Raw genomic sequence first — 57671 nt, 5'->3', positions numbered from 1 at the left:
ATCAGGTGCTGACCGAGGGTCGTGAGGCCATGGCTGGCGAGGTCAAAGAACGTCTGCAGCGGTTTCTCGACAACTATGGGACCGGCATCATCGTGACTCAGGTGAACTTGCAGAGTGCCGCTGCGCCGCGCGAGGTTCAGGAAGCGTTCGATGACGTTATTCGTGCCCGAGAAGATGAGCAGCGCGAGAAGAACCAGGCCGAGTCCTACGCTAACGGAGTGATTCCTGAAGCGCGCGGTCAGGCCCAGCGCATGCTGGAGGAAGCCAGTGGTTATCGTGATGCGGTGATTTCGCGGGCACAGGGTGAGGCGGATCGCTTCTCCAAGCTGGTGACCGAGTATCGAAAAGCGCCAGACGTAACGCGTGAGCGCCTCTATCTGGAAACCATGCAGGAGCTGATGAGCAATACCAGCAAGGTTCTCGTCACCGGCGAGCAGGGCCAAAATAATCTGCTGTATCTGCCGCTGGACAAGATGGTCAACAGCCGCGGTGCTGCGTCCGAGCGATCCCCTGCGGCATCGGCGTCAGGCGCTTCGACCCAAACCACGAGGCTGCCGCCGGAGTTGGATCCGCGTGAAGTGCGTACAAGGGAGGTCCGCTAATGAGCAATAAATCCCTGACCGCCCTTATTGTGGGTGTGGTGCTGGCGATCGTTGCGTGGAATAGCTTCTACATCGTCTCGCAGACGGAGCGAGCGGTATTGCTGCGATTCGGTCGTATCGTCGAATCCGACGTGAAGCCGGGTCTGCACCTGAAGATTCCTTACGTCAATAGCGTGCGTAAGTTCGATGCGCGCCTGATGACGCTGGATACCACGACGTCGCGCTTTCTGACGCTGGAGAAGAAAGCGTTGATGGTTGACTCCTATGCCAAGTGGCGTGTGGATGATGCCGAGCGGTTCTACACGGCGACTTCGGGTGTGAAGCAGATCGCCGACGAGCGTCTCGCGCGGCGTCTCGAAGCTGCACTACGCGACCAGTTTGGTAAGCGGACGTTGCACGAGTCGGTGTCCGGTCAGCGCGACGAGCTGATGAGTCTGGTAACCAACAGTCTGAACCGAGCTGCGCAACAGGAGCTCGGGATTGAAGTGGTAGATGTTCGGGTCAAGGGCATCGATCTTCCGCGCGAAGTGAACCGCAGCGTGTTCGAGCGGATGAGTTCCGAGCGTGAGCGTGAAGCCCGTGAGCATCGCGCGAAAGGCAAGGAGTTGGCCGAAGGCATTCGTGCCGACGCCGATCGTCAGCGTCGGGTGCTATTGGCTGAAGCGTTCCGTGAGGCTGAAGAGCTGCGCGGTGATGGCGATGCGCAAGCGGCAGCCATCTATGCCGCTGCTTACGGGCAGGATCGGGAATTCTATTCCTTCCATCGCAGCCTTCAAGCCTACCGTGAGAGCTTCGCCAACAAAGAAGATGTCCTGGTGCTCGACCCTAAAAGCGATTTCTTCCGTTATCTGGAGTCCGCAACCGCGCAGTGATAGCAAATGGGTGGTCCGGCGGGGTGAGCGCTGTCCGCCGGGTGACCCGTTAGCGAAACATTGTTATGATCCGCGAGCCGGGAAAAGCCCGGCTTTTTTGCGTCTGCGCCCCGGCGGTAGCAGGCTGATCCGGGCATGGCCAGCCATGCTGACCCCCTAGGAGGGGCGTGGCGCTGTCGCCATGGTTCGAACACAATCGCACGCGACCGATGGGCGGCTAAGGCTGTTGCCCCGGCGTTCGTCTGCTTGACTAGGCTTGCCGTATCGAGAGGTGATTGGCGAAATGGCAACGATAGACCGCTGGCTCCTGCCAGATGGCATTGAAGAAGTGCTGCCCCCCGAAGCGGCGCGTATCGAAACTGCACGGCGTCGTGTGCTGGATCTGTTCCAGTGCTGGGGCTATGAGCTGGTTATCACCCCTCATGTAGAGTTTCTCGAATCGCTCCTGATTGGCGCTGGGCAGGACCTCGACCTCAAGACGTTTAAGGTTGTCGATCCATTGTCAGGCCGTCAGATGGGGTTACGAGCGGACATCACGCCACAAGTGGCGCGTGTTGACGCACATACGTTGCGCCGTGAAGGCCCTAGCCGCCTGTGCTATGCCGGCAGCGTTCTGCACGCCAAGCCACAGGCTCTCGCCACGTCGCGAAGCCCGATTCAGTTGGGCGCTGAGCTTTATGGCGACGGCAGTACTTCCAGCGACCTTGAGGTGATCAGCCTGATGCTGGAGACCCTTCTGCTCGCTGATGTGCCGGACTTGCACATGGATCTCGGGCATGTGGGGATCTATCGCGGGTTGGCGCGCGCCGCCGGCCTCTCTGGAGATGCAGAGCAGCGCCTTTTCGATGCCTTGCAGCGTAAGGCCATGGACGAGATCGCGGCGCTGACCGCTGATGTCGAGCCTTCGCTGGCAGGCATGTTGCGCGCGTTGGCGTGGCTCTGTGGTGGACGCGAGACGCTCGATGCTGCGCGCGAGCTGCTTGCCGGTGCGCCTGCTCCAGTTCTTGAGGCGCTGGAAGGTTTGGGGCAGGTCGCCGACCAGTTGGCGATGCGGTATCCCGAGCTGCCGTTGTATTTCGATCTGGGCGAGCTGCGCGGCTATCACTACCACACAGGTGTCGTTTTCGCGGTATTCGTCCCAGGCGTCGGTCAGTCGATCGCTCAAGGCGGGCGTTATGACGATATTGGTGCAGATTTTGGTCGGGCTCGTCCGGCGACCGGCTTTTCAACAGATTTGAAAACGTTGGTCAGGCTGGGCAATGCCGAACTCGTTGACTCGTCGGCCGGTGTGTGGGCGCCGCACAGTACGGATCCGGCGTTGTGGCACGTAATCCGTAAGCTGCGTGCGCGGGGCGAGCGGGTGGTTCAAGCGTTGAGCGGGCAGCAGGTTGATGCGGCGCCGGGCGTTGGCTGTGACCGGCAGCTACTGTTGCAAGAAGGTACCTGGGTTGTTTCGCCGCTGGACCGCTGATGTGGCTGTGCTGGCAGGTTTTCCAGATTTTTCGCCGGTCATGACCGGTATGCTTCGCCAAGAGGACAAGGTTTATGGGTAAGAATGTCGTGGTCCTGGGCACCCAATGGGGTGATGAGGGCAAGGGCAAGATCGTTGATCTGCTGACCGACCAGGCTGCGGCCGTGGTGCGTTTCCAAGGCGGTCATAACGCCGGGCACACACTGGTCATCGACGGCGAGAAAACCGTGCTGCACCTGATTCCGTCCGGAATCTTGCGTGAAAACGTCCAGTGCCTGATCGGTAATGGCGTGGTCGTGGCGCCGGATGCCCTGATGCGTGAGATCACCAAGCTCGAAGAAAAGGGTGTCCCGGTTCGTGAGCGTCTGCGTATCAGTCCGGCCTGCACCCTGATCCTGCCGTATCACGTCGCTCTGGATCAGGCGCGTGAAGCATCGCGGTCCGAAGGTAAGATCGGTACAACAGGGCGTGGTATAGGGCCGGCTTACGAGGACAAGGTCGCTCGCCGTGGCCTGCGGATTGGTGATCTGTTCAATCCTGAGCGCTTCACGGTCAAGTTGCGTGAGCTGCTCGAGTACCACAACTTCATCCTGCAGAATTTCTACAAGGTCGAGCCTGTCGACTTCCAGAAGACCCTGGATGAGGCGCTGGGCTACGCCGAGATTCTTCGGCCGATGATGACCGATGTCTCGGCGCGGCTGCACGAGTTGCGCAAGCAGGGTGCGCGCATCATGTTCGAGGGTGCTCAGGGTTCGCTGCTCGACATCGATCATGGTACCTACCCCTATGTCACCAGCTCCAGCACCACGGCGGGGGGTACAGCTACCGGTTCCGGTTTTGGTCCGCTCTATCTGGACTACATCCTCGGTATTACCAAGGCCTACACCACGCGCGTCGGCTCCGGTCCGTTCCCGACGGAATTGTTTGATGACGTGGGTGCTCGTCTGGCTGAGCGTGGCCATGAGTTTGGCTCGACTACCGGCCGCGCTCGGCGCTGCGGTTGGTTCGATGCGGTAATCCTGCGTCGCGCAATCGAGATCAACAGTGTCTCGGGTATCTGCCTGACCAAGCTGGACGTACTGGACGGCCTCGAGACCATCCGCATCTGCGTCGCTTACAAGGATCGCAACGGGGAAGTGCTGGTCGATGCGCCGACCGATGCGGACAGTTATCAGGGCTTGCAGCCGGTTTACGAGGAGCTTCCCGGATGGACTGAGTCCACTGTCGGGGTAAAGTCGCTTGAGGCGCTGCCGGCTAATGCGCGTGCTTACATCAAGCGCATTGAAGAGCTCGTCGAGGCGCCAGTCGACATTATTTCAACTGGCCCGGACCGCAACGAGACCATCGTACTGCGTCATCCCTACGCCTGATCGCTGGTGTGATATTAAAAAACCGCCCTCGGGCGGTTTTTTTGGCCAAGGCTAATGGCTTGTAGCTGCCAAGAAAGAGCATCAGTAGAGCGTTGAGCTACCGTTTATGGCTTGGCGGCCCTTCGGATGGACTCCAGACAGCAGAAACGAAAAAACCGAGCCAGTGGCTCGGTTTTTTCTGAAGAGTGGTGCCCAGGAGAAGACTCGAACTTCCACGATGTTGCCATCGCTAGGACCTGAACCTAGTGCGTCTACCAATTCCGCCACCTGGGCACATTGCGATGATTGCTCATCGACTTCTGTCGATTGCTGGTCGAGGCCGACAAACCTCGTGTCTATGAGGCGCTTGCTGTTGCAAATGTCTCATCGGATAAATGGTGCCCAGGAGAAGACTCGAACTTCCACGGTGTTGCCACCGCTAGGACCTGAACCTAGTGCGTCTACCAATTCCGCCACCTGGGCACTGCAAACGATGATACTTCATCGTTTCCGTGTTACAACGTCTACCAGACATTGTGGGCGCGAACTATACGGGCGAGGTTATGCCTTGTAAAGCCCCGTCCAGGAAAAATAATTTGTGCGAAAGCTGCCGTCGGACGGCGTTTCGCGCTTCAATAGATATAGGGCGTTCTGCCTCTATAAATGAATGAAAGGTGACATCTCTTAATGGCCGATTGGCAATCCCTCGATCCCGAGGCCGCACGTGAAGCGGAAAAGTACGAAAACCCCATCCCTAGTCGCGAATTGATCCTCCAGCACCTGAGCGAGCGCGGCTCGCCAGCGGCGCGTGAGCAGCTGGTGGAAGAGTTCGGATTGTCCTCCGAAGATGACATTGAAGCTCTGCGCCGCCGTTTGCGTGCGATGGAGCGTGACGGCCAGCTTATCTATACCCGGCGTGGCACCTATGCCCCGGTAGACAAACTGGACCTGGTTTGCGGTCGTGTTAGCGGCCATCGCGACGGCTTTGGCTTTCTGATTCCCGATGACCGCAGCGACGACCTGTTCCTGAGCCCGGCGCAGATGCGTCTGGTATTCGATGGCGACCGCTGCCTGGCTCGCGTAGCCGGCCTTGATCGTCGCGGCCGCCGCGAAGGCGCCATCGTGGAGATCATCGGTCGTGCCCACGAAACAATCGTAGGTCGCTATCAGGAAGAGAGTGGCATCGGCTTTGTGATGGCCGATAACCCCAAAATCCAACAGGAAGTCCTGGTCACGCCCGGCCGTTCCATGGATGCCAAACCGGGTCAGTTCGTCGAGATCAAGATCACCCACTGGCCCACTCAGCGGTTTCAGCCTCAGGGCGATGTGGTCGAGGTGATCGGCAACTACATGGCGCCCGGTATGGAGATCGATGTCGCGCTTCGCAGTTTCGATATTCCGCATGTCTGGCCGGATGCGGTCAAGCGTGAAGCCTCCAAGCTCAAGCCGGAAGTCGAGGAAAAGGACAAACAGAAGCGCGTCGACCTTCGCCATCTGCCGTTCGTTACCATCGATGGCGAGGATGCGCGTGACTTCGATGACGCCGTCTATTGCGAGAAGCTCAGTGGCTGGAAGCTGTTTTCCGGTGGTTTCCGTCTGTACGTGGCGATTGCCGACGTTTCGCACTATGTGAAGGTTGGCTCGGCGCTGGATCAGGAAGCCGAAGTGCGTGGGACTTCGGTGTACTTCCCCGAGCGGGTTGTCCCGATGCTGCCGGAAGAGTTGTCGAATGGGCTCTGTTCACTGAATCCGCACGTCGACCGCCTGGCAATGGTCTGCGAAATCACCCTGAGCAAATCGGGGAAAATGACGGATTATCAGTTCTACGAAGCGGTCATCCATTCCCACGCACGGCTGACCTACAACAAGGTCAGCAGCATGCTGGAGCAGCCGTCTTCAGCCGAAGGTAAGCGCCTCGTAGGTGAGTACGGTGAGGTGCTGCCTCATCTCAAGCAGCTCTACGCGCTGTACAAGATACTGCTCAAGGCGCGCCATACCCGCGGGGCAATCGATTTCGAGACGCAAGAAACCCGCATTGTTTTCGGTGCAGGGCGCAAGATTTCGGAAATCAAGCCAACCGAGCGCAACGATGCGCACAAGTTGATTGAGGAATGCATGCTCTGCGCTAACGTGGCCACAGCACGTTTCCTGCAAGACCATGAGATTCCTGGCTTGTACCGTGTGCATGATGGCCCGCCGTTGGAGCGCCAAGAAAAGCTCCGGGCATTTCTCGGTGAGCTGGGCCTTACATTACACAAGGGCAAGGAGGGGCCGACGCCCAAGGATTACCAGGCGCTGCTTGAGCATATCCAGGGTCGTCCCGACTTCCACGTGATTCAAACGGTCATGCTGCGTTCGCTTAGTCAGGCGGTCTATAGCCCCGATAACAACGGGCATTTCGGCCTGAATTACGAGGCCTACGCACATTTCACATCGCCGATTCGCCGCTACCCCGACCTGTTGATTCATCGGGCGATCCGCAGCGTGATTCGCTCCAAGCGCGATACGTCCCATGTCCGCCGGGCGGGCGCGACCAGCATGCCTAAAGCGCGCATCTACCCGTATGACGAGGCTGCGCTGGAGCAGTTGGGCGAGCAGTGCTCGATGACCGAGCGCCGCGCTGACGAAGCGACCCGTGATGTTGTGAACTGGCTGAAATGCGAGTTCATGAAAGACCGCGTCGGTGAGAATTTCCCCGGCGTCATCACGGCCGTGACCGGCTTCGGTCTGTTCGTCGAGCTGACTGATATCTACGTCGAAGGGCTGGTGCACGTAACGGCAATGCCCGGCGACTACTACCACTTCGATCCCCTGCATCATCGTCTCTCCGGGGAACGTAGTGGGCGCAGTTTCCGTCTTGGTGACAGCGTCGAGGTGCGCGTCATGCGTGTCGACCTGGACGAGCGCAAGATTGATTTCGAGTTGATTGGCGGTGGCAGCAAGACCGGGATCGGCGAGCGAGGTGCCTCTGACGCCCGCGGCGCGCGCAAGGACGGCCGCAGCAAGAAGAGCGCCGATGCACCTTCATCGAGGGGCCGGGAATCAGTCAGCGATGACGTGCGCAAGAGTCGTGAAATGAAAAAGGCGCTGCTGAGCGACGCCAAGGCAGGCAAGCCCTCGAAGAGCAAGCCCAAGCGCAGTAGCACGAAACCGAAAGCAACCGGCAAGGCGGCGCCAAAGTCCGACGGTGCCTCGCCGCGCAAGCGTAAGGCCAAGCCATGAGTGATCTTGAAAAGATCTATGGCCTTCATGCCGTCGAAGCGTTGCTCCGCCATCACCCGAAGCGGGTCAAGCAGATCTGGTTGGCAGAGGGGCGAGACGATCCGCGCGTGCAGAGCCTGCTGCAGTTAGCTGCCGACTCCAAAGTGCGCGTCGGTCAGTGCGAGCGTCGCGAAATGGACGCCTGGGTCGAGGGCGTGCATCAGGGCGTGATTGCCGAGGTCAGCCCCAGTCAGGTTTGGGGCGATGCGATGCTAGAGGAGTTGCTAGATCGGACCGAGGGTGCACCCTTATTGCTTGTGCTCGACGGTGTAACGGACCCGCATAATTTGGGAGCCTGCCTGCGTACTGCCGATGCGGCCGGCGCACTGGCAGTGATCATCCCGAAGGACAAATCCGCCACACTGAACGCTACGGTGCGCAAGGTGGCCTGTGGAGCTGCTGAAGTCATTCCGCTGGTCGCCGTCACCAACTTGGCTCGAACGCTGGAAAAACTGCAACAGCGGGGCCTGTGGATCGTCGGCACGGCTGGAGAAGCCGAGCAGGAGATCTACGATCAGGATCTCAGTGGGCCGATCGTCATGGTAATGGGGGCCGAGGGCAAGGGCATGCGGCGCCTGACCCGTGAGCACTGCGACTTCCTGGTTCGCTTGCCCATGGGCGGCAGCGTCAGCAGTCTCAATGTCTCGGTTGCCACCGGGGTATGCCTGTTCGAAGCCCTGCGTCAGCGACGCTCTGCACGGCGCGCCAGCTAGTGCCCGCATAGCCGGGATTTTCCCGTTAGGAACGTTGGCTTCAGCGGAAACGGATCGTTTTCGCTGCGGTCAATTGTCCGTTCTGAATCTGACGCAAGATCGTCACTTTTTGCTTGGCTGGGCGTCGGGTTGTCCGGGCGCCAGCTTATGGTTGCAGCCAGCGCCAGGCTTGCATCACGGAGGTGGTATGTCGCAACGCCCTTCTTTCGAGGCCCTGTTCAGGGTTTCGCCAAACGCCTACCTGCTGCTCGATCCCGATCTGGTGATCCTGGATGCGAACGCGGCGTACCTGAAGCTGACCGCGCGCAGCCTCGAAGAGATTGCGGGACGGCGAATTCAGGATGCGTTTGCCGCCGACCCGCAGTTTCCTGAGTCGACTCATGTCGACGAACTGCTCGACTCGTTTGCTCGGGTCCTGAGTACCAAGGCGTTGGATACTCTTCCCGTGATCCGCTATTCAATTGCGGTCAACTCCAGCAGCGGTGCGGTGTATGAGGACCGCTATTGGAGTGCGACACATACGCCACTGTTGGATGACCAGGGCGAAGTCGTCGCCATCCTCCAGCACACTGTGGATATCACTGAGCTGCAGCAGCTGAAGGATTCCATGCGCTCGGCTGAATCGTCTGGACAACCGGCGCAACAGATCGAGGCGGCGATCATTTCCCGAGCGCGGTTCATCCAGGATGAAGGCAATCAGCTGCGCCGATTGTTTGCACAGGCGCCTGGTTTCGTCTGTTTTCTGCGCGGCCCCGAGCACGTATTCGAGCTGGTCAACGAGGCGTATCAGCAGCTTACCGGACACCGCCAGCTGCTCGGTAAGCCGGTGCGCGACGGGTTGCCCGAGCTGGAAGGGCAGGTCTTCATGTCGCTGCTCGACGAGGTCTACCGTACGGGCGAGCCCTATACCGGCAGAGGAATGCGTGCGCTGCTGCGTCGTCGTCCAGGCGCCGAGCCCGAGGAAGTGTTTGTAGATCTGGTGTTTCAGCCAATCATCGAGCGCGATGGCCGGACGTCCGGTGTTTTCGTGCTCGGCAGCGACGTTACCGAGCAGCATCGCAGTCAGCAGGAGCTGCGTGAGTACCGCGAGCATCTTGAGGAATTGGTGCGTGAGCGCACCCGCGAATTACTGGACAGCGAGTCCGCGCGCCGCGCCGCACAGGCAGCCCTGATGCAGGCGCAAAAGCTTGAGGCTGTTGGCAAGCTTACCGGGGGCATTGCGCATGATTTCAACAACATGCTGCAAATCATCGGGGGAAATCTGCAGCTGTTGCGCCGCAACATTGGCAATGACGAGACGGCTCAGCGGCGGCTGGAATCAGCCGTTGGTGGTGTAGAGAAAGGTGCTCGTCTGGCTTCGCAGCTTTTGGCCTTCGCCAGCCGCCAGCCTTTGCAGCCGCAGTCCGTGGACATCGGTAATTTGCTGGATCAGATGAGTGAGCTGCTGAATGGCGCCTTGGGGCGCGCGGTGCAGGTTGAAGTCGATGTGGCGCCCGGTCTGTGGCCGGTGTTGGCCGATGTCGGCAATCTGCAGGCGGCAATACTCAATCTCGCGGTCAATGCGCGCGACGCGATGAGCGGTGGCGGCACCCTCTGCCTGCGTCTGCGCAATTGTGATCTGGGCTCAAGCGAGCTTGCCGGGCAGCCTGGGGTCGAGCCCGGTCCATTCGTGGAGCTCGCAGTTACCGATGTGGGCGAGGGCATGCGTCCGGAAATCCTCGAGCGCGCGTTCGAGCCCTTCTTTACCACGCGTAAAGACAGCAACGCGTCCGGTCTAGGTCTGAGCATGGTCTATGGCTTCGTCAAGCAAAGTGGTGGATTCGTTGTGCTGGAAAGCGACGAAGGCGAGGGTACGTCGGTCCGGGTCTACTTGCCGTGTAAGGTTGCTTTGGGCGAACAAGGTATCGATTCTGTCGGGATGTCCGAGCAGCGCGGGTCGGTACCAGCATCGTCCGAACAGATCGAGGGGGAGTCCGCTTCAGGTCTGAGGATCCTCTTCGTCGAAGACGATCCGACTCTGCGCATGCTCACCGGTGAAGTCATGGACGAGCTGGGACACCAGGTCAGCCTTTGCGAGTCGGCCGAGGCTGCGCTTAAGCAGCTCGAACAGCATTCATTCGACGTGTTGCTTACTGATGTCGGGCTGGCCGGCATGAGCGGCATTGAGCTGGTTCGAGAGGCCAGGATGCGCGATGCCAGCCTGAGTGTCGTTATTGCTTCGGGCTACGCAGTCGATGCGCGGGAAGTGGGGCTGGATGACCTGCGTACCATGCTCAAGCCCTACGATATCCACCAGGTCCGATCGTTGCTTGAAAGCATCCAGGCCGAGCGGACCATCGCCGGGCGCGACTGATCGCTGGTTGGTTAAATATTCACCAAATCGCCTTGCGTGGTTGTCCGGGCTTCTCTAGAATTGCGCCCCTTGCCCGGATGGCAGGCGTTTGCGCGCCTCTCTGGCTGGCAAGTCAACATAACTGATTCACTCCTTGCCTGATCCGCGTGGTGCGGCAGGCTGCAACCCGTAAGGAGCAACAATGCGTCATTACGAAATCATCTTTCTGGTCCACCCCGACCAGAGCGAGCAGGTTGGCGGCATGGTGGAGCGTTACACCAAGCTGATCGAAGAAGACGGTGGCAAGATTCATCGTCTGGAAGACTGGGGCCGTCGTCAGCTGGCTTATGCCATCAACAATGTTCACAAGGCTCACTACGTGATGCTGAACGTTGAGTGCAGCGGCAAGGCACTGGCTGAACTGGAAGACAACTTCCGCTACAACGACGCCGTCATCCGTAACCTGGTCATCCGTCGCGACGAAGCCGTGACTGAGCAGTCCGAGATGCTGAAGGCTGAGGAAAACCGTAGCGAGCGCCGTGAGCGTCGTGATCGCCCTGAATCTGACTCTGCCAATGAAAATGACAGTGACAGCGACAGCCGCGACAACAACGCTGACGAGTAATCCACGGACCTATTGAGGAGCCTATTTCATGGCACGTTTTTTCCGTCGTCGTAAGTTCTGCCGTTTCACTGCAGAAAACGTGAAAGAGATCGACTACAAGGATCTCAACACGCTGAAGGCCTACATTTCCGAAACCGGCAAGATTGTTCCTAGCCGTATCACCGGAACCAAAGCACGTTATCAGCGCCAGCTGGCTACCGCTATCAAGCGCGCCCGCTTCCTGGCCCTGCTGCCCTACACCGACAGCCACGGCCGTTAATCGAACTGTTAGACAGACGTAAAGGATAGATCGCATGCGCGCCCTGGCTGAGTTCATCATGCGCGGCCGTATGCAGGCAATTGTTGTGGTGGCTGGCTCTGCAGCGCTGCCAATGTTGTTCTGGCTGTCCGCTGCGGCGGGAAGTCTGGTGTTGCTGCGTCGCGGGTTGAACGACGCACTGGGCGTAGTGGCATGGGCTCTGTTGCCCGCTCTGGTCTGGTGGTACTTCGGTGATCCGCGGACCTTGCTGGTACTGCTGGGATCGTTCGGGTTAGCGCTGCTGTTGCGCAACCAGAGCTCCTGGTCTCGTGTGATGTTGTGCAGCGTAGGGCTCGGGATGTTGTACGCCTGGGCGCTGGGAATGGTTTTCGGCGAGCCAATCGCGGCACTCGCTACCGAGTTGCAGAAAGTGCTACCCGACATGCTGTCGGATGCCTATCAGCAGCTTTCGGTGGAAGAGCAAGCCCGATTGGGAGCATTGCTGGCTCCGGTTCTGACCGGTTTGTTGGCAGGGCTACTGCAGATCACCACGCTGCTCAGTCTGATGCTCGGGCGGTACTGGCAGGCCTTGTTGTTCAACCCGGGTGGGTTTGGCCTCGAGTTTCGGTCGCTGCGATTTTCAGCGTTGCCTGCGATGGTGTTGTTGATGGGCGTGCTGCTGGGACCAAGTCTCGGTGTGCAGGTGGCGATGCTGGCGCCGTTGTGCAGTGTTCCGCTGGTCTTTGCCGGTATCGCACTAATACACGGGTTGGTGGCAAAGAACCGGATGTCACGGTTCTGGCTGGTGGGGCTTTACGTCACGCTGGTGCTGTTCATGCAGTTGATTTATCCGTTACTGGCCGTTATGGCCATTGTCGACAGCTTGTTTGATTTTCGCGGTCGGGCATCTCGTGATGACGATGCGGGACCTGCGAACGGTGAAGGTTAAGTTAAAGAGGTAAGACTCAAATGGAAGTCATCCTGCTAGAAAAAGTCGCAAACTTGGGCAACCTGGGCGACAAGGTAAACGTCAAGTCTGGTTACGGCCGCAACTATCTGCTGCCGCAGCGCAAGGCTACTGCTGCAACTCCGGCGAACATCGCCGAGTTCGAAGCTCGCCGTGCTGATCTGGAAAAAGCTGCTGCCGAGCGTAAGGCTTCTGCCGAAACTCGCGCCGCTCAGCTGGCCGAGCTGGAAGTCACCATCACCGCTACTGCGGGCGATGAGGGCAAGCTGTTCGGTTCCATCGGCACTCACGACATCGCCGACGCACTGACCGCCTCCGGCGTTGAAGTGGCGAAGAGCGAAGTCCGTCTGCCGAACGGCACCATCCGCCAGGTTGGTGAGTACGACGTAGCTGTGCACCTGCACACCGACGTCGAAGCGACCGTCAAGCTGATCGTCATCGCTGGCTAACAGCGGCTATCGTCTGGCACCTCGGGTGCCTGACGGTTACCATCGGGCACGTTTCCACGCAAGTGGAACGTGCCCTTTGTTTTTCTGAATGCCAAAGAATTCCGAGTGCCATGAACGACATCAGTGTGCCCCAGCAGTACGACCTGGAAACCGCAGCGCTCAAGGTGCCGCCACATTCCATCGAGGCCGAGCAGGCCGTGCTGGGCGGCTTGATGCTGGACAACAATGCGTGGGAGCGCGTGTTGGATCAGGTATCGGACGGTGACTTTTACCGCCATGACCACCGACTGATCTTCCGCGCTATTTTCACGCTTGCCGAGCGAAACTCTCCCTTCGACGTAGTGACGCTCTCAGAGCAGCTGGATAAAGAAGGCCATCTGCCGCAGGTCGGTGGGCTGGCCTATCTGGGTGAGCTCGCCAAGAACACCCCGTCCGTGGCAAACATCAAAGCCTACGCGCAGATCATTCGTGAGCGTGCAACGTTGCGCCAACTGATCGGCATCAGCAACGACATCGCCGACAGCGCTTATGCGCCGCAGGGGCGCACAGGCGACGAGATCCTCGACGAAGCTGAGCGGATGATCTTCCAGATCGCCGAAGCGCGCCCCAATACCGGTGGGCCGATCGGGATCAATGACATTCTGGTCAAGGCTATCGACCGGATCGACTCCCTGTTCAATGCGGGCGAGGACATTACCGGGCTGTCGACTGGCTTTACCGATCTGGATGAGGCGACCAGCGGCCTGCAGCCCGCGGACCTGATCATCGTTGCCGGCCGTCCTTCCATGGGCAAGACCACCTTCGCGATGAACCTTGTGGAAAACGCTGCCTTGCGCTCCGATAAGGCCATCCTGGTCTTCTCGCTGGAAATGCCCGCCGACTCTATCGTGATTCGTATGCTGGCTTCCCTGGGCCGAATCGATCAGACCAAGGTGCGAACCGGTAAGCTCAGCGACGACGACTGGCCGCGGTTGACCTCGGCGGTCAACCTGCTCAACGACCGTAAACTGTTCATCGACGATACTGCTGGTATCTCGCCGTCGGAAATGCGCGCCCGCACACGCCGTCTGGCCCGCGAGCATGGCGAAATCGGCATGATCATGGTCGACTACCTGCAGTTGATGCAGATTCCCGGTTCCAGCGGCGACAACCGGACCAATGAGATTTCCGAGATTTCGCGCTCTCTGAAAGGCCTGGCCAAGGAATTCAATTGCCCGGTGATCGCGCTTTCCCAGCTCAACCGCTCGCTTGAACAGCGACCCAACAAACGTCCGATCAACTCTGACCTTCGTGAGTCTGGAGCCATCGAGCAGGACGCCGACATCATCATGTTCGTCTACCGGGACGAGGTGTATCACCCCGAAACGGAATACAAGGGCGTCGCCGAAATCATCATCGGCAAACAACGTAATGGTCCAATCGGTACCACCCGGCTGGCGTTCCTCGGTAAGTACTCGCGCTTCGAGAACCTGGCGCCGGGCAGTTATCAGTTTGACGATGAGTAACCAGCCGACGCTCAGCGGCTTGCGGGCCTGACGGAAAGCGCCGGACAATACCGGCTCACTCCTGTCCTGAAGGGCTTTCCATGCGTCCCCTGGTTGCTACGGTCGATCTTGCCGCGCTTCGTCACAACTATCAGCTAGCCAAGCAGTGCGCTCCAGGGCGCAAAGCCTTTGCCGTAGTCAAGGCGAATGCCTATGGGCACGGTGCAGCAGCTGCGGTTGAGTGCTTGCGCGACATGGCTGACGGATTTGCGGTGGCGTCTCTGGAGGAAGCGGAGCAGGTTCGGTTGGTCGACGCGAACGCGCGGCTGTTACTGCTCGAAGGCTGCTTCGAGCCGAGCGAGTATGTCGCCGCAGCCGAGCTTGGGTTGGACGTTGCAGTTCAAGGCGAGGCTCAACTTGATGCGCTGCTAGCTGCAGTTATCGAACGGCCCTTGAATCTGTGGCTGAAGCTCGACTCCGGCATGCACCGCTTAGGCTTCAGCGCCGATGGTTTGCGTCGCGCCCATGCTCGTCTGCAAGGCGCGCCGCAGGTTGCCGAACTGAACCTTATGAGCCATTTTGCCTGCGCCGATGAGCGGGGGCATCCGCTCAACGAAGCGCAGCTGGAGCAGTTCAGCAGTCTTCTGGATCTCGCATTCGACAACCGCTCATTCGCCAATTCTGCCGCTGTGCTGACGATGTCTGCTGCGCACATGGATTGGCTACGTCCCGGAATCATGCTCTACGGTGCTACGCCCTTCGCCGAGCTGAGCGCCGAAACCCTGGGACTGAAGCCGGTGATGACGCTGACGGCATCGATCATCGCAATCCGCGAGGTTCCTGTGGGCGACAGTGTCGGCTACGGCGCCAGTTGGGTCGCCCAGCGTCCTTCGCGCATCGCCACGGTGAGCTGCGGTTATGCCGATGGGTATCCACGTACGGTGCCGGCCGGCACTTGCGTGGTGATCGGTGGCCGGCGAGTTCCGTTGGCTGGTCGGGTCTCAATGGACATGCTCGCTGTCGACATCACCGATCTGCCGCAAGCGGTGCTCGGGGATGCAGTGGAGCTGTGGGGCAACGAGATTCCAATTGACGAATTGGCACAGGCCTGCGGCACCATTGGCTACGAACTGCTGACCAAAGTTACCCAGCGCGTACCGCGGCGTTATATCAACGGTTGAACGCCGTTTCGCCTGTGCAGCGACGGTAAAAGCCGACAAACGTAGTCGGCCTTCCTGATCATTTTTTGTGCTATATTCCGCGCCCGTTTTCGTTGCCCCGGTTTCTAGCCATGCACGCAGCCAAGCCCCTGTTCGACTATCCCAAGTACTGGGCCGAGTGTTTCGGTCCGGCGCCATTCCTGCCGATGAGCAGGGAGGAGATGGATCAGCTGGGCTGGGATTCGTGTGATGTCATCATCGTGACCGGTGATGCCTATGTCGACCATCCGTCGTTTGGTATGGCGATCATTGGGCGGCTGCTGGAAGCCCAGGGCTTTCGCGTTGGCATCATCAGCCAGCCGGATTGGCAGAGCAAAGACGACTTCATGAAGCTCGGTCAGCCAAATCTGTTTTTTGGCATCGCTGCCGGCAACATGGACTCGATGATCAATCGCTACACGGCTGACCGCAAGGTCCGATCGGACGACGCCTACACGCCGGGCGGGCAAGCCGGAAAGCGCCCGGATCGAGCGAGCCTGGTCTACAGCCAGCGCTGCAAGGAAGCTTACACCGACACCCCGGTTGTGCTCGGCGGCATCGAAGCATCGTTGCGCCGCATTGCCCACTATGACTACTGGCAGGACAAGGTACGTCGCTCGATCCTGATGGACGCCACGGCTGACATCCTGCTGTATGGCAACGCCGAGCGTGCCATCGTCGAAGTAGCGCAGCGCCTTGCGCGCGGTGAGGCGGTCGAGCAGATCACCGATGTGCGCGGCACAGCATTTATCCGCCGTGACGCCCCGGAGGGCTGGTTCGAAATCGACTCCACTCGTATCGATCGTCCGGGCAAGGTCGACAAGATCATCAACCCCTATGTAAATACTCAAGATTTGCAGGCCTGCGCCATCGAGCAGGATAAGGGTCCGGTTGAGGATCCGAACGAGGCCAAAGTCGTTCAGCTTCTGCCCAACCCGAAGATCGAGCGTGATCGGACCGTGATCCGTTTGCCTTCTTTCGAGAAGGTTCGCAACGATCCTGCGCTATATGCCCACGCCAACCGCGTACTGCATTTGGAAACCAACCCAGGTAACGCTCGCGCGCTGGTGCAGCGACACGGCGATCACGACATCTGGCTGAACGCGCCTCCCATCCCGCTGACAACCGAGGAGATGGACTACGTATTCGCCTCTCCGTACGCACGTGTGCCGCATCCGTCCTATGGCGGCGAGAAGATTCCCGCCTATGACATGATTCGCTTTTCGGTGAACATCATGCGCGGGTGCTTCGGTGGCTGTACCTTCTGCTCCATCACCGAGCACGAAGGCCGGATCATTCAGAACCGCTCGCACGAATCGATCCTGCACGAGATTGAGGAGATGAAGAAGCTGCCGGGCTTCACCGGCGTGGTGTCGGACCTTGGCGGGCCGACGGCCAACATGTACCGCATCGCCTGCAAAAGCCCGGAAATCGAGCAGCATTGCCGCAAGCCGTCCTGCGTCTATCCGGGCATCTGCGAGAACCTCAACACCGACCACAGTTCGCTGATCGAGTTGTACCGCAAGGCCCGGGCTTTGCCAGGCGTGAAGAAAATCCTGATCGCCTCCGGGCTGCGCTACGACCTGGCTGTCGAGTCGCCGGAGTATGTGAAGGAGCTGGTGACCCATCACGTTGGCGGTTATCTGAAAATTGCGCCTGAGCACACCGAGCGCGGCCCGCTGGACAAGATGATGAAGCCGGGTATCGGCAGCTACGACAAATTCAAGCGGATGTTCGACAAGTATTCGAAGGAGGCGGGCAAGGAGCAATACCTGATTCCGTACTTCATCGCGGCGCACCCTGGCACCACCGACGAGGACATGATGAACCTCGCGCTGTGGCTGAAAGCCAATGGTTTTCGCGCTGATCAGGTTCAGGCGTTCTACCCGTCACCCATGGCGAGCGCCACGGCGATGTACCACAGCGGCAAAAACCCGCTGCGCAAGGTTACCTACAAGAGTGAAGGCGTGCCCATTGTCAAAAGCGAGGAGCAGCGTCGTCTTCACAAGGCCTTTCTGCGTTATCACGACCCGAAGGGCTGGCCGATGCTGCGCGAAGCCCTGCAGCGAATGGGTCGAGCCGACCTGATCGGCAATGGCAAAAATCAGCTGATTCCGACGCACCAGCCCGCGACCGAAGGCTATCAAAGCGCCCGTCGCAAGAATTCGACGCCGGTGGGCAGTAAGAAGGCCGGGCAGGGCGGGAAGATTCTCACCCAGCACAACGGTTTGCCTCCGCGTAGCCACGACGGCAACGCGTGGGACAAGCGCGAGGAGGCCAAGGCGGCAGCTGAAGCGCGGCGTAAGGCAGCGGCCGGTGGCGGTAAGCCTGGCGGAAAGAGCCGAAAGCCATCCCAGCGTCCGGCTGTCCCTCGCTGATCGACTGCAGGTGCCTGCCTGAGGCACCTGCTTTCAGCCTTTGAACGCCAGCGTCGCCTGGTCCAGCTCGCTGGCCAGCTGCAGCATCTGTTCGCTCTGCTCTCGGCCCCGGCTGATATGTGTCAGGTTGCTGTCGCCCAGCTGGTGGATGCGCTCGCTGTGGCCGCGGATTTCACTGACCGCTTCGCTCTGCTGTGCGGTGGCCAGCGCGATCTGTGCGGCCATCTGTTCAATTGAGCCGATGGTGGTCACGATCTGGTTTAGCGCCGAATCCGCTGTCTCGGCCAGTTGAGCCGTTTCTTCGGCGTGGCTGACCTGAATGCGCATGGCCTGGAGCGATTGATGCGCAGCCGTCTGCAAGCTACCGATCAGCAGTTGAATTTCCTCGGTAGCGCCGCTGGTGCGCTGCGCCAGGGTACGCACTTCGTCTGCGACGACGGCGAACCCTCGGCCCTGTTCCCCAGCTCTCGCGGCCTCGATCGCTGCATTGAGCGCAAGCAGATTGGTCTGCTCCGCGATCGAGCGGATGACGGTCAGTACCTTGCCGATGGTCCCGGTTTCGTCCGCCAGGCGCTCAATCGCCAAGGCATTGTTCTGGACCTCACTGACCAGCCCGTGCAGTCCGCTCAGGCTTCTGCCGATCACCTCCTGCCCCTGGGTGACGGCCTGGCCTGCTGCGCGCCCGGCCGTGGCCGTCTGGTCTGCACTGCTAGCAACATCCTGGATGGTGGCTTCCAGCTCTCCCAGTGCGTCCCGGATCTGCGCGGTGTCGCTGCTCTGGCGGCTGGCGCCGCGGTGCAGGTCGTTGCTCATTTCTGCCAGGCTGCGACTGTTTCCGGTCACCGCCTGCGCCTGCTGGCGCAGCGTGCCGACAAGCGTGAGCAGGTAGGTGCGTAACTGATTCAGCGATGCGCCAATTTCCACCAGTTCCGGGGTCCTGGAGTGCAGGGCGACTGGCTTTTCGAAATCGCCAGCTGCCCAGGCCGAGAGCGCTGGCGCGAGCTGGCCCAGCGAGCGAGTGAGCTGCCGCTGTAGACGGTCGATGGCGAGCGCGACCAGCAGGATTATCCCGATGATGGTGCCCTGAATCAGCCGAACTTCTGTCTGGATTCGTCCATGTTCACTGCGGATCTCCGGCTCCAGATCGTCCAATGCCGTCTGTAGGGAGGCTATTTTCTGCTCGGTGCTGTCCCGAAGTTTCAGGCGTTGCACGATCAGCTCGCGGGTGCGTTTCAGCTCACCCGGATATCGGGTGAGGAGACTGGACAGGTCGCGCTTGAGAGCGATGCCCATGTCTTCCGCGGGTAGCGCCTGGGCTTGCTCGTCAAGATCAAGTAGCGCTGCGAATGCGCTCGCACCGGATTTTTGTTCGCTCGCCACCCCGAGTAGTGGCAGCGCATCGAGCGTTTGAGCTTCCTGCGCTAGCGCTTGTAGTGCTTGCTCCACCTCGACGACCAATTCGTCGTTGCCGCTGGCGGTCAGCCTGGCGCGCGCGTGGCTGAGGCGAAGCAGCTGCCGGCTGGCTTCGAACAATGGGGGTTGATACTGGGTTGCGGCTTCATGCTGATCTTGCGCGGCATAGCGATGCAGTTGCTCCAGCGTGCCCGTTATCTCACGCTCGGCCTGCAGTAGCAGGCCTTGGGGATCGCCGGCCAGCTTGCCTGCAGCGAGGAGCTCGGTAGCAGTGAACTGGCGCAGCTGTTCGAGGCTTGGCTGCAGGCGATTGGCGAACGGGCCGGGTAGGGCGCTGACGTCTTCTGCTAGCCCCTTCAGCTCAGTCAGCGCGGTGTTGTGTCGCAATGCGTCGCCGCTGCTCAGGTAATCCTGAATGTTGTTGGCGACCTGGTGCTGAAAGCGCTGGGAAAGGCTCAGGTACTGCCCCATCAGCTGGTACGGACGTTCCAGCGCATGCTCTGACCACCAGAGCGTTGCGCCTAAGGCAAAGCAAATGGCGATGAGCAGCAGGGTGTTCAGCGTGGTAAGGGACTTCAGGCGCATCCTGGCCTCCGGAGGTTCTGGAGGCTAGAAGATATGGCTATTTGATGTCAGTTCTATGACGGCAGGAACCACTCCACCCGGTTTCGGCCAGCGTGCTTGGCAGTGTAAAGCGCTTCGTCGGCTTGCTGTGTGAGCAATTTGGTGTCTGCGTCTGGTGTGAGCTCGGCAATGCCGCAGCTGAAGGTGCACGACAAGTCTGCGGGCTGTGCCGGGTAGCGAATCTCGGAAAAGCGTTCGCGGATCTCGTCCAGGACCTTGGCTGCGTTGTGCACAGTGGTGTCGGGCATCACCACCGCGAACTCTTCACCGCCGTAGCGACCGATATGGTCGGTCTTGCGCAGGCGTTGCTTGAGAAACAGCGCGAGGCTTTTGATCACCCGGTCCCCCATTGGGTGGCCAAAGGTGTCGTTGACCTTCTTGAAATGGTCGATATCGATCATCGCGAAGCACAGCGGTTGCCCGTCGCGGCGGGCACGTGAGCTGGCGTCTTCGAGTAATTGCAGGCTGTGCGTATGGTTATACAAACCGGTCAAGCTGTCCCGGACGATTCTGGCTTTCAAGCTGCGGGCTCGCTCGGCGCGGGTTCGCACGGTCGCGATCAGGTGGCTAGGTTTGATCGGTTTGGTCAGAAAGTCATCGCCGCCTTCGTTCATGGCGTCGAGCTGCTTGTCGAGGTCGTCCTCGGCCGAGAGGTAAATGATCGGCACGCTGACGTAGCGTTCATGCTGCCGGATCACTTTGGCCAACTCAGTACCCATGCATTCGGGCATGTACATGTCGAGGATGATCAGATCCGGTTGGAATTCAGCCAGGTAGTTGATCGCCTGGATCGGCTCGTTGAGCGTCTGGGTGATGATCCCTGCATTGTTCAAGACCCTTTCGGTGTGGGTCGCCTGGGCCCGCGAATCGTCAATGATCAGAACGCGGAAAGGCTCGGAGTGGGCGGTGCGGGTGAAAATCTCGATCTTTTCCAGCAGGCACGAGGCATCGATGGTGCCGGTAAAGAACTCCAGCCCGCCGGCGCGCACGGCCGCCAGTCGCATAGGTGTGTCGGTTTCCCGGTGGCTGAAGAAGATCAGCGGCAGCTTTTCTTCCAGCCCTTGCTGGATGCGCTCGGCAAGCCGAAGGCCCTCGCCGGGTCCATTGAAATCGACATCCATGACGATCGCAGCCGGGTGCCGTTCATGCATCGCTGCGCGGAATTCGCTATCACTGCCAAAGGCCTGCGCATTCATGCTGAAGAATTCGAGCTGGCGAACCACGTGCTGGGCGCGTTGATGGTCTTCCAGCGCAATGTAGACCGGTTTGCTCAATGGCGGTACGTAGGCGGACTGCCCGCGCGGATCGCCGTGGCGCAAACCGGTACGTGCGAGACGGTAGACCAGTTGGCTGAGTGTGGCGATGGTGTCGCTCGACAACCGCCCGCGATTGTCGCTGATGTCGCTCAGGCAATCTTCGATGCCAAGCGCGAGCAGCCGATGTTCGGTTTGTTCGAAGCGCTCGGCGAATTTCCTCAACCGCTTGTTGGCATCTGCCAGCGCCGACCGGCAACCGTCATTCCATTCGCTGCGCTGCAGTTGTTGCCAGACTTCGAGCACCTCCCGAGCCTGATGAATGACCCGTTGTGCGAAGTGCTGTTTAAGTTCTTCCTGGTCCGACATGTCCGGTTCCCTGGCCCGCTGCGGCAGTGCTCTCAGAGGCCACTGTGGTGGCTCAATGCTACCACCTATCCGTCGTTTGCAAAGATGCCGCATAGGCGGTCTGGTTCTCATTATGAGGCTTGCTTTCGACCGGCTGCGTTATAGTGGTTCACATGCCGCACGCTCCGCGTGACCGGCGATCGAATCTTTGAATTTATGAAGAGAAGGACAGACGCCCATGTTGGATTGGAAGAATCGCTTCGGCCGCCTCGGCTTTTCGGGAAATTCAGCCAGAGCGGATGGGGCGACTCGCAATCCGCTACTGCTGGGGCTTGCCGTTCTGATCGGGCTGTACTTGCTCGTGGCGCTTTTGGTCGGCTGGTACTGGAGCTCCGAACCTGACCGATTCCCGGTACAGCAGAATGTGCGGCAAGCCGCTGAGGCCTCGCAGCAGCAGATCGTTAACGGCTACACCACGGTCGAAACCCTTAAGCAGGTAGCTGGCACCTTGCTCGACAAGCCCGGAGGCTATCTGACTAATGACATTGCCCCGCCCGGCCTGTGGCTGGACAACATGCCAAGCTGGGAATATGGCGTGCTGGTTCAGGTCCGCGACCTCAGTCGCGCTCTGCGCAAGGACTTTGCGCGCTCGCAATCCCAGTCGACGGAAGACCCTGATCTGTCCAAAGCCGAACCGCTGTTCAATTTCGACAATCGCAGCTGGGCACTGCCGGCGAGCGAATCGGAATACCGTAACGGGATCCGTTACCTGAATCGCTACTTGGCACGCTTGAGCGATCCGGCATCCAAAGCTCAGTTCTATTCGCGCGCTGACAACCTGAATAACTGGCTTGGAGATGTCGGTACTCGGCTGGGGTCTTTGTCCCAGCGCCTTTCGGCCAGCGTCGGTCGCGTGCGCCTGGACGGACAGCTGGCGACGGAGCTTGAGCGCGAAGGCGTAAGTCAGGTGGTTGAAGAAGAGCGCGTCGAGACGTCCTGGATGCAGATCGATAACGTGTTCTATGAGGCGCGAGGGCAGGCATGGGCCTTGTCGCACCTGCTGCGCGCTATTGAAGTGGATTTTGCCGACGTATTGGCGAAAAAGAACGCGGCGATTAGCGTGAGGCAGATCATCCGCGAGCTGGAAGCTGCGCAGGAACCGCTGTGGAGCCCGATGGTGCTCAACGGTAGCGGCTATGGGGTCTTGGCCAATCACTCTCTGGTGATGGCGAATTACATCTCGCGAGCCAACGCGGCGGTCATCGATTTGCGTAACTTGCTGTCACAGGGATAACGGGCGCTCCGCGACCCTGCGGGGTCGCGGTCTGGGTGCTCAATCCAGTCCCAGTTTCTTCAGCCGATAGCGCATGGAGCGGAAGGACAGCCCCAGCCGTTGGGCTGCTGCTGTGCGGTTCCAGCGGGTTTCTTCCAGCGCCTGCATGATCAGTTTGCGTTCGACCTCTTCGAGATGGTCTTCGAGATTGTCGATCTGCGCCAGACTTGCTTCGCCATTCTCGGGCATGCCCGGAGCGTCGGACAGGCGCAGGTCGCTGGGTTTGATCTCCTCGCCTTCACAGAGCGTGTAAGCGCGTTCAAGCATGTTTTCCAGTTCACGTACGTTGCCGGGAAAGCGATAGCTCTGCAGCTTTGCCAGTGCGTCGGGTTGCAGTCTGGCCGGCGTCTCTCCGCATTCCTGAGCGAGCCGGCGAAGCATCACTTCAGCCAGCTGGGCGATATCCTCGCGGCGTTCGCGCAGGGGCGGCACGCGCAACTCGATGACATTCAGCCGATAATAAAGGTCCTGACGAAAGCGGCCCGCCGCGACTTCGCTGGCTAGGTCCTTGTGGGTGGCGCACAGAATCCGCACATCGACCACCACTTCCTTAGCTCCGCCAACCGCGCGCACGGCCTTTTCCTGGATGGCGCGCAGCAGTTTCACCTGCATCGGAAGCGGCAGATCGGCGACTTCGTCGAGAAACAATGTGCCGCCATTGGCAGCCTGGAACAGGCCCGGTTTGTCCTCCATTGCGCCGGTGAAACTGCCCTTCTTGTGCCCGAAGAACTCGCTTTCCATCAATTCTGAGGGAATCGCCCCGCAGTTGACTGGAACGAAGGGTTGTTCATGTCGCGGCCCTTGTTCGTGAATCAGCCGCGCAACCAGCTCCTTGCCGCTGCCCGACTCGCCGCTGATATAGACAGGTGCCTGGCTGCGCGCCAGTTTGCCGATCTGCTTGCGCAACAGGTTCATTGGCGGCGAAGCGCCAAGCAGGCGACTGTCGACTGTCAGCTCATTGGGGTTCGGTGTGCGCAGCCGTAATGCCGTATTGACCAGTTCGCGGAGACGGCCGAGGTCCACCGGTTTGGTCAGGAAATCAAAAGCGCCGGCCTTGAGCGCGCCAATGGCAGTGTCAAGACTGCCATAGGCGGTAATCATGGCCACCGGCAGTTGTGGATACTGCTGCTGAATGAATTGCACCAGCTCCAAACCGCATCCGTCCGGCAGGCGCATATCGGTGAGGCAGAGGTCGTAGTGCTCGCGTGCCAGGCACTCGCGGGCCTCCTTGAGGTTGCGGGCGCTGCGGGTGTCCAGCTTCATACGTCCGAGGGTGATCTCCAGGAGTTCACGGATATCGGGTTCGTCATCGATGATCAGCGCTTTCTGGCGGGCGGTCATGGTCTCGGTCTTTGAAAAGAAGAAGCTGGATGCCCAATGTTAACGCCACAAGGCCAGCCTTGTACCGCCGCATGGCTGATGTGTGACCCGTTGCGTCTTAAGCAGGCCTCAGCTCAGCTTGCGTGGGTGCGCAAAGACAATGCGAAAGCAGCTGCCGCCCTCGTCTCGCTCACGGTAATCCAACCGTGCCTGATTGCTTTCGCAGAGCTCTCGGGAGATATACAGCCCAAGGCCCGTGCCCTTGTTTTCTGTGGTGAAGAACGGCTCGAAGATGTTCTGTACCTGCTCGGTCGGCACACCTGCACCATCGTCGAGCACTTCCAGCACGGGCAGATCACTGGCTTCGTCCCGGAAGACTCTCAGCCACACCTGTGCTTGGTCGTGCTTCTGTCCACTGTAGCGCAGGCCGTTCTGCACCAGGTTGGTCAGTACTTGAATCAACTGGTTTGGGTCCATGCGCGTCTGCAGCGAGCTGCCCTGAGTCTCCACGTGGACAATTTGCTGAGGCGGCAGCGTCTGGCGAAATTCGCTGGCAAATCTATGCACCCAGTATTTCAGATCCAGCAGCTGGGGTTCGGCCTGGCGCCGGCGCGACAGCTGCAGCACATTTTCAATGACCAGATTCATGCGCCGCGAATGATCCTGAATGATCTGCGTAAGGCGCAGATCTGCAGCGTCTAGCACCTCCGACTCCTGCAGCAACTGCGCCGCATGACTGATAGCACCAAGCGGGTTGCGAATTTCGTGAGCAATGCTGGCGGTCAGTCTGCCAAGCGACGCGAGTTTGAGCTGCTGGGCCTTTTGTGCGATCTGAGAAATATCTTCGAGAAAAACCAGCGTGTCCTGCTTCACGCCATGCTGCAGCGTGGCGAAGCTCGGCTGCAGGGTCGCGCCGTCGGGCGTGGCCTTGAAGTTACTCGGCCGCAGAGTGGGATTGTCACGCCAGCGTTGCAGGCCGCGAATGACTTCCGGGCAACGTGGTCCTAGCCGTTCGCCCGTCAGGGCCTCTTGTCCGAGCAACTCGAGGGCTCCCTGATTGGCAAGCAGCACGCGTTCCTGTGCATCGAGGACGAGGATGCCTGTGCGCATGCGCTGCAGAATCTGGGCATTCAAGGCTTCAAGATTAGCGACCTCTTCGGCGCGCTGGCGGGCAAGGGTTTCGCTATCCTGAAGTCGTCTGGTCAGGCCCTGCACCAGCAACGCGGCAGCGAAGCACAGCGTGCCAAGTGCGGCGGCCTGTACATACTGACTGCTCGCCGCGCTGTCGCTTAGGCTGAGGTAGAACGTCAGGTAGATGAGTCCGGTGGCGGCGACTGCCGCGATGAAAAAGCCGACGCGGCCGTGCAACAAGATATTGGCAATGGCTACCGCTACGATCAGCAGGTTACCGATGCCACTTGGCGTGCCGCCCGCGAAGTAGAACAGCGCGGCCAGCAGGGTGACGTCCACCAGCGCGAGCGCCAGTACCGGCAGTTCCCGCTTCGGGTTCTGCAGCAGTACGGCGGCAAAAATGTTGAGAATCAGATAGAGCCAGGCGCCGTAGTAGAACGCCGCCGGGTTGATCATGCGCATCAGGTCGTTGTGCAGGTCGCTGCTGATGAGCAGAACCAGCACCAAGCCGATTACGACGCGATAGAGATGGTAGAGCCGAAGGATTCGTCGCCCCGTGTAACCGAAAAACGTCAGGCGTTCAGTTCCCACCCGACTTGTTGTCCTGTTCCAGATGCGCCTGGCTGCAATACCACCGGTCATGACTCTGCAGTGCTTGCTCACGTGGCAGGTGTACGCCGCATTGAACACAGCGGACGGTCATGACCGTGGTCTCTTGCGGTTTATTGGAGGCTGTGGGCTTGCTGGTCAGACGGCGCCAGAGCCAGAACGCCGCCGCGATCAGGATGATCCAGAACAACAGTCGAAACAGGCCCATATCTCTACTTCCTGGCTAAGCCGTGCGGGCCTGCCGTTCTGGCAGGCTGCGGTTGGGACCTCAGTCGAACAGGCCGAAGGTCATATAGCTCCACCAGGAGCGGTCTTCGCCTTGCTCTTCTTTTGCGGCTTCGGTTTCCGCTTCCCTCAACACCGGGCGCAGTTCATCCGGCAGATCCTGGGCGGCATTCTCATACTGACGCACCACGTCGCGGTTGGATTGCGAGCGGTCAGGCGCTTTGTTTTCAGTGTCGATCAAGCCGAGTGTGGCGCGGGACAACCAGCTGCGGTTGTCGGCCTCTTCCTGGCTTGGCACGAATTCGCCGTCTTCCAGGCTGGGGTGTTGCGGGTAGTTGAGTTTGAGCGTTTCGAGGCTAGTGCTAGCGAGCTCCTCGAGACCAAGGCGCTGATAGGCTTCAGTCATGACGGCCAAACCATCGCCGACCGCGGGCGTACCCTGGAAGTTTTCTACAACATAGCGACCACGGTTGGCGGCCGCTACGTAGGCCTGGCGACGCAGGTAATAGTCAGCAACATGGATTTCGTTCGCGGCCAGGAGGTTACGCAGGTAAACCATCCGTGCCTTGGCATCCGGGGAGTAACGGCTGTTTGGAAAGCGTGTGGTCAGCTGAGCGAATTCGTTGAAGGAGTCACGTGCAGCGCCGGGGTCACGCTTGGTCATGTCCAGCGGCAGGAAACGCGCCAGCAGACCGCGGTCCTGGTCGAAGGAAGCCAGACCCTTCAGGTAGTAGGCGTAGTCCACGCTCGGATGCTGCGGATGCAGGCGGATGAACCGTTCGGCCGAGGAGCGAGCGGCTTCCGGCTCGGTGTTGCGGTAATAAGCGTAGATCAGCTCAAGCTGCGCCTGTTCGGCGAAGCGGCCGAACGGATAGCGGGACTCCAGTGCCTTCAGCTTGTTGATCGCGCTGGTGAAGCTCTTATTGTCCAGGTCGGCTTGTGCCTGCCGGTACAGTTCCGCTTCGCCGAGGTTTTCACTGATGGTTTCGTTGGACGAACAGGCAGCGGTAAGGGCGAAAATGGCGATCAGCAGCAGGTGTTTCACTTGCATGGCGGCTTGCGTCCCTGTGACGGCTGGCTGTCTTGCGCTGAGCCGTCCTGTTATGATGGGCGCCCCGGCTGGCCGGGACAAAGACGCGGTATTTAAACACAAGCGTGTTGCTGAAACCAAAGGCTGCACCCGTGTCGCTGTCGAGGGGCTGCTCAGGCTTAGGATCTGCCCGTAGGCGTCCTGCCTGCCGACAAGGTCACATCCCCCTTTCTCATGTCCCGGCTCATCGCCTGTCGCAACCGGCCAAACCGCACGGTTGCCTCTCCAACTATTGAAGCGCCCTTAATTATGTCCACGATCACCACCCAGGCCATTCATCTCCGCGCCGAGGTGCCATTCGACCTCGGCGGGCAGCGTCTTGATCAAGTCGCGGCACAGCTGTTCTCCGAGCATTCCCGTTCGCGTCTTGCGGCCTGGATAAAGGAGGGACAGCTCACGGTCGACGGCGCTGTCTTGCGCCCCCGCGACACAGTACATGCGGGTGCCATCCTGGAGCTTTCTGCCGAGCAGCAGGCCCAGGGCGAGTGGGTGGCTCAGGACATTCCGCTGGATATAGTTTTCGAAGACGAGCACATTCTGGTACTGAACAAGCCGTCCGGGTTGGTGGTGCATCCTGCCGCAGGGCACGCCGATGGCACCTTGCTCAACGCCTTGTTGCATCATGTTCCGGATTTGATCAACGTGCCGCGTGCCGGCATCGTGCATCGCCTGGACAAGGACACCACCGGATTGATGGTGGTGGCCAAGACTCTGCAGGCCCAGACGCGCCTTGTCGAGCAGCTGCAGGCGCGCAGCGTCAGCCGCATCTACGAGGCCATCGTTATCGGCGTGATCATTACTGGCGGCACCGTCAATGCCGCCATTGGGCGTCATGGCCAGCAGCGTCAGCGCATGGCGGTGGTGGAGGGCGGCAAGCCTGCCGTGAGTCACTATCGGGTGCTCGAGCGCTTCCGGTCGCACACGCATGTCCGGGTCAAGCTTGAAACCGGGCGAACCCACCAGATCCGTGTGCATATGACACACATTGGCTATCCGCTGGTGGGTGATCCGCTTTATAGCGGGCGTTTTCGTATCCCACCAGCCGCTAACCCGACCATGGTGCAAGCGCTGAAAGATTTTCCGCGCCAGGCATTGCATGCGCGCTTTCTCGAATTGAACCATCCCGTCAGTGGCGAGCGGCTGAAATGGGAATCGCCATTGCCGGACGACTTCGTCTGGCTACTGACACTCTTGCAGCAGGATCGCGAGGCGTTTAGCGGATGACGGATTGGCCGGAGGACTGGATCCGCCCCGACTGGCCGGTGCCTCCGCGTGTAAGGGCTTGCGTCACCACGCGCCGCGGCGGCTTGAGCCAAGCTCCGTTTGATGGCTTCAACCTGGGGGATCATGTTGGCGATGCGCCCGACCGGGTGTCGGCGAATCGACAGCACTTGCAGCAGCTGCTCGGCTGCGAGCCGGCCTGGATGAGCCAGATCCATTCAAGTATCGCCGTTGAGGCGGACCCGCGCAGTTGTCCGACTGCCGATGCCAGCTGGACGGGCGAGGCGGGGGTCGCCTGTGCGGTGCTGACTGCGGATTGCCTACCGGTATTGCTCTGCGACGTCGACGGCGCTCGTGTTGCGGCTGCGCACGCGGGGTGGCGCGGTCTGGCTTCAGGCGTGCTGGAAGCCACCGTGGCGGCTATGGCGGTTCCAGGGTCACATTTGATTGCCTGGCTCGGTCCGGCGATAGGGCCCACGGCGTTCGAGGTTGGCGGCGAGGTGCGCGATGCGTTCATCGCTGGCCATCCTGAATGTTCCGAAGCCTTTGTGCCCAGCCATCGCGCGGATCGCTTCATGGCGGATATCTACCAGCTCGCCCGAATCCGCCTGGCGGCTTGCGGCGTTACAGCGGTATATGGCGGTGGTTTCTGTACTGTCAGCGATGCTCGTTTCTACTCCTATCGCCGCGCCGCCCGTACAGGGCGCTTCGCCAGCCTGATCTGGCTGGACTGAGCGGCCGTTCACCTGTTCCTGGCATTTTACCCCTGACTCGCTTTACGCCATCGGGCTGACCTGCGTCAAGGTCGTGCGGCTTGAATCTCCAACAATCAGCCTTATCTAAGGTTCATCTCGCAGGCTTTCGTTCGGAGTGCGTTTCATTGCACGGCCTGCTTTACCTAGAAAGGTGATTCCATGCGTATCGATCGTTTGACCAGCAAACTTCAACTTGCGCTTTCTGATGCCCAATCCATTGCTGTTGGCTTCGACCACTCGTCCATTGAGCCTTTGCATCTGATGCAGGCGCTGCTCGAGCAGCAGGGCGGCTCGATCAAACCACTGCTGATGCAGGTGGGTTTTGACATCAATGGTTTGCGCCAGGCATTGACCAAAGAGCTCGATCAGCTGCCGAAACTGCAAAATCCGACAGGTGACATGAATATGTCTCAGGACTTAGCGCGCCTGTTGAACCAGGCTGACCGCCTTGCGCAGCAGAAGGGGGACCAATACATCTCCAGTGAGCTGGTGTTGCTCGCTGCTCTGGAAGGCAGCACCCGGCTGGGCAAGCTATTGCTCGAGCAGGGCGTCAGCAAAAAGGCCTTGGAAAACGCGATCAGCAACCTGCGGGGCGGCGACGCTGTCAACGACCCGAATGCTGAAGAGTCACGGCAAGCATTGGACAAGTACACCGTGGACATGACCAAGCGCGCCGAGGACGGCAAGCTCGACCCGGTGATCGGTCGCGATGATGAAATTCGCCGGACCATTCAGGTGCTTCAGCGGCGCACCAAGAACAACCCGGTGCTGATCGGCGAGCCAGGCGTGGGCAAGACCGCCATCGTTGAGGGCTTGGCGCAGCGCATCGTCAATGGCGAGGTGCCGGATGGCCTCAAGGACAAGCGCTTGCTTGCGCTGGACATGGGCTCACTTATTGCGGGGGCCAAATTCCGCGGCGAGTTTGAAGAGCGGCTGAAGGCAGTCCTCAATGAACTCGGCAAACAGGAAGGCCGCGTCATTCTATTTATCGACGAGCTGCACACCATGGTTGGTGCCGGCAAGGCGGAAGGCGCGATGGATGCTGGCAACATGCTCAAGCCTGCGCTCGCGCGCGGAGAGTTGCATTGCGTCGGGGCAACCACTCTTGATGAGTACCGCCAGTACATTGAGAAGGATGCTGCGTTGGAACGTCGCTTTCAGCGTGTGCAAGTCGATGAGCCGAGTGAGGAGGACACCATCGCTATCCTGCGTGGCCTCAAAGAGCGCTACGAGGTGCACCATGGCGTGTCTATCACCGATGGCGCGATCATTGCAGCGGCAAAACTATCGCACCGCTATATCACGGATCGACAGCTGCCAGACAAGGCCATCGACCTGATTGATGAGGCGGGCAGTCGCATCCGCATGGAAATCGATTCCAAGCCGGAGGAGCTCGATCGTCTTGACCGGCGTCTGATCCAGCTGAAGATCGAGCGCGAAGCATTAAAGAACGAGGACGACGAGGCGACCAAGAAGCGTCTGGCCAAGCTCGACGAGGAAATCGTCAAGCTGGAACGCGAATATGCCGACCTCGAAGAGATCTGGAAGGCGGAAAAGGCTGAAGTGCAAGGCTCCGCCCAGATGCAGCAGAAGATCGAGCAGGCCAAGGCCGATCTGGAGGCTGCGCGGCGTAAGGGCGACCTGGCGCGGATGGCCGAGCTGCAATACGGCATCATCCCCGACCTCGAGCGCAGCCTGCAGATGGTCGACCAGCATGGCAAGACCGAGAACCAGCTGCTGCGTAACAAGGTAACTGATGAGGAGATCGCCGAAGTCGTCTCGAAGTGGACGGGCATCCCTGTGTCGAAAATGCTCGAAGGCGAGCGCGAGAAGCTGCTGAAGATGGAAGACCTGCTGCATCAGCGCGTGATTGGGCAGCACGAGGCGGTTGTATCGGTGGCCAATGCGGTTCGCCGCTCGCGGGCCGGGTTGGCCGACCCGAATCGCCCCAGCGGTTCCTTCCTGTTCCTTGGCCCGACCGGGGTAGGCAAGACTGAGCTGTGCAAGGCCTTGGCCGAGTTCCTCTTCGACACCGAAGAGGCGATGATCCGCATCGATATGTCGGAATTCATGGAGAAGCACTCGGTTGCGCGCCTGATCGGAGCCCCACCGGGCTATGTAGGTTATGAAGAAGGTGGCTATCTGACCGAGGCCGTGCGCCGTAAACCCTATTCGGTGGTTCTGCTTGATGAGGTCGAGAAGGCGCATCCTGATGTCTTCAATATTCTGCTGCAGGTTCTGGAAGATGGCCGTCTGACCGACAGCCATGGGCGAACCGTGGATTTCCGCAATACCGTGATCGTCATGACCTCAAATCTTGGATCCACCCAGATCCAGGAGTTGGTGGGCGATCCTGATGCGCAGCGTGCTGCTGTCATGGACGCTGTAAGTCATCACTTCCGGCCGGAGTTCATCAACCGGATCGACGAGGTGGTGGTTTTCGATCCGCTGGCTCGCGATCAGATTGCTGGCATCGCTCGCATCCAGCTGAGCCGCCTGCGGCAACGACTGGCCGAGCGGGAGCTGAGTCTGGAGCTGAGTGACGAGGCGCTGGATAAGCTGGTCGCAGTGGGTTACGACCCGGTCTACGGCGCGCGGCCTTTGAAGCGAGCCATTCAGCGCTGGATCGAGAATCCGCTGGCGCAGCAGATACTGTCTGGCGCCTTCGAGCCCGGTACAAGCATCTCAGCGAAGGTGGAGGGTGACGAGATCGTCTTCGGCTGATTTGAGGGGCGCTGGCGCCGTTCTTTCAAGCGGTGCCGGCAGTTCCAATACCAGCGGAGCGGGGTAGTGCCACCGCATCGTGCAAATCATTGTAGTAAATCGCATTTTTTCTGTTGACAGCCGCGCCGAGAACCGTAAAATGGCGCGCCTCTGAGGGGGGAAAGCAAGCGGTAACGCGGACCACCTGAAGAGCTGGAAATGAAGTTCCGCGATAGCTCAGTCGGTAGAGCAAATGACTGTTAATCATTGGGTCCCAGGTTCGAGTCCTGGTCGCGGAGCCAAAATCCAATCGGGGTATAGCGCAGTCCGGTAGCGCGCCTGCTTTGGGAGCAGGATGTCGGGAGTTCGAATCCCCCTACCCCGACCATTTTTGGGTCGTTAGCTCAGTTGGTAGAGCAGTTGGCTTTTAACCAATTGGTCGTAGGTTCGAATCCCACACGACCCACCAAAACCGTCTCGCAAGGGGCGTAAGAAACCGGGAGATCCGAAAGGGTCTCCCGGTTTTTTTTGCATTGAAGTTTATCGGCGCGTTTGTTCCGCTCGTCTCGCTAAAAATCTGTTCTCAGTGCCAGCGCCTCTCATGATGAGTTGGCGCTGGCACTGTCTGTGGAAGTTAGTGCAATTTGAGCCGGGGCACCGTGCTGGTGCTGAGTTTGTCCCCGATCATCATCAGGCCGGTACGAGCGACGCCGTACAGTGCGATCTGGTGCATCCGATACAAGGACACATAGAACATCCTTGCCAACCAGCCTTCCAGCATCACGTTGCCGGTGAGATTGCCCATCAGGTTACCTACGGCAGAGAAGCTCGACAGCGAGATCAGCGAGCCGTAATCGCGATAGCGGTAGGTTGGCAGGTCCTTGCCCTCAAGCCGCCGGGCGATCGATTTGGCGAGCAGTGACGCTTGCTGGTGCGCCGCCTGCGCTCGTGGGGGTACGTTGCGGTCACTGTCCGGTTGCGGACATGCAGCGCAATCGCCGAAGGCGAAGATGTTCTCGTCCCGAGTGGTTTGCAGGGTAGGAAGTACTTGCAGCTGGTTGATCCTGTTACTTTCCAGCCCGTCTATATCTTTCAGAAAGCTTGGCGCCCTGATGCCTGCTGCCCAGACTTTCAATGTGGCTGGGACGAAGTGGCCATCTTTGGTGTGCAGCCCTTCATCGGTCACTTCACTCACTGCGGCGTCAGTCAGTACCGTAACGCCCAAATCTCTCAGCGTCTGGTGCACTGGCTGGCTGATCCGTTCCGGCAACGCGGGCAGCACCCGCGGCCCTGCCTCAATAAGCGTGATGTGGACGTTTTCAGGCTTGATGCCATTCAGTCCGTAGGCGGCGAGCTCACGCGCGGCGTGGTGAAGCTCGGCGGCAAGCTCGACGCCAGTTGCGCCAGCGCCGACGATAGCCATGTTGATGGTGCCCTGGTGGCCTTCGCTGGCGTGGGCGCGCATGTAGTGGCTCAGCAGTAGGCGGTGGAAGCGCTCCGCTTGTTCTCGAGTGTCGAGAAAGATGCAATGCTCGGCGGCGCCCTTGGTGCCGAAGTCGTTGGTCGTGCTGCCAACTGCGATTACAAGCGTGTCGTAGCTCAGTGTGCGAGCCGGCACCAGTTCAACGCCGTGGTCGTCGAATGTGGCGGCAAGGTGAACGCATTTACGCTCACGCTCCAGGCCGCTCATGCGGCCCATCTGGAATTCGAAGTGGTTCCACTTTGCCTGCGCCACATAGTTGAGCTCGTCAGCCGACGAATTCAGCGAGCCTGCGGCCACTTCATGCAGCAGAGGTTTCCAGATGTGGGTCAGGTTGGCGTCAATCAATGTAATGCGGGCCTTGCCACGCTTGCCCAAGGTTCTACCCAGGCGGGTGGCAAGCTCCAGGCCGCCGGCGCCGCCGCCGACGATTACGATGCGATGTGTCATGGAATGAACTCATAAGGCTTTGCGGGATTCGGTTTGGCGCCTTGGTGGTGACCATGTTAGTCACAGGACCAGGCGACTCAGGAGGCGGCTTAGCAGGCCCAAGCCGAGCACCGTTACCAGGACCAGCACAAGGAGCAGCCAGGGGCGGAAGGGCCGGCGCTCGACTTGGTGCTGAGGTGCGTTGAGATAGTGGTCAACGTGCTCCTGGTCTTCGGGTTTTAGGCGGCTGGGCATACGCACCTCGAATGGGGGATGCAGGCATTCTAGCGGCGCAGGGGCAAAAGCCAAGCAAGACGATGTCTGGGCATTGGCTCTCGGTTGGCAGATTGACGGGAAGGGGAGAGCTACTGACTACAACACTAGGGTGGGGAGCAGCCCCTGGACCCTAGCGGCCGTTGTTATTCTTCAGGCTCCGAAGATTGCCAATCACCGACTCAAGGGCGCGATCAAACAGCAACGCGTCGTTTAGCAGGCGTATGGCGCCGCGGCGGAACTCTATCGCCAGGCCCGTGCGGGTCTTTTCCAAGACTTTCATACCGGTGCGGTTGACGAAGATGTATTTGCCCGTGGGTTTGATCACCGCAGCAAGCTTGCAGCGGAGCTTGTGCTCTTCGTCTTCCTGGAACTCGACCCAACTGCCGACTCTCAGGTTATCGACCTGCGTCAGTGCTTCGTCGTTATCGTCCAGATCTATTTCCGGCTCATGTTCGCGGGTTTCGCCTGGGGCGAGGAGAACAATCTCCTCGTTAACCTCGATCATCGCCTGGTTTGCCGCCTGATTGGCAGATTCTTCGCGCGGTGGTAGCACCAGCTTCTGTTCGCCTGCGGCTTCACCCTGATCAAGCGATTCGGTGGCTGGTGCGGAATTGGTCGGCTGGTTCAGTTGCTGCAATGTCTGCACATGCAGCGCTTCGAGACGAGTGAAAAAGTCGCTGGTGGAGAAAGGGTCGAACGCCGCGCTGACCAGGCCTTCTCGAAGGTTCTTGAGCAAGCTTGGTACCAGCTCCAGCAGCTGTGCGCGCGACTCGACGTCTTCGTGAGGGGCGACGCTCCAGATCAGGTCATCCATGGTCGCCAGCGCGGCCTGCCACTGTTCCGACTGGGTGCCATGCTTCAGGCAGGTCAGTAGCAGAACCTTGCTCCAGGCCTCTTGCAGCAGGCGAACAACCACCTCGGGTAGCGTTTTGCCAAGCAGGCGCTGATTGAGTGCGTGCTCAACCTCCTGGCGGGCCATTTCAGCCCTGGCGCGACCTTCCTCGGCGTCTCTTGTGCGCTGCTCCAGCAGTTCGCTCCGGCGTCGCTCGTCGCCTGTGAAAGCGAGGAAATCGGCGAGCAGTTCGGAGAAGATGGCAGGGTCATCGACGAAATCGTTCAGTAGCCGAGCCACAATCTGCTCGATCTTCTGATATAGGCCCTCACGCTGGACTTCGTCCTGATCGGCCCAGCCCATGGCGGCTGAGGCGATCTCGTTGAGCAGGCGTCGGGCAGGGTGGCTGCCGCGGCTGAAGAACGTCTTGTCCAGAACCGCTACTTTCAGGACGGGGATCTGCAGCCTTGCGATCAGTGCCTTGAGCGAGTCGGGGAGGGTGCGGTCGTCGAGGATGAATTCGAACAGCATCGATACGAGGTTGATCACATCCTCATCGACTTCACCAACTACACGTGACTTGCCGCTCTTGGCGCTGACGCGGTGTAGCAGTTGCTCAAGCTGACCTTGGAGGTCGAATTCATCGACCTGCTGCGGAGCACGTGACTGCAGATGAGAGAGCAGCCGCATCAGGTCATTGCTGGAGATCGGGATGGCGTCGCTGGGTAGGTTGCGGGCAGGTAGCGCACTTCCGCGCAGTTCTGACAGCAAGGCTTGCAAGTTTCCGAATGCTTCCTGCACGCCGCTGTCGGCGTAAGCGGGTGCATCGCCAAGACCTGTTCCGTGCCTTGAGGCGCTGCTTCCTGGTGTAGTTGGGCGATTCGGCGAACGGCGCGGCTGAGCTGATTGCAGCTCCGGCAGGACGTTAGCCGCGACCAGCACCTGATTAGATTCGGCATAAAGCTGCTCAAGATCTGTCAGCACGTAGCGCTCGAACAGTTTGAGAATGATCAGCTTGACCTTGATCTCGACGCCCAGGCTTCGGCAGGCTTCGAGAAAGTACTCGCAGAGTTGCTGAGGGCCCAGTGGGTTGTTCTTGTCGTCGAGCTTCTTGCTCACCAGCACATTGATGCGGGTGGTGAGGTGGCTGAGTGACTGGCTGGTGCGACTCATCACCTTGGCAACCATGGTGTCGATCGCAACGGACTCTTCCAGTTCGTCGTTCTGCACCAGAGCCAGGTTTTCAAAGGAGGCTTCAGGCTCCGCCGGCTTGCCGATCTCGTATTGGTTGAGTTTGGAAAAAGACTCGAAAACCTGCTGCAGGAAGCTGCGCTCAATGCCGCGGCGCTTCATGCGCAGGTCCCGCATCGCTTCAAAAAAGGCGTTCTGTTCGGCGTTGCTCGTAGCGCGGTCCGCTATCTCGAAAAGCGAGTCGTCGGCATTGTCGAATAGCGTCTGCAGCGCCAGGCGCAGTTGCTGAGCGGCTTTGTCGCGCACACTGATGAGTGCGACAGGCAATCTGCCTGCCGCTGAATTCTGCTTTTGCTCAGGGGCAGCCTTGAGGTGCACCACTTTCGCATCAGTTCGCATTGGAACGCTCCGGTCGCCTGCTTTCAAGGCGCTCAACAACACTTGTCAGGCCGCTGATAGTGAATAGCGGGCAACGGCTAGTAAAGTAGTGGCATATAGCCATTTCCATGGCGCCAATCTATCGTCTGATTATAGGCTTCTCGTTCGGCAATGAATTCCGAGTTCTGTCTTGGACATGATGCAGCTCACAGATGCTCACGGAAAACCTCTGAACTGCAAGAAGCCTTGCAGATTATAGGGATAAATCCATATTTTGCTGAGACGTTCCTCTTCCGCTGCGACAGGTCAAAGCTCGCCGTATACTTTCGCCCAATTTCATGGGAGCTCTTCGTGACCAATCTCACTCTTGCGGATCTTTCCGCCGAAATCGAATCCAACGTCCGCCGCGCACTGGCCGAAGACGTAGGCACCGGTGACATCACCGCGCAATTGATTCCTGCCGAGCGCCTCGCCCAGGCAAAAATCATCACGCGAGAGGCGGCTGTTATCAGTGGCACTGCATGGGTCGATGCCGTGTTCCGACAGCTGGATCCGCGGGTGGCGGTGCATTGGCGCGTGGTCGATGGTGAGCGAGTAGACGCAGATCGCGTGCTGTTCCATCTGGAGGGGCCTGCGCGCGCACTTCTCAGCGGCGAGCGTGCAGCGCTGAATTTTTTGCAGACGCTGTCGGGGGTTGCGACCCGTTGCCGACAGTATGCCGACCTGGTCGAAGGCACCGGCGTACGGCTGCTCGACACACGCAAGACTATTCCCGGGCTGCGTATGGCGCAGAAGTACGCCGTTACTTGTGGCGGTTGCCACAACCATCGGGTCGGTCTGTACGATGCTTTTCTGATCAAGGAAAACCACATCGCTGCCTGCGGCGGGATAGCAGAAACCGTTGCGGCTGCGCATCGCATTGCTCCGGGAAAACCCGTAGAAGTCGAAGTAGAGAGCCTGGACGAGCTGGAACAGGCGCTCCGTGCAGGAGCCGACGTCGTGATGCTTGACGAGCTGAGTCTGGCTGATATGCGCACCGCAGTGGGCATAACAGCAGGGCGGGCAAAGCTGGAGGCGTCAGGAGGGATAGATGACGGCACACTGCGTGCAATTGCCGAGACCGGTGTTGACTATATTTCCATCGGCGCGTTGACCAAGCATGTGCGGGCGATTGACCTGTCCATGCGTCTGACGCAGTAGCGCAATAACGAGGCGGCACCGAGTGCCGCCGGTCAGCCTTAGTGTTTGCTTTTCAAACCGAAGTTTTCATGCAACGTGCCGGGTACGTCCGCGTCTTTGGGCGCGTAGTCCTTCGGCGGCTCAGTGAATGTCGGTGAACTGAGGCGCTCGCGATGGCTGTGGTTTTCTTCGCTGTGCAGCGCCGCGAGCAAGCGCTGGCGAGTCTGCTCGTCGAGTGCCAACTTGTCCGCACCTTCGGATAAGTGATCCTGCATGTCCTGATAGCTGTTGGTCAGCTTGCGCAACAAGCTGGCCGTGGTATTGAAATGGGTGACCACTTCGCTTTGATAGGTATCCAACCGCTCCTGCAGTTCGTCCACCTGACGTTGCGTGCTATTCGGTGCGCTGTTTCGCGCAATCAGGTAACCAATGACGATGCCGACGATCACGCCGACGATCGGGAGCAACCAGGTCGCGAAGGTCTGTTCCACGAATACTTCCTCTATAAAAACGGCTGTGCTGTTCAGCGGCGAAACCTTGCGCTGGCGGTCGGGCAGGGCGACTGTCGGGCCGGGACGCAACTGCTTTTGCGCGGGCTGCACCGCCTGATGCGGTGGTTTTTCCACGGCTTGATACGTTAACGTCTCGTTCCTGCCCTGTATACCGCAACGCGATATGCGATTACTACGCAGGTGCAAGCAAGACGAGCCAACTAGCCCCAAGGTCACGGAGTTACCCTGTTGAAACGCGAAAACCCCATTTCCATAGAGGGACCGGCCGGCGCGCTGGAAGGATTGTTTTTCGATCAGCCCGAAGCATGCGGGCTGGCGTTGATCTGTCATCCCAATCCGGTCAAGGGAGGGACCATGCTGAACAAAGTGGTCTCGACCTTGCAGCGCACCGCCCGCGATGCCGGCTATGCAACGCTGCGTTTCAACTTTCGCGGTGTCGGTGGCAGCGCCGGCAGCCACGACATGAACATGGGTGAAGTTGAAGACGCCGAAGCCGCCCTGGTCTGGCTGCGGTCTCAGTATCCCGAGCTGCCGCTTACCCTGCTGGGCTTCTCTTTTGGAGGCTTCGTTGCGGCTGCGTTGGCCGGCCGCATTGAGGCGCGCGGCGAGTCGCTGGAACGACTGTTCATGGTGGCGCCCGCGGTATCGCGGCTGTCAAACCTGCCACTGGCCGAACGGTGTGCACTGACCATTATCCAGCCCGACGACGATGAAGTGATCGATCCAGCCACGGTGCATGTGTTCTCAGCCGAGCTTCAGCGCCCCCACGAGTTGCTGAAAGTGGCAGAATGCGGGCACTTTTTCCACGGCAAGCTGGTGGAACTCAAGGACCTGGTTGCGCCGCGGCTGGGCTGATTCCGGCCAGGCCGCGCTGACTGATCGAGAAGACCGAATGAAAACCCGAATCCTCACCGGTATCACTACCACGGGCACACCACACCTGGGCAACTATGCTGGCGCCATCCGGCCGGCCATCGTGGCCAGCCGCGAAGCCGATGCCGACTCGTTCTATTTCCTGGCGGACTACCATGCGCTGATCAAGTGTGACGATCCGCAACGGATCCAGCAGTCGCGTCTTGAGATCGCAGCCACCTGGCTGGCGAGTGGGCTGGATGCGGAGCGCGTAACCTTCTATCGCCAGTCGGACATCCCCGAGATTCCCGAGCTGACCTGGCTGCTGACCTGCGTCGCCGGCAAGGGCCTGTTGAACCGGGCGCACGCTTATAAGGCATCGGTGGACAAGAATGTCGAGAAGGGTGAAGACCCGGACGCCGGGATCACCATGGGTTTGTTCAGCTACCCGGTGCTGATGGCCGCCGATATCCTCATGTTCAACGCGCACAAGGTCCCGGTCGGTCGCGATCAGATTCAGCACGTGGAAATGGCCCGAGATATTGGCCAGCGATTCAACCACCTGTTCGGCAACGGCAAGGAGCTGTTTACCGCGCCCGAGGCGCTGATTGAAGAAAGCGTCGCGACTCTGCCAGGCCTCGATGGCCGCAAAATGTCGAAGAGCTACGACAACACCATCCCGTTGTTTAGCAGCGCCAAGCAGCTGAAAAGCACCATCGCTCGGATCGTTACCGACTCCCGGCTGCCTGGCGAGCCAAAGGATCCGGACGACTCTCACCTGTTTACTCTGTACCAGGCGTTTGCCACGCCGGCTCAGCTGGCCGAGTTTCGTGCCGAGCTGCTGGGCGGGCTTGCCTGGGGCGAAGCCAAGCAGCGGCTGTTCGAACTGCTGGATAACGAGCTGAGCGAGGCCCGTGAGCGTTACCACGCGCTGATGGCGCGTCCTGGCGACCTGGAAGACATCCTTCAGGCTGGCGCTGCCAAGGCGCGCAAGGTGGCGACTCCGTTCCTCGGGGAATTGCGTGAGGCGGTCGGGCTGCGCAACTTCCGCAGCGATGTGACAAGTGCCGCGCCGGCAAAGAAGAAAGGTGGCAAGACTGCCCGCTTCGCCAGTTTCCGTGAGACCGACGGCAGCTTCCGTTTCCGCTTCTTCGCTGCGGATGGCGAGGAACTGTTGCTGTCCCGCGGATTCAGCGATCCCAAGGCTATTGGCGTCGTCACGCAGCGCCTGGTCGCGCAAGGTGTTGACGCGCTGGAACTCCGTGCCGATGAAGACGATCAATTCAGCTTGTGGCTCGACGGCAAATGCCTTGCCGACAGCCCGAGCTACGCCGATGAGCAGTCGCTGGAAGCAGCCATGCTGCGCCTGCGCCAGGCTTTGGCAACATTGATGGTCTAATTGCCGGCAGTCGCGCCGACCGGTCGCCGGTCGGCTGGATGCAGCCGGTACCCCGTTTTCACTCGAGGCTGAGCGCTTGAACGATCTGCGTAAATTGCCAACCACCGAGGGCGCGGCTAAAGTGTCGGCCCCGTTTCACTACCCAGACCCCGCCATGACCCCTCTTGAGCGCTATCAGGCAGACCTGAAACGTCCCGACTTCTTCCATGATGCAGCCCAGGAAACTGCGGTCCGTCATCTGCAGCGTCTATACGACGATCTGGTCGCAGACGACCGCACGAAGACCGGGCTGATGGGCAAGCTGTTCGGCAAAAAGCACCAGGAGCCTGTGAAAGGCCTGTATTTCTGGGGCGGCGTTGGCCGCGGCAAGACCTATCTGGTCGACACCTTCTTCGATGCGCTGCCATTCGAACAGAAGACCCGTACGCACTTTCACCGCTTCATGAAGCGCGTGCACGAAGAGATGCGCACACTTAAAGGTGAAAAGAACCCGCTGACCATCATCGGCAAGCGCTTCGCTGACGAGTCGCGGGTCATCTGCTTCGACGAATTCTTTGTCTCGGACATCACTGACGCGATGATTCTTGCGACACTACTCGAAGAACTCTTCAAGAACGGTGTCAGCCTGGTCGCGACGTCCAACATCGTGCCAGACGGTCTTTACAAGGATGGTCTGCAGCGTGCCCGCTTCCTGCCAGCGATCGAGCTGCTGAAAAAGCACACCGAGATCGTCAACGTCGACAGCGGCATCGACTATCGTCTGCGCGCGCTGGAGCAGGCTGAGCTCTATCACTTCCCGCTCGACGCCGAAGCCGAGCAGAGCCTGGAGAAGAGCTTCCGCAGCCTGTTGCCCGAGCAGTGCCGCATTCAGGAAAACGAAGCGCTGATGATCGAGAATCGCGAGATCGTTGCGCGCAAGGTTGCCAGCGGCGTGGCCTGGTTCGAGTTCCGCGAGCTGTGCGACGGTCCTCGCAGCCAGAACGACTACATCGAGCTGGGCAAGATCTTCGATGCAGTGCTGGTTTCCAACATCGAGCGGATGGACGTTTCCAAGGACGACATGGCGCGCCGCTTCATCAACATGGTCGATGAGTTCTACGACCGCAACGTCAAGTTGATCCTCTCCGCCGAGGTCGAGCTCAAGGATTTGTATGCCGGTGGGCGCCTGGAGTTCGAGTTCCAGCGCACGCTGAGCCGCCTGCTGGAAATGCAGTCGCACGAATACCTGGCGCGCCCACATAAACCCTGATCCCGACAGGCGACACGAACGGCAAGTCTGCGCCCTGGCGTGACTTGCCGTTTGTGTTTATGGCTCAAGCGATCTTGTGGCGGTACTGCTGCCGGTACTGATTCGGTGACAGTTCGGTGTGCTGGCGGAACAGTCGGGCAAAGAAGCTTGCATCGTCGTAACCCACTTCATAGCTGATCGTCTTGATGCTCTTGCGGGTGGTGGAGAGCAGGGTCTTTGCCGTTTCGATGCGCAAGCGCTGAAGGTAGTGAAGTGGCTTGTCGCCGGTCGCTGTCTGGAACCGTCGCATGAAGTTGCGAATGCTCATGCCGTGATCCCGCGCCACGTCTTCGAAGCGAAATTTCTCCGCAAAATGCTCCTCAAGCCATTCCTGGATCTGCAGAACGCGGGTGTCCAGATGCAGCTTCTGTCCGCCAAAACCAATTCTGCCCGGGCTGTAGTTGCGCCGAACCTCGAACAGGATGTCTCGCGCCATGCCCTGAGCGATATGTGCGCCGCAATAGCGCTCGACCAGATGGATGTACAGATCGCAGGCCGAGGTGGTTCCCCCCGCACAGTAGAGATTGTCGCTGTCGGTCAGATGCTTTTCCTGGGTAAACAGCACGCGCGGGAAGCGCTCCACAAATTCCTGAGCGAAGCGCCAGTGAGTGGTGCTCTCGCGGCCGTCGAGTAACCCCGCCGCAGCCATCCAGAAGGCCCCGCTGGCCTCACCGCAGATCGCGCTGCCCGCCGCATGCCGCTCCTGTAACCATTGCGACACCTGTGGATAGCGTTGGCTGATGGCGTCGAAGTCGCCCCAGAACGCTGGCAAAATCACGGCGTCTGCGTCATCCAGGGCGCCGTCCACTTCAATGCGTGGGCCGCTGAATGTATTGACCGCAAGACCGTCCGGGCTGACCAGTGAAGTCTCGAAGGCGGGGTTGAGGTCGAGCCCCAGCTGCTTGCCATAACGCAGGCTGGCCATGTGAAAGAAGTCTTTGGCATGCAGCAGGGTGGATGCGAACACTCCGTCTGTAGCCAGAATGCTGATGCGTTTCAGGGGGTGGTCGGTGAGCATGCGAGATCAGGCTGTTCCATTGTTATTGTTTGGGACAAAGCAGGGTAAAACTGCCGCAGTCCGGCGGGAGCGTCTTATTTTTTTGCCTGACTGTCCAGTCCCAATCATGAATGGATCGTGGAACCGTACCTTCGGTTGACCGTCTGAACAGGCAGAAGAGGGCCACCATGACTGCACACTCACCGCAAACACGTGCCGAACTCTGCGGCTGGAATGGAAGCACCAGTGCAGCGCGCGAGATCCAGAATCAGCTGGCCAAGAAGGTTGTTTTGACCGATGACTTCGGTCCCTTAAAGCTGGTCGCTGGCGTCGATGTCGGCTTCGAGGATGGCGGCAAGATCACCCGTGCCGCGGTCGTTCTCCTCGATGCCGAAACCCTCGAGCCATTGGGCCAAGCACTGGCAAGAATTCCGACGTGCATGCCCTACATCCCGGGGCTGCTGTCGTTTCGCGAGCTGCCTGCCGTGCTGCAGGCGCTCGACTCCCTTGATCAGACGCCCGATCTGATCTTTTCCGATGGGCATGGCATTGCGCATCCGCGGGGGCTTGGCATTGCTGCTCATCTAGGGGTGGTTACCGGCCTGCCGACCATCGGCGTGGCGAAAAAAATCCTCACCGGGCTTCATCAGCCGCTCGGCGAGCAGCGCGGCGATAAGGTCGACCTGCTGGACAAAGCAGGAAAGGTGATCGGCACGGTTTTACGCAGCAAGGATAAGGTTCGCCCTCTGATCATTTCGCCGGGCAACCGGGTCAGCCTGGAAAGCGCCCCGCAATTGGTCATGCGTTACGTCACCCGCTATCGACTGCCTGAGCCGACGCGCCTGGCCGATCGTCTGGCCTCGCGCCGTGATGAGAAGCGCGTGGCCGTCAGTAAGTGATGGATCCGGAATAGCCTGGCCGCTTGCAGCGGGGCAGCTGCAGGCGCTAGCCTGCAGGCCTCCGTTCAGCCAGGTTTCGCCGCGATGCAGTTGGATCATGCGACAGGATGGTGCCGAGGCATTCGCCATTGCCCTTCGCCCAACTTCAACCTGCGTCCGGACGGCGAGATTTCGCTGCTGGTCATTCACAACATCAGTCTGCCACCGGGCCAGTTCGGAACCGGAAAGGTCCAGCAATTCTTCCAGAACTGTCTGCCCTGTGACGAGCACCCCTTCTTTGAAGAAATAGCGAACCTGCAGGTGTCCGCGCACTTCCTGATCGAACGTGACGGCGCGATTACCCAATTCGTCTCCTGCCTTGATCGCGCATGGCACGCCGGTGTGTCGTGCTTCGGTGATCGGCAAAGCTGCAACGATTTCTCCCTTGGCATCGAGCTGGAGGGCACTGATGAATTGCCATTCAGCGAAGCCCAGTACGACAGCCTGACTTCTCTGTGTCGTCTGCTTCAGCAAGCCTATCCGGCAATCACGCCGGAGCGGGTTTGTGGCCATAGCGATATCGCGCCGGGTCGCAAGACCGACCCCGGCCCCGCATTTGACTGGCAGCGTTTGCGCACCGCTTCAATCGTGGTGTGAGACTGCCCTGACAGGATTCGACAGATGATTTTTCTCGTGGTGTTCTTGGCGCTGGTCATCGATAAGCTCACCGATTGGCGTCGCGGGGTACAGGACGACGGCCCTTGGCTGCGCCTGCTGGCGCGCGTCGATGGCGGTGCGGGAACGGCTTATGGACCATGGCTGAGTCTGTTCTTCCTGGTGCTGCTGCCGGTGCTGTTGCTCGGCATGCTGTTGCTGGCGCTAGAGCCGCTGGCCTATGGCTGGCTAAGCCTGCCTTTGCATTTGCTGGTGTTGCTCTACAGCCTGGGTCGCGGCCAGGGCAAACGCGAGCTCGGGCCGTTCCGCGATGCCTGGCGTCGTGGCGATGACGAAGCCGCAGCGCTGGTCGCCGAACGTGATTTGGGGCTCAGTGCGACGGATGCACCGGGCCTGCTGCGTGCCGTGGAAGCACAGCTGCTCTGGCGCAGCCATCAAGGCTTTTTTGCGGTGATCTTCTGGTACGTGTTGCTTGGACCCGTCGCGGCGCTCGCCTATCGGCTGCTGGCGTTGACCATTGATCACGCCAAGTCCGAGGCCGTATGCGAGCGGGCGAGCCAGTTCAGGCATGCCTTCGACTGGCTGCCGGTGCGGGTTCTGCTCGCCAGTTTCGGCTTGGTCGGAAATTTCGTCGCCGCCAATCGCGCCATGCTTGAGGACTTGTTGAACTGGGGCGTGCCTGCGCCACAGTTACTGGCCAAGGTCGGTCCCGTGGCGGCCGACCTGGAAGGGGCTTACGCGGGGCAGGCGGGCATCCTGAGGCTCGACAGCCTTGCCGCCTTGCTGGTGCGTGCTCGCATCCTCTGGTATGCGGCAATCGCGCTATGGATTCTCTTTCTCTAACGCGTCGATAACGCCCAGCGTGAGCTGCGGACGCCCTGCATAAGTGCGGTGGATATGCCGGAATCGGCGTGTCTTCTGCCAGTTGTAGGGGTGTCACTCTGCTATTACCTTAAGTTACACAAGCCCCGTCCGATATCCCGTATAAGTTTTCTCGCACCATTCTCTGACGAGCCCTGCCGCAGCCTCGACGCTGACGGCAATACAACAAAAAATTGGGAGACGTCTTTTGAAAAGTCTGTTGTATCCGGCTATCGCCCTGATGAACCGTCTGAGCTTCGGCATGAAGTTCAGCCTGATCAGCGTTCTCTTTTTCGTCCCCATGCTGTTGACCAACTTCTATCTGGTACGCGACTCGTACCAAGAGTTTGTGGGCACTCGCACTGAACTGCGCAGCCTGGAACTACTGGGCACGGCGTTGCAGCTGCGCCGAGAAATGGAAGACTGGAAAGATCTGGTCGAGATCGAAGGCATCATCGGCCAGACCGGTGAAGTGCAGGCGTTGGTGACCCGCCTGGCCAGTGCCGAACGAGAACTTTCCGCCCGGATGCAGAACCTGACGCCGGTCAGCGACAACCCTGAGCAGGTCGCTGAATTCAGCCAGCGCCGGGATGAACTGGACGCCGCGCTGCGTGAAGCACAGTCGCAGCAGTCGCTGCAGGCCAAGGCTGCGATGGCCCGTGCGTTGCTGGGCAAGGCCCAGGTAATGATCAAGCTGATCGCCAGCCAGTCGGGCTTGAGCCAGGACAGTCAGCGCGATGTACGGCTGCTCTCCGAACTGCTGACCTCGGCGACGCCGTCCATCACCGCTGCGCTCGGTGAAGGTCGGGCAGTGGGCTCCTATACCTTTGGCCAGGGGTACCTGAACTCCGATGCCAGCAACAAACTGGACGACCTCTTGCTCGAGCTGGAAAAGCAGCAGGCGCAATACGCTGCCCAGCTGCAGGATGTGCTGGGCAGCAGCCCTGCCGCGCAGCGCCAACTGGATGCTCAGGCGACGGCCAGTCGCAACTCGCTGCAGTCGAGCAGCGACATCTTCCAGGACCAGGTGATCATGGCCGAAGCCCTGGATCAGCCCTGGGATAAATTCTACGACCTGATCAGCGCCGAGATGGCGAAGACCTATGCGCTCAATGACGCCATTCTCAGCTTTCTCGACGATGAGCTCGAGCAGCGGCTCGAGCAGAAGCAACTGCTGATGGTGCTGCTGCTGACCGCGCTGGCGTTGGTCTTTGTGCTCGTCGTTTACCTCTACAGCGCGTTCTACATATCGACTCGTGCGTCGTTGCGCAGCCTCGGCGCGACCATGGATAAAGTGGCTGCCGGCGACATGACGGCACGCTTCAAGGTGCAGAGCCGCGACGAACTCGGTGAGCTGGGCCAGGTGTTCAACGAGACCGTTTCGAAGATCCGTGAACTCATCGAGCGCGTCGGGCACACGGTGGGCGAGGTGGAGCGTCAGGCTTCGCGCGTCGAGACTGTTTCCGGCGAGAGCAACCAGACGGTGTCCGAGCAGCGCGGGCAGATCGAGCAGGTTGCCACGGCAATGAACGAGATGTCGGCGACTGCGCAGGAAGTTGCCACCAGCGCCGAAGCTGCAGTGGGCAGCGCGCAAAGCGTCAACGACGAAACCGTCAGCGGTCGCACTCTGGTCGAGGCGCAGGTGAGCGGCATTGGTCTGCTGGCTGCCGAGATCGAACAATCGGTCACCGTGATCAACCAGCTGGCAAGCGACAGCAAAGCCATCAGCCAGGTGCTGGATGTCATCAAGGGCGTGGCAGAACAGACCAACCTGCTGGCGCTCAATGCCGCAATCGAGGCGGCTCGCGCAGGTGAGCAGGGTCGCGGCTTCGCTGTTGTGGCCGATGAAGTGCGCAGCCTGGCCAAGCGCACTCAGCAGTCCACCGAAGAAATCGAGCAGATGATTGGCCGCCTGCAGGGCGGGGTCGGCGCAGCGGTCAAGACCATGCACTCCAGCCATTCGATGGCAGAAGAGACCGTAAGCCAGTCGGCACAGGTTCAGCAGGCGCTCGAGAACATCCTTGGCGCGGTCGGTGTCATCGTCGATCAGAACCAGCAGATCGCCGCGGCCGCGGAGCAACAGACCGCTGTCGCCCATGACATCGACCGCAACATTGTCGCGATCAATGAGGCTGGGCAGCGCACCGCCGAAGGCGCAGGCCATACCGAACAGGCGAGTCGCGAACTCACCGAACTGGTTGGCCGCCTGCAGCAATTGATCGGCGCGTTCCGCGTCTGATCCTCTCTCCGTTCGGCGCTTAGCCGCTCATCGGCGTTGTTGAACAGCGCCTCCTGCGCCCGGGTCTGCCGAACAGGCAAACCCGGGAGTGCGTCATGTCCAGCACCGCAAAGAAGACCGATCCGAAGCTTTGGGAGCAGGTGAAGCGGGAAGTCACCGACGGCGACAAGGGCGGCGAGCCTGGCCAGTGGTCGGCGCGCAAGGCCCAGTACGCCGTGCAGGAATACAAGAAGCGCGGCGGCGGCTATGAGGGCAAGAAAACCGCCGACAACCACTTGCGCGAGTGGACCCGCGAAGACTGGGATACCAAATCCGGAAAGCCGTCCGGGGAAACCGGCGAGCGCTATTTGCCCAAGAAGGCTCGCGAGTCAATCAGCGACGACGAATACGCCCGAACGACGCAAAAGAAACGAGCCGATAGCCGTCGCGGGCAGCAACACTCCAGCCAGCCGGCCGATGTGGCGCGCAAGACCAGCCGCGAGCGCGAGCCCGCACTTAGCGGGCTGAACAAGACCGAGCTGGTGCGCCGCGCTGCTCAGCGCGGCATTCGTGGACGATCAACAATGAAGAAAGACGAGTTGGTTGCGGCGCTCAAGCGCGAGGGCGAGCAATGAACGAGCTGAGTGACGAGGCCAAGCGAGACGTTCGCGATGAATTCCATCGGGTGGTCAATATGTCCCCAGCCCAGCTCCGCCATTGGCTTGAGAGCGAGACCAGCCGCAGCGTTGGCATGACTTCTGGCGGTGAAAAGGTCACCGCCCCGGATGATGGCGAGGCGGTAGGGCACGCCATGGGTGAGCGTATCCTCGCGCTCAAGGCAAAGCGGCAGGCTGAACTGGGCGAGGACGATTACCAGGCCATGCGCAAGGTCATCGGTTATGTCCACCGGCACCTTGCTCAGCGTCCCGAGGCGGACATTCGCGACAGCCGCTGGCGTCATTCGCTGATGAACTGGGGACACGACCCGCTAGAAGACTGATTAGCTGTCTGGATCGGAGCCCAGCGCTTGCCAGCTTTCTGCCCTCGGCTTCGGCCAGCCGGTTAGCGGTTCCAGCCAAACAGCTCGCAGCTGTTGCGGTAACTGGCATCCGCCAATTCCTCAGGGCTGATGCCACGCAATTGGGCCAGCTCGCGACAGATGTCTGGAAGGAATTCGGGGCTGTTGCGCTGCCCGGCGTGGCTGTGGGGCGTGATGTCAGGTGCATCGGTTTCAAGCACGATGCTGTCGAGTGGCAATTGCTGCAGCACCCGGTGCATGCGATGCGCCTGGGGCCAGGTTCCCGCACCGCCCAGTCCCAGTTTGTAGCCCAGCTTGATGTATTCGCGGGCTTCTTCCCAGCTGCCGCTGAACGCGTGCGCGATGCCGGTGCGCTTGAGCTTGTGACGCTTGAGCATGGCGATCATCTGGGCATGCGCGCGACGGACATGCAGCAGCACCGGCAGCTCGAATTCGCCAGCAAGCGCGAGCTGCGCGTCGAGCAGCTGCTGCTGGCGCTCTTTGTCCGGATCTTCGATGTAATAGTCGAGGCCTATCTCGCCGATGGCACAGAGCTTGTCCTCGCCGCGCAGGCGCTGCAGCCACTCACGCAGCGCGTCGATGTGCTCCGCTCGGTGATCCTGCAGGAAAACCGGGTGCAGCCCCAACGCGGCGTAGACGGCTGGCTCGTCCAGCGCCAGTTGCCAGACCCTCTCCCAGTTCGCTTGATGGACGCCGAGCACCAGGATTCGCTCGACACCGGCGCTGGCGCAGCGGGCCAATACCTCACCGCGGTCGGCATCGAAGGGGTCAAAGTCGAGGTGGGTGTGGGTGTCGATCAGGGGCACGACGGTCGTCTCCTTGCTTTAGCAATGTGCAACGGCCTGGTTCAGCGGTGCGATTCTTCTTCGATCTGAATGTCGCTGACGCCCAGTTCAGCCATCCGGCTGTGCTCGCTGGCGTGCTCCGGGATTTCCCAAGGCGCGTCGACGCTGGCGCGCGGCTCCTTGACGTGGTGCAACAGTATTTCCAGTTCGGCCTGCTCTAGTGCAGGCGTTTCGAAGGCGCTCAGCGTCAGGGACGCTGGCTCGCCATTGATCAGGTAATGGATGCGGAAGCGCTTCAGTTCGGTCATGGCTGGGCTCTTTTGCGATGGCATGTACTGCATGCGACCGCTGAAACCTCGTCAGGCTCCCGATTCATCGCGCTCTGATTCAAGCAAGGCGGCTTTGCGCTCGAGGCCCCAGCGATAACCGGTCAGTGCCTGGTTGGCACCGACCACGCGGTGGCAGGGCACCAAGAGCCCGACTGGATTGCTGGCGCAAGCACGGGCCACGGCGCGTGCATGACTGCCGAGGCTCGCAGCCAACTCACCGTAACGGCGCGTCTCACCCGGTGGAATACTCTGCAACGCCTGCCAGACACGTTGCTGGAAGGCGCTACCGCGCAGGTCCAGCGGTAGTTGCGCGGCTCGGCTCGGCTCCTTCAGTTGAGCGACGACTGCCTTCAACCATTCGCCGAGCCCAGCCTGATCAGGCACTAGCGCTGCCGCTGAAAAACGCGAGTGCAGCTCCTCAAGCAAGGTCTGCTCGTTATCGCCAAACAGTAGTGCGCAGACACCCTGATCGCTCGCGGCAATCAGCAGCAACCCGAGCGGGCATGAACTGATGGCATACCGCAGGGCCTCGCCCGCTGCCTGTTGCCTGCGCTGGCGAGGGCTGAGTGCCACGGCGTTCTCATAGGCGCCGCGTGCGCTGCCATACCCCGCGTCGAGGGCGGCGCCAAGCACCGACTTGGCGGCGGGCAGCTGCGTTTCCAGCCGTTCGCGCCGGCGCGCTGCAGCCCAGGCGCGCGGTGTCATGCCGGTGCGAACTTTGAACGCCCGCGCCAGGTACGAAGGAGACAGGCCAATGCGCCCGGCCAGCTGATCCAGGGACATGGGTGTGTCGCTTTCATCAAGCAGTCGACAAGCGGCGATTACCAATTCGTCGAGTTGCTCGGCAGAGCTCTTACCGTGCGGAGAACAGCGCCGACAAGCGCGGAAACCGGCGGCTTCCGCCTCGCTGACGTGTTGGAAGAAGCTGACGCATTCGCGCTTGGGCCGACGCGCCGGACAGCTCGGCCGGCAGAATATGCCTGTCGAATGCACGGCAAACACGAAGCGCCCATCGAAGCTCGGATCGCGATTGCAGAGCGCTTGCCAGCAGTGGTCGAAATCGAGCATCGGGAGGCTCCGTGGGTGAAGGATGTCGATTGTCCGCCCTGGCCGATCCCGATGCCAATCCGCAGTGCGCTTTCAAACTTGCGGGCGAACATGGAAGCCCGTTCGCGATTGCCGTAACCTGCAGATCTGCATAGTCAAAAAGGGTCTGTAAGCCGCTGATGAAAACGCCAAAACGACTCGAGCCGTTGGTCGAGGATGGGCTGATCGACGAAGTGTTGCGCCCGCTGATGAGCGGCAAGGAAGCAGCGGTTTATGTAGTGCGCTGTGGTGACGAGCTGCGTTGCGCCAAGGTCTACAAGGAAGCCAACAACCGCAGCTTTCGCCAAGCCGTCAAATATCAGGAGGGCCGCAAGGTCCGTAGCAGCCGCGATGCGAGGGCCATGGCCAAGGGTTCCAAACATGGGCGCAAGGAAAAAGAGGAAAACTGGCAGAACGCTGAAGTGGCCGCCTTGTTCAGGCTGGCAGACGCTGGCGTGCGCGTGCCTAAACCGTACGACTTCCTCGATGGCGTGCTTCTGATGGAGATGATCTCAGGCGAAGACGGCGATGCCGCGCCGCGTCTGAACGACGTCGATCTTCACCCTGACGATGCACGTGAATTTCATGCCTTCATGATTGGCGAAGTGGTGAAGATGCTCTGCGCCGGCCTGGTGCATGGCGACTTGTCCGAATTCAACGTGCTGCTCGACGAGCATGGCCCGGTCATCATTGACCTGCCACAGGCGGTAGATGCGGCGGGCAACAACCACGCCTTTGAAATGCTCGAACGGGACGTTGGCAACATGTCGGCCTATTTCGGCCAGTTTGCGCCCGAGCTCAAATTCACCCGCTACGCCAAGGAAATGTGGGCGCTGTACGAGGACGGCAAGCTGACGCCGGAGTCCGAGCTGACCGGTGAGTTTGCCGAGCCGGAAGATGCCGCTGACCTAGACGCTGTGATGCGGGAGATCAAGGCGACCCTGGCCGACCAGGCGCGTAAGGAAGCCTTGCGTAACGCAACGGATGAGCCCAGCGATGAGCCGCCGATACCGCCATGGATGCGTAACTGAACGGTGAGCGATGGTGTGCGGGCCGTCTCTTCGGGTGGCTTGCCGAGGAGACTCCAGCCTAACGCCGTTATTCCACAGCATTCGAGCCCGACGTTGCTGACGCGGGCTCGTTAGTCTGCACCGCACTTGGGTTGATTTCCCAGCCGCCGCCGAGTGCTACAAACAGTGCGACTTGTGCCGTCGCAAGTGCAGTACGGCCCTGCAGCGCTTGTTGCCGAGCACGCAGGGAGCCGCGCTGGGCGTCCAATACTTCGTTGAGATTCGCCTCACCCAGTCGATAGCTGGTCTGCGCCAGCTCATAGGCATATTCACGATGACGAAGTGTGGTCCGCAGCGAGTCCAGGCGGCGTTTCTGTCCGTCGATGCGCACCAGTGATCGCTCGACCTCTTCCAGCGCTTCGGCCAGCGCCTGCTGGAAGCCGAGGTAGGCGCTTTCACCTTCCACATCAGCCAGGTCGATTGCCGCGCCCCGCCGGCGATAATCGAGGAAGGGCAAGCCAAAGGTCGCACCGAGACGCGCGAAGTTCGAAGCGGTGGAGAAGGCATTGCCCAGTGCCAGGCCGGAACGCCCGACTGCCGCCTGTAGCGCCAGGGTCGGGAACAGATCGCGGCGGGCGGCCAGCGATTGCAATTGGGCCGTTTGCAGCTGCGCCGCTTCGGCAATCAGGTCCGGGCGACGGCGCAGGAGATCCAGCGGTTGTCCGGGCGGGATGGGCCTGTCAGCGAGCGGCACCTTGGCCGACGCTTCGAACTCGCGCGCCACGCTACCCGGCGGTTCGGCGAGCAGCGTATCGAGCGCCAGCCTGGCCTCGGCCAGGTTGATTTCCAGTTCATCCAGATCCGCCTGCAGGGAGGCGCGCTCGGCGGCACTGGCCTCGACATCCAGCCGGGTCACCTCGCCAGCTTCGAACATTCGACTGGCGATGTGCTCGAGCTCTGCTGCAAGTTCGATCCCCTCCAGCAGCAGCGCCCGCTGCCCCTCGAACGCGCGCACCTGCATGTAACCCTGTGCAGTATTGGAGGCCACCGCCAGCCGCGCGGCGATGGCTTGGGCTTGCGCCGAGCGAATCTGCTGTCGTGCACTGTCGGTTCGCGCCCGGGTAGCGCCGAAGATGTCCAGCTCCCAGCTGGCTTGCAGGGCGAGTTCCCAGGTATCGAAGGTGATCACGTCTTCGTCGGGGATGAACTGGCCTATGGGGCTATTGGGGTTCGGTTCATTGTTGTTCTCGATCCACTGACGGCTGGCCGAGCCTGGCAGCGCGAATGTGGGGAACAGGCCGGCGCGAGCCTGGCGCAATTGCGCGCGTGCGGTATCGACCCGCAGCATGGCCGAGCGAATGTCACGGTTGTTGTTCAGAGCCTTGCGGACTAGCCGAGTCAGCACCGGGTCATCGAACTGCTGCCACCAGTCGGCGAGCGTCTCGGCATCGGCTGGCTGCTGGTGCACCGCGTGGAACCAGCTGTCCGGAACATCCGGGACAGGCCGTTCCGGCACGCTGGAGCAAGCGCCGAGCGCCAACGCCAGCGCCCAGACCAGGGGGGTACGAGCCAATCGGCAGGGCATCAGGTTTCCTCCGGTTTGACGCGCATGAACAACAGGTACAGACAGGGCACGGCCAGCAGGGTAAGCAATGTGGCGAAGCCCAGCCCACCCATGATGGTGACGGCCATGTTGGCAAAGAAGGGGTCGAACAGCAGCGGCACCATACCCAGTACCGTGGTGCCTGCAGCCATCATCACCGGGCGAAGACGCGACGCCGAGGCCTCGACGATGGCCGTTAGCCGCGGTACCTCATCGGCAATCTGCCGGTCGATCTCGTCCACCAGCACCACGGCGTTCTTGATCAACATACCGGTCAGACTCAGCAGCCCGAGCAGCGCCATGAAGCCAAATGGCTGGCCGGTGATCAGCAGCCCCAGGGTGACGCCGCACAGCGCCATCGGCACCACCAGCCAGATCATCAGCGGCTGGCGGACCTTGGCAAACAGCAGCACCGTGACCAGCACCATCGCCAGGTACGGCACTGCAAGCGTGCTGGCCAGTGCCTGCTGCGCGTCCGAAGATTGCTCGTGGTCACCGCCCCATTCCAGTGAGTAGCCGGTCGGCAGTTCGATGTCCTCGAGCAGCGGTCGAATCCGCTCGAATGCGACATTGGTATTCTCCCCGTCGCGCGGCTCAGCACGCACGGCGATGGTTCGTTCGCGGCCGTAGCGGCGGATCATCGACTCCTCGGTGGTCGCCTCGATGCCGTCCGCGACCTGTGCCAGCGGCACGTAGCTGCGCGTTGCCGGGCTCCAGATCAGCCGTTGCAGCAGTTCGCCCGGTTCGACGCGATCCTCTGGAGTGGCGCGCAGCAGTATCGGAATCAGCTCATCCTGATCGCGGAACACGCTGACCTGCTGGCCTTCACTGGCGACAGACAAGGCCTGCGCAACCTGCTGGCGGGTAAGGCCTGCATCGGCCAGGCGGTCCAGGGCCAGCTGTGGGCGCAGTACGGGTACGGGGGATCGCCAGTCGTCACGGATGTTGAAGACATTCCCCTGTTCCTGAAGGATGCGCTGACCTTCGGCCGACAATCGTCGCAACTCGTCGAGTTCAGGGCCACTGATCCGCGCTTCGAGCTTGGCCTCGGCATTGGGGCCGAACATGAACTGCGCTGCGGCGACATCGGCGGAGGGGTAACGGCCTGGTAGCGTCTGGTTGATCTCACGAACCAGATCGGCGATCACCCCGGCCTCCTCGGTGCGAACCAGAAAGTGCATCAGCGCCGGGTTGGGCTGTTCCGGCGCGTAGGTGAGCATGAAGCGCGACGCGCCCGCACCAACAAAGGTCGACACATCGGTGACGCCGTCGAGCTGCTTCAGATAGCCCTCGACGTCCTCGGCGGTGCGGCTGGTCTCGCGAATGTGCGTACCCTGCGGCAGGAACAGATTCAGGTAGAAGATCGGCGTACTCGAAGGTGGGAAAAAGCTCTGCGGCACCCGACTGAAGCCCACTACGCTGAGGACGGTCAGCACAACCAGAACGCCCAGCGTCAGCCAGGGACGCGCGAGCACGGCGCCTGCCATGCGTCGGTAGCGGTTGTAGATCGGCCCGCTGTAGGCATCGTCCGGATCGGCATCCTCGTCCGTTTTGCCACCCTTGCGCTCAAGCAGGTAGTGCCCGAACAGCGGCACCACCAGCAGCGCCAGCAACCAGCTCAGCAACAGCGATGTGGCGATGACGAAGAACAGCGAAAAGAGAAACTCGCCGGTGGTGTCCTGGGACAGGCCGATCCCGGCAAACGCGAGGATGCCGATGATGGTCGCGCCCAACAGCGACCATTGCGTCTGCTGCAGGGTCTTGCGTGAGGCTTCCAGAATGCTCATGCCGCGCTGCTTCTGAATCAGCATCCCGTCGCAAACCACCACCGCGTTGTCCACCAGCATGCCCATGGCGATGATCAGCGCGCCGAGGGAGATGCGTTCCAGCTCGATCCCGGCCATCCACATGACCAGCAAGGTGCCGAGTACCGTGAGAAACAGCACCGCGCCGATGATCGCGCCCGCACGTACGCCCATGGCCAGACAAAGCACGCCGACGACGATGGCCACCGAGAGGAACACATTGAGCGCGAAGCTATTGACCGACTCGTTGACGATGCTGTGCTGCTGGTACAGCGGATGCAGCTCGGCGCCAAGCGGCATCAACCGCTGCATGGATTGCAGCTGCGCCTCGACACTGCGGCCCACCTCGACGATGTTGCTGCCGGAAATACCGCTGATGCCTATGGTCAGTGCTGGCTCGCCGTTGTGGCGGATGATCTGCCGTGGCCGCTCGGCATAGTCGCGTTTCAGCGTGGCAATCGAGCCCAGATCCACACTCTGCTGGCCCTGGCCGACCGGCAGGGCGCGCAAAGCGTCCAGCGAGTCGAAGGCACCTGTCGGGCGGATGTGTACAAAGAATTCGCCAGCACGCACGCCTCCCGCTTCAACGGCGGCATCGGCATCGGCCAATGCCGCGAGCAGTTCCTGAGGGGACAGGCGCAGCGCAGCCAGGCGCGCCTGGTCGACCTCCACCAGAATCCGCTCTTCACGCACGCCAGCGAGTTCGACCTGGCCGACGCCGTCAGCGGTGATCAGCCCGCGACGCAGATCCTTGCCCACTTCATGCAGCTCTTCCAGCGTCAGGCCCTCGCCGGTGAGGGCGAAGAAGATGCCATAGACATCGCCAAAGTCATCATTGACCAGCGGTGGGTCCAGGCCCGGCGGCAACTTCTGTCGGGCGTCCTCGACCTTGCTGCGCAGCTGGTCCCAGATCTGATCGAGCTGATCGCCCGAATAGCGGTCCTGGATCTCGACTCGGATTTCGGCCAGGCCGATCATCGAGCGCGAACGGATTTCCTTGACCTCGGAAAGCTCCTGAATGGCGCTTTCTAACGGCTCGGTCACTTCCTGCTCGACCTCCAGCGCGGTTGCGCCGGGGTACTGCACCGTGACGATGGCTTCCTTGATGGTGAATTCGGGGTCTTCCAGGCGGCCCATCTCGAAGAACGCGACGACGCCGCCGATCAGGCAGATCAGCACCAGAACCCAGATATTGACCGGCTTGCAGATGGCGTAACGGGCTAAATCCATCCGCTTACTTCCGCCGCTCGGCTTTGATCGGTTGGTCTTCCGAGAGCTTGCTGCCACCCGCTACGACCACCAGCATGTCGTTGTTAAGCTCGCCGCTGACCACCGCATGGTCGTCTTCGATCCGTTCGAGCTGCAGGTCATGGCGCTGTGCCTGTCCGTCCACCGCCAGCCACAGGTAATGGCTGCCATTGGGTGCTGTCTGCACCGCATTGAGCGGCACGCGAAAACGCGGTGTTTTCTCGCTCTGTGGCTCGGCAGGCCGCTCGAGGCGAACCCGCATGGCCATACCTGGCAGCAGGTTGAAGTCCTCCGGCGGTTGGCCCTGTAGCGTCAGGCTGTAGGTGCGCGAGCCTTCGCGCGGCTGGGTGCTGTGTTCCTTGTATTCAAGCGGCAGCGTCAGGTCGGCAATCACCAGCTCGCCGACGGCCTGCAGCGTTTCATTCAGGGGGATGCTCAGCGCTGCTGTTTCGGGCAGGTCAACGGTGACTTCAATGTGCTGGTTGTTCTGCAGCTCGAGCACCGGTGTACCCGTGGCGACCACCATGTCCGGCTCGACCAGCCGCCGCGCGACGACGCCGTCGAACGGCGCCTCCAGTGTGCTGTGCTTGATATTGCGCTGCGCGCTGTCGCGAGCGACGCGTGCCGCCACCACACTGGCCTGCAGCGGCTCTACCGCGGCGGGGGCGAGAATTCCTTCGGCCAGCAACGCACGCTTGCGGCTCAGATCCGCCTCCAGCTGACGCAGCCGTGCTTGGGCCTCGCGCAGTTGCAGCTGGTAATCGGTGTCGTCGAGTGCGGCGACCGGCTGGCCTTTTTCGACGTGCTCGCCCTCGTCGACAAGGATGCGCTCGACGCGCCCCGGCACCTGGAACGCCAGCTGCGTGCTGGTCACGCTTTCGACCACACCGGGAAAGCGCAACGACTCGGGGCCGTTATCAATACGTTGTAGCGGCTCGACGAAGGCAACGCGTGGCGGCACCTGAACAGGTTCCTTGTCCTCGGCGCAGCCGGACAGGGTCAGCCCAATGCAGATTGAAGCGATGGTAAAGCGATGTCGTGAGTGGCCTCGGGACGTTAAGAGCGGCATCCGTTCTCCTGGACAATGGCGACGAGCAAGACGTCGCGACAATGCGAAACGCCGCGACAGATTCAGTAGAACCCCGCTCTGGCTCGGGAGTTCGGCCTATGCTGAACTGACCCACTGGTCAGCTGGTTTTGCCTGCGGCAACGGGGCCACGGTCAATCCGCCGCCGATTGGGCGTATCATTGTCCGGCGTTCAAAAGTCAGTGCAGGAGAGAGTCGCAATGCAAGGTCAGCCACAGGTCATCGAATATCTCAAAGAACTGCTGCGTGGGGAGCTGGCGGCGCGCGAT

47 protein-coding genes and 5 tRNA genes (2 of these 52 running past the window's edge) are annotated in these 57671 nt (G+C 60.5%); 33 read left to right on the top strand and 19 right to left on the bottom strand.

Annotated elements, in window-relative coordinates:
* The 4 genes from hflK to ACSSNI_RS08890 form a co-directional block, all read left to right on the top strand.
* On the top strand, window positions 1-602 hold the 3' portion of the coding sequence (hflK, locus tag ACSSNI_RS08905) for an FtsH protease activity modulator HflK (RefSeq protein ID WP_200636702.1). The gene continues 586 nt to the left of window position 1, outside the view; the window shows 602 of its 1188 coding nt (coding positions 587-1188); its start codon lies beyond the left edge, outside the window; the stop codon is at window positions 600-602.
* Entirely contained in the window at window positions 602-1474 is an 873-nt protein-coding gene (gene hflC / locus ACSSNI_RS08900) for a protease modulator HflC (protein WP_200636700.1), read from the top strand. Before hflK ends, hflC begins: the two co-directional genes overlap by 1 nt.
* Before the next feature lie 283 nt (window positions 1475-1757).
* A complete protein-coding gene (locus tag ACSSNI_RS08895) occupies window positions 1758-2945 on the top strand; it encodes an ATP phosphoribosyltransferase regulatory subunit (RefSeq protein WP_200636698.1) in 1188 nt (395 codons plus the stop codon).
* A gap of 74 nt (window positions 2946-3019) precedes the next feature.
* A complete protein-coding gene (locus ACSSNI_RS08890; RefSeq protein WP_102836997.1) occupies window positions 3020-4315 on the top strand; it encodes an adenylosuccinate synthase in 1296 nt (431 codons plus the stop codon).
* A 186-nt stretch (window positions 4316-4501) separates the two neighbouring features.
* Here ACSSNI_RS08890 and ACSSNI_RS08885 read toward each other — a convergent pair.
* Both ACSSNI_RS08885 and ACSSNI_RS08880 read right to left on the bottom strand, forming a co-directional pair.
* Window positions 4502-4588 (bottom strand) — tRNA-Leu (locus tag ACSSNI_RS08885).
* A 102-nt stretch (window positions 4589-4690) separates the two neighbouring features.
* Window positions 4691-4777, bottom strand: a tRNA-Leu gene (locus ACSSNI_RS08880).
* A 204-nt stretch (window positions 4778-4981) separates the two neighbouring features.
* Here ACSSNI_RS08880 and rnr point away from each other — a divergent pair.
* From rnr to ACSSNI_RS08830, 10 genes are all read left to right on the top strand, one after another.
* Window positions 4982-7516 carry a ribonuclease R gene (rnr, locus tag ACSSNI_RS08875; RefSeq protein ID WP_159967130.1) on the top strand — a complete coding sequence of 845 codons (2535 nt, stop codon included), beginning with the start codon at window positions 4982-4984 and terminating at the stop codon, window positions 7514-7516.
* Window positions 7513-8268 (top strand): 23S rRNA (guanosine(2251)-2'-O)-methyltransferase RlmB, encoded by a 756-nt coding sequence (gene rlmB, locus ACSSNI_RS08870; RefSeq protein WP_159967131.1) that lies wholly within the window; start codon window positions 7513-7515, stop codon window positions 8266-8268. The genes rnr and rlmB overlap by 4 nt, the downstream gene beginning before the upstream one ends.
* Before the next feature lie 187 nt (window positions 8269-8455).
* Complete coding sequence (locus ACSSNI_RS08865) at window positions 8456-10621, top strand: PAS domain-containing protein (RefSeq protein WP_448259136.1); 2166 nt, start codon at window positions 8456-8458, stop codon at window positions 10619-10621.
* A 181-nt stretch (window positions 10622-10802) separates the two neighbouring features.
* Window positions 10803-11225 carry a 30S ribosomal protein S6 gene (gene rpsF, locus ACSSNI_RS08860; protein ID WP_045424432.1) on the top strand — a complete coding sequence of 141 codons (423 nt, stop codon included), beginning with the start codon at window positions 10803-10805 and terminating at the stop codon, window positions 11223-11225.
* Between the two features lie 28 nt (window positions 11226-11253).
* A complete protein-coding gene (gene rpsR, locus ACSSNI_RS08855; protein ID WP_019340128.1) occupies window positions 11254-11484 on the top strand; it encodes a 30S ribosomal protein S18 in 231 nt (76 codons plus the stop codon).
* Window positions 11485-11518: 34 nt separating this feature from the next.
* Window positions 11519-12412 carry a YybS family protein gene (locus ACSSNI_RS08850; RefSeq protein ID WP_159967133.1) on the top strand — a complete coding sequence of 298 codons (894 nt, stop codon included), beginning with the start codon at window positions 11519-11521 and terminating at the stop codon, window positions 12410-12412.
* A gap of 20 nt (window positions 12413-12432) precedes the next feature.
* On the top strand, window positions 12433-12879 hold the full coding sequence (gene rplI, locus ACSSNI_RS08845) for a 50S ribosomal protein L9 (RefSeq protein WP_102836992.1): 447 nt from the start codon (window positions 12433-12435) through the stop codon (window positions 12877-12879).
* A 110-nt stretch (window positions 12880-12989) separates the two neighbouring features.
* Window positions 12990-14384, top strand: a complete 1395-nt coding sequence (dnaB, locus tag ACSSNI_RS08840) for a replicative DNA helicase (RefSeq protein WP_148925206.1) — start codon at window positions 12990-12992, stop codon at window positions 14382-14384.
* 80 nt (window positions 14385-14464) lie between these two features.
* Window positions 14465-15544, top strand: coding sequence for an alanine racemase (alr, locus tag ACSSNI_RS08835; RefSeq protein WP_200636696.1), 1080 nt, complete (start codon window positions 14465-14467; stop codon window positions 15542-15544).
* Window positions 15545-15654: 110 nt separating this feature from the next.
* Window positions 15655-17940, top strand: coding sequence for a YgiQ family radical SAM protein (locus ACSSNI_RS08830; RefSeq protein WP_200636695.1), 2286 nt, complete (start codon window positions 15655-15657; stop codon window positions 17938-17940).
* Window positions 17941-17973: 33 nt separating this feature from the next.
* Here ACSSNI_RS08830 and ACSSNI_RS08825 read toward each other — a convergent pair whose 3' ends face one another.
* Both ACSSNI_RS08825 and ACSSNI_RS08820 read right to left on the bottom strand, forming a co-directional pair.
* The gene (locus ACSSNI_RS08825; protein ID WP_200636694.1) at window positions 17974-19938 is read right to left on the bottom strand and encodes a methyl-accepting chemotaxis protein; all 1965 of its coding nucleotides are present in this window, start codon (window positions 19936-19938) and stop codon (window positions 17974-17976) included.
* 53 nt (window positions 19939-19991) lie between these two features.
* Window positions 19992-21599 (bottom strand): response regulator, encoded by a 1608-nt coding sequence (locus tag ACSSNI_RS08820; protein ID WP_148925202.1) that lies wholly within the window; start codon window positions 21597-21599, stop codon window positions 19992-19994.
* A gap of 217 nt (window positions 21600-21816) precedes the next feature.
* Between ACSSNI_RS08820 and ACSSNI_RS08815 the strand changes: the two genes are divergently transcribed.
* Window positions 21817-22872, top strand: a complete 1056-nt coding sequence (locus ACSSNI_RS08815) for a DUF2333 family protein (RefSeq protein WP_148925201.1) — start codon at window positions 21817-21819, stop codon at window positions 22870-22872.
* 39 nt (window positions 22873-22911) lie between these two features.
* Here the strand turns inward: ACSSNI_RS08815 and ACSSNI_RS08810 are convergent, their stop codons facing one another.
* From ACSSNI_RS08810 to ACSSNI_RS08795, 4 genes are all read right to left on the bottom strand, one after another.
* Window positions 22912-24252 carry a sigma-54-dependent transcriptional regulator gene (locus ACSSNI_RS08810; protein ID WP_200636693.1) on the bottom strand — a complete coding sequence of 447 codons (1341 nt, stop codon included), beginning with the start codon at window positions 24250-24252 and terminating at the stop codon, window positions 22912-22914.
* A gap of 108 nt (window positions 24253-24360) precedes the next feature.
* Window positions 24361-25953, bottom strand: a complete 1593-nt coding sequence (locus ACSSNI_RS08805; RefSeq protein WP_325166548.1) for a sensor histidine kinase — start codon at window positions 25951-25953, stop codon at window positions 24361-24363.
* On the bottom strand, window positions 25943-26179 hold the full coding sequence (locus tag ACSSNI_RS08800) for a PP0621 family protein (RefSeq protein WP_200636690.1): 237 nt from the start codon (window positions 26177-26179) through the stop codon (window positions 25943-25945). Before ACSSNI_RS08800 ends, ACSSNI_RS08805 begins: the two co-directional genes overlap by 11 nt.
* A 60-nt stretch (window positions 26180-26239) precedes the next feature.
* On the bottom strand, window positions 26240-27247 hold the full coding sequence (locus tag ACSSNI_RS08795) for an outer membrane protein assembly factor BamD (protein ID WP_200636688.1): 1008 nt from the start codon (window positions 27245-27247) through the stop codon (window positions 26240-26242).
* Window positions 27248-27535: 288 nt separating this feature from the next.
* On the opposite strand from ACSSNI_RS08795, the gene rluD reads away from it, so the two are divergent.
* From rluD to ACSSNI_RS08765, 6 genes are all read left to right on the top strand, one after another.
* On the top strand, window positions 27536-28510 hold the full coding sequence (gene rluD / locus ACSSNI_RS08790) for a 23S rRNA pseudouridine(1911/1915/1917) synthase RluD (protein ID WP_200636686.1): 975 nt from the start codon (window positions 27536-27538) through the stop codon (window positions 28508-28510).
* On the top strand, window positions 28507-29241 hold the full coding sequence (gene pgeF / locus ACSSNI_RS08785) for a peptidoglycan editing factor PgeF (protein ID WP_200636684.1): 735 nt from the start codon (window positions 28507-28509) through the stop codon (window positions 29239-29241). Before rluD ends, pgeF begins: the two co-directional genes overlap by 4 nt.
* A gap of 180 nt (window positions 29242-29421) precedes the next feature.
* The gene (gene clpB, locus ACSSNI_RS08780) at window positions 29422-31986 is read left to right on the top strand and encodes an ATP-dependent chaperone ClpB (RefSeq protein ID WP_200636682.1); all 2565 of its coding nucleotides are present in this window, start codon (window positions 29422-29424) and stop codon (window positions 31984-31986) included.
* A 205-nt stretch (window positions 31987-32191) separates the two neighbouring features.
* Window positions 32192-32267: transfer RNA gene (locus tag ACSSNI_RS08775), tRNA-Asn, on the top strand.
* A 9-nt stretch (window positions 32268-32276) separates the two neighbouring features.
* A tRNA-Pro gene (locus tag ACSSNI_RS08770) sits at window positions 32277-32353 on the top strand.
* 5 nt (window positions 32354-32358) lie between these two features.
* Window positions 32359-32434: transfer RNA gene (locus ACSSNI_RS08765), tRNA-Lys, on the top strand.
* Window positions 32435-32599: 165 nt separating this feature from the next.
* Here the strand turns inward: ACSSNI_RS08765 and ACSSNI_RS08760 are convergent.
* The 3 genes from ACSSNI_RS08760 to ACSSNI_RS08750 all read right to left on the bottom strand — a co-directional run bounded on the left by ACSSNI_RS08760 (window position 32600) and on the right by ACSSNI_RS08750 (window position 36572).
* On the bottom strand, window positions 32600-33895 hold the full coding sequence (locus ACSSNI_RS08760; protein WP_200636680.1) for an NAD(P)/FAD-dependent oxidoreductase: 1296 nt from the start codon (window positions 33893-33895) through the stop codon (window positions 32600-32602).
* Window positions 33896-33955: 60 nt separating this feature from the next.
* Complete coding sequence (locus ACSSNI_RS08755; RefSeq protein ID WP_200636677.1) at window positions 33956-34129, bottom strand: DUF3094 family protein; 174 nt, start codon at window positions 34127-34129, stop codon at window positions 33956-33958.
* A 151-nt stretch (window positions 34130-34280) separates the two neighbouring features.
* Window positions 34281-36572 carry a DUF1631 domain-containing protein gene (locus ACSSNI_RS08750; protein WP_200636675.1) on the bottom strand — a complete coding sequence of 764 codons (2292 nt, stop codon included), beginning with the start codon at window positions 36570-36572 and terminating at the stop codon, window positions 34281-34283.
* Between the two features lie 330 nt (window positions 36573-36902).
* On the opposite strand from ACSSNI_RS08750, the gene nadC reads away from it, so the two are divergent.
* Window positions 36903-37751, top strand: a complete 849-nt coding sequence (nadC, locus tag ACSSNI_RS08745) for a carboxylating nicotinate-nucleotide diphosphorylase (protein ID WP_200636673.1) — start codon at window positions 36903-36905, stop codon at window positions 37749-37751.
* A gap of 38 nt (window positions 37752-37789) precedes the next feature.
* Here nadC and ACSSNI_RS08740 read toward each other — a convergent pair whose 3' ends face one another.
* The gene (locus ACSSNI_RS08740) at window positions 37790-38221 is read right to left on the bottom strand and encodes a Z-ring associated ZapG family protein (RefSeq protein WP_102837062.1); all 432 of its coding nucleotides are present in this window, start codon (window positions 38219-38221) and stop codon (window positions 37790-37792) included.
* A gap of 246 nt (window positions 38222-38467) precedes the next feature.
* Between ACSSNI_RS08740 and ACSSNI_RS08735 the strand changes: the two genes are divergently transcribed.
* The 3 genes from ACSSNI_RS08735 to zapE all read left to right on the top strand — a co-directional run bounded on the left by ACSSNI_RS08735 (window position 38468) and on the right by zapE (window position 41742).
* Window positions 38468-39097, top strand: coding sequence for an alpha/beta hydrolase (locus ACSSNI_RS08735; RefSeq protein ID WP_200637124.1), 630 nt, complete (start codon window positions 38468-38470; stop codon window positions 39095-39097).
* Between the two features lie 37 nt (window positions 39098-39134).
* The gene (locus ACSSNI_RS08730; protein ID WP_200636671.1) at window positions 39135-40493 is read left to right on the top strand and encodes a tryptophan--tRNA ligase; all 1359 of its coding nucleotides are present in this window, start codon (window positions 39135-39137) and stop codon (window positions 40491-40493) included.
* Between the two features lie 154 nt (window positions 40494-40647).
* Complete coding sequence (zapE, locus tag ACSSNI_RS08725) at window positions 40648-41742, top strand: cell division protein ZapE (protein WP_148925944.1); 1095 nt, start codon at window positions 40648-40650, stop codon at window positions 41740-41742.
* Between the two features lie 64 nt (window positions 41743-41806).
* On the opposite strand, the gene ACSSNI_RS08720 is transcribed toward zapE, so the two are convergent.
* On the bottom strand, window positions 41807-42799 hold the full coding sequence (locus tag ACSSNI_RS08720) for a GlxA family transcriptional regulator (RefSeq protein WP_102836973.1): 993 nt from the start codon (window positions 42797-42799) through the stop codon (window positions 41807-41809).
* Between the two features lie 167 nt (window positions 42800-42966).
* On the opposite strand from ACSSNI_RS08720, the gene nfi reads away from it, so the two are divergent.
* The 6 genes from nfi to ACSSNI_RS08690 all read left to right on the top strand — a co-directional run bounded on the left by nfi (window position 42967) and on the right by ACSSNI_RS08690 (window position 48410).
* The gene (gene nfi, locus ACSSNI_RS08715; RefSeq protein ID WP_200636669.1) at window positions 42967-43677 is read left to right on the top strand and encodes a deoxyribonuclease V; all 711 of its coding nucleotides are present in this window, start codon (window positions 42967-42969) and stop codon (window positions 43675-43677) included.
* An 84-nt stretch (window positions 43678-43761) separates the two neighbouring features.
* A complete protein-coding gene (gene ampD, locus ACSSNI_RS08710) occupies window positions 43762-44313 on the top strand; it encodes a 1,6-anhydro-N-acetylmuramyl-L-alanine amidase AmpD (RefSeq protein ID WP_200636667.1) in 552 nt (183 codons plus the stop codon).
* A gap of 24 nt (window positions 44314-44337) precedes the next feature.
* Entirely contained in the window at window positions 44338-45174 is an 837-nt protein-coding gene (ampE, locus tag ACSSNI_RS08705; protein ID WP_200636665.1) for a regulatory signaling modulator protein AmpE, read from the top strand.
* A gap of 226 nt (window positions 45175-45400) precedes the next feature.
* Window positions 45401-47431, top strand: a complete 2031-nt coding sequence (locus ACSSNI_RS08700) for a methyl-accepting chemotaxis protein (protein WP_200636662.1) — start codon at window positions 45401-45403, stop codon at window positions 47429-47431.
* Between the two features lie 95 nt (window positions 47432-47526).
* Window positions 47527-48045 (top strand): DUF5872 domain-containing protein, encoded by a 519-nt coding sequence (locus tag ACSSNI_RS08695; protein ID WP_200636660.1) that lies wholly within the window; start codon window positions 47527-47529, stop codon window positions 48043-48045.
* Window positions 48042-48410: a DUF3140 domain-containing protein gene (locus ACSSNI_RS08690; RefSeq protein ID WP_200636658.1), complete on the top strand. Its 369-nt coding sequence runs from the start codon at window positions 48042-48044 to the stop codon at window positions 48408-48410. The genes ACSSNI_RS08695 and ACSSNI_RS08690 overlap by 4 nt, the downstream gene beginning before the upstream one ends.
* Window positions 48411-48472: 62 nt before the next feature.
* On the opposite strand, the gene ACSSNI_RS08685 is transcribed toward ACSSNI_RS08690, so the two are convergent.
* The 3 genes from ACSSNI_RS08685 to ada are packed head-to-tail and all read right to left on the bottom strand — an operon-like array spanning window position 48473 to window position 50631.
* Entirely contained in the window at window positions 48473-49255 is a 783-nt protein-coding gene (locus tag ACSSNI_RS08685; protein WP_200636656.1) for a TatD family hydrolase, read from the bottom strand.
* Window positions 49256-49296: 41 nt separating this feature from the next.
* Complete coding sequence (locus tag ACSSNI_RS08680; protein ID WP_200636654.1) at window positions 49297-49542, bottom strand: hypothetical protein; 246 nt, start codon at window positions 49540-49542, stop codon at window positions 49297-49299.
* A 51-nt stretch (window positions 49543-49593) separates the two neighbouring features.
* A complete protein-coding gene (gene ada, locus ACSSNI_RS08675; RefSeq protein WP_200636652.1) occupies window positions 49594-50631 on the bottom strand; it encodes a bifunctional DNA-binding transcriptional regulator/O6-methylguanine-DNA methyltransferase Ada in 1038 nt (345 codons plus the stop codon).
* Between the two features lie 158 nt (window positions 50632-50789).
* Between ada and ACSSNI_RS08670 the strand changes: the two genes are divergently transcribed.
* Entirely contained in the window at window positions 50790-51680 is an 891-nt protein-coding gene (locus tag ACSSNI_RS08670) for a PA4780 family RIO1-like protein kinase (RefSeq protein WP_200636650.1), read from the top strand.
* A gap of 67 nt (window positions 51681-51747) precedes the next feature.
* Here ACSSNI_RS08670 and ACSSNI_RS08665 read toward each other — a convergent pair whose 3' ends face one another.
* The 3 genes from ACSSNI_RS08665 to ACSSNI_RS08655 are packed head-to-tail and all read right to left on the bottom strand — an operon-like array spanning window position 51748 to window position 57384.
* Window positions 51748-53244: an efflux transporter outer membrane subunit gene (locus ACSSNI_RS08665; protein ID WP_200636648.1), complete on the bottom strand. Its 1497-nt coding sequence runs from the start codon at window positions 53242-53244 to the stop codon at window positions 51748-51750.
* On the bottom strand, window positions 53244-56297 hold the full coding sequence (locus ACSSNI_RS08660; RefSeq protein ID WP_200636646.1) for an efflux RND transporter permease subunit: 3054 nt from the start codon (window positions 56295-56297) through the stop codon (window positions 53244-53246). The genes ACSSNI_RS08665 and ACSSNI_RS08660 overlap by 1 nt, the downstream gene beginning before the upstream one ends.
* Window positions 56298-56301: 4 nt before the next feature.
* Window positions 56302-57384, bottom strand: coding sequence for an efflux RND transporter periplasmic adaptor subunit (locus tag ACSSNI_RS08655; protein ID WP_200636645.1), 1083 nt, complete (start codon window positions 57382-57384; stop codon window positions 56302-56304).
* 218 nt (window positions 57385-57602) lie between these two features.
* On the opposite strand from ACSSNI_RS08655, the gene bfr reads away from it, so the two are divergent.
* A protein-coding gene (gene bfr, locus ACSSNI_RS08650; RefSeq protein WP_102836959.1) for a bacterioferritin crosses the window boundary here: on the top strand, window positions 57603-57671 show its 5' end (the start). It continues 399 nt past the right edge of the window; only the first 69 of its 468 coding nucleotides appear in the window; it begins with the start codon at window positions 57603-57605; its stop codon lies off the right edge, out of view.

Source organism: Stutzerimonas tianxiuensis, assembly GCF_053470365.1.
Note: the sequence above shows the minus strand (reverse complement) of the source record. Positions and strands in the feature narration are given on the sequence as shown.

Coding starts and splice junctions, on each gene's coding strand:
- hflC (WP_200636700.1), top strand. CDS start 602: ATGAGCAATAAATCCCTGACCGCCCTTATTGTGGGTGTGGTGCTGGCG.
- ACSSNI_RS08895 (WP_200636698.1), top strand. CDS start 1,758: ATGGCAACGATAGACCGCTGGCTCCTGCCAGATGGCATTGAAGAAGTG.
- ACSSNI_RS08890 (WP_102836997.1), top strand. CDS start 3,020: ATGGGTAAGAATGTCGTGGTCCTGGGCACCCAATGGGGTGATGAGGGC.
- rnr (WP_159967130.1), top strand. CDS start 4,982: ATGGCCGATTGGCAATCCCTCGATCCCGAGGCCGCACGTGAAGCGGAA.
- rlmB (WP_159967131.1), top strand. CDS start 7,513: ATGAGTGATCTTGAAAAGATCTATGGCCTTCATGCCGTCGAAGCGTTG.
- ACSSNI_RS08865 (WP_448259136.1), top strand. CDS start 8,456: ATGTCGCAACGCCCTTCTTTCGAGGCCCTGTTCAGGGTTTCGCCAAAC.
- rpsF (WP_045424432.1), top strand. CDS start 10,803: ATGCGTCATTACGAAATCATCTTTCTGGTCCACCCCGACCAGAGCGAG.
- rpsR (WP_019340128.1), top strand. CDS start 11,254: ATGGCACGTTTTTTCCGTCGTCGTAAGTTCTGCCGTTTCACTGCAGAA.
- ACSSNI_RS08850 (WP_159967133.1), top strand. CDS start 11,519: ATGCGCGCCCTGGCTGAGTTCATCATGCGCGGCCGTATGCAGGCAATT.
- rplI (WP_102836992.1), top strand. CDS start 12,433: ATGGAAGTCATCCTGCTAGAAAAAGTCGCAAACTTGGGCAACCTGGGC.
- dnaB (WP_148925206.1), top strand. CDS start 12,990: ATGAACGACATCAGTGTGCCCCAGCAGTACGACCTGGAAACCGCAGCG.
- alr (WP_200636696.1), top strand. CDS start 14,465: ATGCGTCCCCTGGTTGCTACGGTCGATCTTGCCGCGCTTCGTCACAAC.
- ACSSNI_RS08830 (WP_200636695.1), top strand. CDS start 15,655: ATGCACGCAGCCAAGCCCCTGTTCGACTATCCCAAGTACTGGGCCGAG.
- ACSSNI_RS08825 (WP_200636694.1), bottom strand. CDS start 19,938: ATGCGCCTGAAGTCCCTTACCACGCTGAACACCCTGCTGCTCATCGCC.
- ACSSNI_RS08820 (WP_148925202.1), bottom strand. CDS start 21,599: ATGTCGGACCAGGAAGAACTTAAACAGCACTTCGCACAACGGGTCATT.
- ACSSNI_RS08815 (WP_148925201.1), top strand. CDS start 21,817: ATGTTGGATTGGAAGAATCGCTTCGGCCGCCTCGGCTTTTCGGGAAAT.
- ACSSNI_RS08810 (WP_200636693.1), bottom strand. CDS start 24,252: ATGACCGCCCGCCAGAAAGCGCTGATCATCGATGACGAACCCGATATC.
- ACSSNI_RS08800 (WP_200636690.1), bottom strand. CDS start 26,179: ATGGGCCTGTTTCGACTGTTGTTCTGGATCATCCTGATCGCGGCGGCG.
- ACSSNI_RS08795 (WP_200636688.1), bottom strand. CDS start 27,247: ATGCAAGTGAAACACCTGCTGCTGATCGCCATTTTCGCCCTTACCGCT.
- rluD (WP_200636686.1), top strand. CDS start 27,536: ATGTCCACGATCACCACCCAGGCCATTCATCTCCGCGCCGAGGTGCCA.
- pgeF (WP_200636684.1), top strand. CDS start 28,507: ATGACGGATTGGCCGGAGGACTGGATCCGCCCCGACTGGCCGGTGCCT.
- clpB (WP_200636682.1), top strand. CDS start 29,422: ATGCGTATCGATCGTTTGACCAGCAAACTTCAACTTGCGCTTTCTGAT.
- ACSSNI_RS08760 (WP_200636680.1), bottom strand. CDS start 33,895: ATGACACATCGCATCGTAATCGTCGGCGGCGGCGCCGGCGGCCTGGAG.
- ACSSNI_RS08755 (WP_200636677.1), bottom strand. CDS start 34,129: ATGCCCAGCCGCCTAAAACCCGAAGACCAGGAGCACGTTGACCACTAT.
- ACSSNI_RS08750 (WP_200636675.1), bottom strand. CDS start 36,572: ATGCGAACTGATGCGAAAGTGGTGCACCTCAAGGCTGCCCCTGAGCAA.
- ACSSNI_RS08730 (WP_200636671.1), top strand. CDS start 39,135: ATGAAAACCCGAATCCTCACCGGTATCACTACCACGGGCACACCACAC.
- zapE (WP_148925944.1), top strand. CDS start 40,648: ATGACCCCTCTTGAGCGCTATCAGGCAGACCTGAAACGTCCCGACTTC.
- ACSSNI_RS08720 (WP_102836973.1), bottom strand. CDS start 42,799: ATGCTCACCGACCACCCCCTGAAACGCATCAGCATTCTGGCTACAGAC.
- nfi (WP_200636669.1), top strand. CDS start 42,967: ATGACTGCACACTCACCGCAAACACGTGCCGAACTCTGCGGCTGGAAT.
- ampD (WP_200636667.1), top strand. CDS start 43,762: ATGCAGTTGGATCATGCGACAGGATGGTGCCGAGGCATTCGCCATTGC.
- ampE (WP_200636665.1), top strand. CDS start 44,338: ATGATTTTTCTCGTGGTGTTCTTGGCGCTGGTCATCGATAAGCTCACC.
- ACSSNI_RS08695 (WP_200636660.1), top strand. CDS start 47,527: ATGTCCAGCACCGCAAAGAAGACCGATCCGAAGCTTTGGGAGCAGGTG.
- ACSSNI_RS08690 (WP_200636658.1), top strand. CDS start 48,042: ATGAACGAGCTGAGTGACGAGGCCAAGCGAGACGTTCGCGATGAATTC.
- ACSSNI_RS08680 (WP_200636654.1), bottom strand. CDS start 49,542: ATGACCGAACTGAAGCGCTTCCGCATCCATTACCTGATCAATGGCGAG.
- ada (WP_200636652.1), bottom strand. CDS start 50,631: ATGCTCGATTTCGACCACTGCTGGCAAGCGCTCTGCAATCGCGATCCG.
- ACSSNI_RS08670 (WP_200636650.1), top strand. CDS start 50,790: ATGAAAACGCCAAAACGACTCGAGCCGTTGGTCGAGGATGGGCTGATC.
- ACSSNI_RS08665 (WP_200636648.1), bottom strand. CDS start 53,244: ATGCCCTGCCGATTGGCTCGTACCCCCCTGGTCTGGGCGCTGGCGTTG.
- ACSSNI_RS08660 (WP_200636646.1), bottom strand. CDS start 56,297: ATGGATTTAGCCCGTTACGCCATCTGCAAGCCGGTCAATATCTGGGTT.
- ACSSNI_RS08655 (WP_200636645.1), bottom strand. CDS start 57,384: ATGCCGCTCTTAACGTCCCGAGGCCACTCACGACATCGCTTTACCATC.